Genomic DNA, 56,217 nt, shown 5'->3' on the forward strand with positions numbered 1-56,217 from the left:
GTCGGGCTGTCGGCCGATAGCGCCCTTGCGGGCTATCTCGCAGGCCAGGCGCGTCGCCTTGGACGCTCTCTCGTCGCCCGCGTCAGGGTGCTCGGGTTCAACGCGGTCTGCCAGATGGCCGAGCAAGGCGTCGGCGCCGGCGTCGTCCCCATCGCCGCGGCCCGTCGCGCCCGCCGCTCCATGTCGATCGCCATTACGCCGCTGTCGGATGTCTGGGCGAAACGCAATCTTGTCGTCGCGACCCGGCCCGGCGCGTCGCCGACGCCCCAGGCTCGACGCCTGATCGCCTGGCTGCTCGCCGACGCTCCGACGTCATGAGCGACCGTCTAGCGCTCCAGCAACGCTCGGATCTTCTCGGCCCCGCCCAAGCGCGTCATTCGGTGAACTCCACCGTGGTCTTCTTCGGATCGACCAGCCGCCCGAGATCGGCCGCGTCCCAGTTCGTCAGCCGCACGCAGCCGTGGCTCGCCGTCTTGCTGATCTGCGAGGGCTCCGGCGTGCCGTGGATGCCGTAGGTGGGCTTGGAGAGGTCGATCCACATCGCGCCGACGGGACCGTTCGGGCCGGGCGGCAGCGTGAGCTTTTGCTTGTTTTTGCCCTGCTGGAAATTGAGCTTCGGGTTGTAGACGTAGACGGGGTCGGGGAAGGCGCCGTTGACCGTCATCTTTCCTTCCGGCGAGGGCGTGTCGGGCGAGCCGATCGTCGCCGGGGCGATCATCACGATCTTGTCCGTGGCGTCGTAGGCGCGCAGTTCGCCCAGGCGCTTGTCGACCGTGATCCGCTCGACCTTGCCTTCGGGAAAGGCGCCGGTGTCCGGCACGATGATCGCGACGCCGGCCTTCTTGAAGTCGACGCCGGGGTTCATCGCTCGGAGCAGCGGCTCGTCGACATGAAAGCGTTCGCCGAGCATCTCGACGGCGTCGCGGAAGCCCAGCCATTTGAGCTTGGCGAGCTTGGCGTAGTCCTTCGGCAGGTCATCGACGTAGCGGCCGTTCAGGTCCTCGGAGTAGATCACGTACGACTTCGTCGCGCGCCCTTGGTCGCCCGTCAGCGCGGACCAGAGCGCGGGATCGAGCCCGCCGTCGAGCGGCATCCCGCGCATCTCGCGGAACGCCTTCACCGCCTTCTTGAAGTTGTCGCCGTCCCGTCCGTCGATCACGCCGGGCGAAGCGTGCGCGCGGTCGAGCAGGATCTGGGCGCGGATCAGGAACGGGTCGGGTCCGGCGTTCGGCGGCTTCGGCAGGCTCGCGAGTTTCTCGCGCGCGGCCTTCTTCGCTTTTTTCGTCTTCGCCTTGGCGACGCCGTCCTCAAGCGCGTTGCGGTCGGCGTCCGCCTTGGCGCCGGCGTCGGCGCGGCTTCGCCAGCCGTCGAAGTCGGCGGTGTCGATCGACTGTTCGGTGAGCGCGGGAGGCCCCGGTAGCGCCGGCGGCGGCGCAGGCTGCGCATGAGCCGCCACGCTCCAGCCTATGAGCGCTGCGGCCAGTCCATGGATGAGGATTTTCATGTGAACCATTGCCTGCCGAACGCGCGCCCCGACTTGAAACGCGCGAGACCGTCAACGGCTCCGTCGTCCGCCCAAGGACTTGCAATTTAACTGCGGGGGTCTCGTTCGGGCCGCGATTTAGCTTAATTGCTGCATTCTCTCGGTCGCTCGGTCCGCGCAGGGTAAGGTGTTCGGAGTCTCGGCGGACGGCCCGCCGCTCTGCGTCGCCGATCCGGGTGCGGAGGAGGGTTCTTGGAAAGCGTACCGATGAGCGTTCGTTCCGTCGTCACCGCCTCCGTTCTGGCTCTGTCGGTCACGACCTGCCTTGCGGCGGAGCCGCTCAAGGACGAGGCGAGCGGCCTCGCCGTTCTGCCGCCGGACGGCTACGAGGCGTCCAAGACGGAGGGCGACCCGCGCTACGCCGCGGTGTTCGCGGTCCAGAAGGGCGGCGAAGGCGACACCGGCTGCAAGGTTGCGTTCCAGGCGGCGCCCCAGAACGCCGCGCTCGGGCAGGAGGAGATCAACGCCTTCACTCAGAAAAAGGAGTGGATCGACCTGATCAGGGCGACGCTCGCGCTGCGCTACGACGTCGCAAGCGTCGATCCGTTCGAGCAGGGCGGTCTCGCCGGCGCTGCGGTCGTCGCCGACTTCAAGCCGGTCGAGGGCGAGCCCCGCGCCTCGGAGGTGCGGTCCTATCTCGTCCTGATCGACACGCCCAAGGGCCGCACCACGATCGTGTGCGTCGGCGACAAGGCGGGCTTCGACGCCCGCAAGCCCGAATTCGAGGCGATCGCCCGGGCGGTGTCGCCGCCGCGATGAACTTTCCGGGAGGGTCGCCTTCCGGCCGTCGCGGGGTATAGCTTCGCGCGGCCGGCGCGTTCGCCGTGCGACCTCCCAGGGTTTTTCGCCATGACCAAACGGCCCCCCAGAAACGCCATCGCGCTCTATGACCGCTACACCCATGGCGAGATCGGCCGCCGGGCGTTCTTCGAACGGCTGGTCGGGCTCGCGGGATCGGTCGCCGCCGCGAATGCCGTGCTTTCGGCGCTGTCGAACGACTACGCGAGGGCCGCGATCGTGGCGCCTGACGACAAGCGCCTCGCGGTCGAGATGGCGGCCTATGAGGGGCCCGACGGCCCCGTCTCCGGCATGCTCGCGCGGGGCCCGGGCGGCGGCGTGAAGCGACCGGCCGTCATCGTCGTCCATGAGAATCGCGGGCTGAATCCGCATATCCAGGACGTGACGCGCAGGCTCGCGGTTTCTGGATTTCTGGCTTTCGGGGTCGATCTTCTGTCGCCGCTCGGCGGCACGCCGCCCGACGAGGACAAGGCGCGCGAGATGATCGGCGCGCTCGACCTGACGAAGACCACGGCCTCTCTGGCCGCCGCCGTGCCGTTTCTGGAGAAACACCCGGAGTCGAACGGTTCGGTCGGCGTCGTCGGCTTCTGCTGGGGCGGCGGCATGGCGAACCGCCTCGCGGTCGCCGCGCCCGACCTGAAGGCCGCCGTAGCCTATTACGGACAGACGCTCGACGCGGAGCAGGCGGCGGAGGTGAAGGCCCCGCTGCTGCTGCACTATGCCGGGCTCGACGAACGCATCGACGCCGGCGTGCCGGCTTTCGAAGCGGCGCTGAAAAGCGCCGGCAAGGACTACCAGCTGTTCATGTATGAGGGCGTCGACCACGCCTTCAACAACGACACGAACCCTGCCCGATACGACAAGAAGGCGGCGGCGCTGGCCTGGGACCGGACGATCGCCTTCCTCGAGCAGCACCTCGGCGCAGCGGTTCCGCCGCTCCCCTGAGCGTCGCTTACGCTCATCTCAGGCGGCTCCGACATCGCGCGGAAATTTTTTTGCGATGCGGGGAACCGCCTTGGGGACGCGACGTTCTATGCTCGAGAGCCCGGCGACGGGCTTTTCGATAAGGCGGCCAGATCCCCCGACTGGTCGACCTTCATGAGGCGGAGCCGCTCCCCCCCGAGGCGGCTCCGCCTTTTTATGTTCAGCCCCCGATCGCCCTGAAGAAGTCCTCGACCAGCGGCGGCGCCGGTTCGAAGACGTCTTCGAGCGTCGACACGGTGATCGCCCCGGCGCCGGCCGCCGACAGCGCGCCGACGAGCTCGAACACGGCGCGCTTCGGAGCGTGCAGCACCAGCGGCGCACCTGGCGCGGGCGGCCCGAACGGCGCGCGGGCATCGAAGCGCGCCACAAGATCGACGATCAGCCGCTCCACCCTGCTGTCGAGAAGCGCCCTGACCTCGCGGACGCCGCGCGCCCGCACCTCAGCCGCGATCCGGGTGAGGATCGTGCGCGCCGCGTCGCGCGCCGCCGGGCTCCAGTTCGCGCCGAGACTCGCCACCAGCTGCGCCTGGCTACGCAGCATCACGCCGTCGTCGAGAACCTTGAGGCCGTTGGCTGCAAGCGTGGCGCCGGTCGTCGTGATGTCGACGATGACGTCCGCCGACCCGGCGGCGGGCGCGCCCTCGGTCGCGCCGACGCTCTCCACGATCCGGTAGTTCGAGACGCCTGCGCCTGAACGCTGCTCGCCCGGCTTTTTCCAAGCGAAGAAGCCTCGGGTGAGATTGACGTATTTCGTGGCGACGCGGAGCCGCCTGCCGTGACGCCGGCGCATGTCTTCCGCCACGTCGTCGAGATCGGACATCGAGCTCACGTCGATCCAGGCCTTGGGGGCCGCGACGACCACGTTGGCGTAGCCGAAGCCGAGCGGCTGCAGCAGCTTCACCCGCGTCTCGGCGGCCGGAATGGTCTCACGCACCAGATCCTCGCCGGTGACGCCGAGATGCGCCGCGCCGCTCGCGAGCTGCCCCGCGATGTCGGACGCCGAGAGATAGGCGATCTCGACGTCGGGGACGTCGGCGATCGCGCCGCGGTAGTCGCGGGCGCCGCCCGACTGCAGGAAATTCAATCCGGCTCGCCCGAAGAACGCCTGCACATTCTCCTGCAGGCGGCCCTTGGAAGGGACGGCGAGGATCAGCGCGCTCATGAACCGGCTCCGAAACGGTCGAGCCACAAGGCGAAGCCGACGCCGGGCGCGGCCGCCTGCGCGCCGAGCGCGCCGAGCAGGCCGTCATAGCGGCCGCCGCCGCCGACCGGGTCGGCCCCGTCATAGCGCGCGAGCTCAAAGACGAGGCCGTCGTAATAATCGAGGCCTTGTCCGATCCGCGAGGAGAACCGCATGCGGTCGACCGGAAGCCCCGCGCCCGAGAAGGCGTCGAGCCGCTCTTCGAAGACCGAAATCTGCGGCCCCGGACCAAGGATCTCCTTCAGTCGATTCAGCGCTGCGGGCGCTGCGTCGTCGATCGCGAGGAAGCTCCTCAGCGTCTGGCGCTGCGCGGCGGGGATGGCTGCGGACCGGTTGGCGGCGCGCTCGATGAAGCGCTCCGCGATCTCGGCGGGCGTGCGTCCGCCGACCGCGGCGATGCCGGCGAGCGACAGCACGTCCTCGATCACCCCGCGGGCGGCGTCGGGGCCTGCGGCCTCCAGCGCCGCGAACAGGCCGGCATGTCCCGACTCCTCGGCGCGCTGCGGCGTGGTCAGCGTATCGATCGATCCGCCATGGGCGATCTCGCGCTTCAGACGCCGCTTGAGCGAGGCGGGCGCGTCGAGGGCGCCGACGGCCGCGTCGACCAGCGCCCGGTCGCCCAGGCGGATGGCGGGCGACGGCAGGCCCAGCGCCTGCGCGGCCTCGACAGCGAGCGCCAGAACCTCGGTCTCCGCGGCGAGCCTGTCGAGGCGGCCGAAGCTCTCGACGCCGATCTGCGCGACCTCGCCGCCGTTCGCCCCGTGGCGAAACACCGGCCCGGCATAGGCGTAGGACGCCGCCCGCGCCGGGTCGCCGCCTGCGATGTGCGCGAGCGCGGCGGGAATGGTGAAGTCCGGCCGCAGGCACATCTCGCGGCCGTCGGCGTCTGACGTCAGGAACATGCGCTGCCGCAGCTCCTCGCCCATCACGTCGAGAAACGGCTCTGCCGGCTGCAGCACGCCGAGCTCGAGACGCGCGAATCCGGCGGCCGCGAATTGGTCGAGCAAAGCGAGGGGGATGGCGACGGGCGTCATGGCGCGGAAGCTGAGGGGACCGGGAGCCGCGCGTCTAGCAGGCGCTTATCGTCCGCGCGACCTTTTTTCGCTGCGCGGGCCCCGCAGTTGGGCGTAAAAGCCCGCCATGGCCCTGTTCTTCCGCGCCCGCGAAGACCCCGAGCGAGCGGACGCCTCGCGCCGGGTCGCGGCGTTCGCCCGGTCTGCGCTTCAGCTTTCGGACGACGACGCCGTCACCGTGAGCGAGATCGCCTGCGGCGATCCGGAATGCGGCGGCGCGGAGACGGTCATCCTCATCATGCGCGCCGGCCGGAAGACGGCGGCGGCCAAGCTCAAGATGCCGATTGCGAAGGCGACCGAGGCCGACGTTGCGGCTGCGCTCATCGACCTCGCCGACCGATAAAAAAGGCGGGCTCCTTTGGAGAGCCCGCCAGTCGCCCTCTGCCCAGAGGGCGCGAGGGGGTAGGACGGTTGCGGCCGGCGAAGGCCGCGTCAGGGGCGGCCGGGCGGGACGACCAGACGTCCGCCCGGCCGGTTCGTCAGGCGCGGGCGAGCGCAGGGGCGCCGTCGACTTGGACGGGGCGATCCACGCCCGACGCCCGGACATGCTCCGCCAGCACCGGCCTGAGCACGACGATCGCCAGGAAGGCCGCGGTCAGGTCCATGGCCGCCACCGTGTAGAGCACCGTCGACCACGTCCCGGTCGCCTCCATCAGCAGGTTGCCGACGGGGACGAACAAGGCGCCGATGCCCTTGGCGCAGTAGAGCACGCCGTAGATCTTGCCGATGTGCTTGGTGCCGAAGGCGTCGCCTGCGAGCGCCGAGAAGAGGGAGTAGACCTCGCCCCAGGCCAGGAACACGACGCCCGACAGGATGAGGAATGCGTAAGGGTTCGAGCCGAAATAGCCGAGCGCGATGATGCCGAGGCCTTCGAGCGTGAAGGCGACGAGCATGGTTTTCTCGCGCCCGATATGGTCGGAGATCCAGCCGAACAGCGGACGCGAGACGCCGTTCATGATGCGGTCGAGCATCAGCGCGAGCGGCAGCGCGGCCATCGTGATGAAGTAGAGGTTCACGCTGAAGTTCTTGACCCCGAGGTCCTGGGCGATGACGCCGAGTTGGGCGACCGCCATCATGCCGCCGGTGACGACGCAGATGAACATGAAGAACATCAGCCAGAACAGCTTGGTGTTGAGCGCTTCCTTGAGCGTGTAGTCGCGCCGGCTCTGATTGAGCTTGTTCGAGGCCTTGACCTCGGTCTGGTTCGGCGCGCGCAGGAACATCGCCGCCGCGAAGGCGAGCGCGCCCTGGAGCAGGCCGAAGAACAGGAAGGTCGACTGAAAGCCGCTCGATTCGATCATCGCGGCGATCGGCAGGATCGTCGCCGCCGAGCCCGCGCCGTAGCCGCCGGCCGTCAGGCCGACCGCGAGGCCCCGCCGGTCCGGGAACCATTTCAGCGCGTTGTTGATGCAGGTCGCGTAGATGCACCCGACGCCGACGCCGCCCACGGCCGCGCCGAGATAGAAGCCCCACAGCGACGTCGCCTGCGAGTTGAGCACCCAGGAAGCGCCCATGAACACCGCGCCGAACGCGACCAGCGCCCGTGGACCGTATTTGTCGATGAAGTAGCCTTCGATCGGCGTCAGCCATGTCTGCACCAGCACGAAGATCGTGAAGGCGACCTGGATGCTGGCGCGGTCCCAGCCGAACGTCTCTTTGATCTCCGGGACGAACAACGTCCAGGCGTATTGAATGTTGGCTGTCGCGACCATGCAGATCACGCCGACGATCAACTGCGTCCACCGCGTCTTATTGGATACGGCCGGATTTAGTGTCGGATCGATTGGTTCACTCACAAGCGGTTCCTCTCTCTTCATTGGCGCGCCGGCTCGTTTCGGCCGGCTTTCTGCGAAAGCGAGTGGCGGCTGCGCCGCCTGCTCAGGGGCGACCACCCGACGTGTCGGCTCAGTCTCGCGACCGGAACGCGAAGTAGAGATGATTTGGATGAGGCGCGAACGACTTGGTTCGGCCCCACAAATCGTCCGTCAGCAATTATTGACGGCAATCCGGCGGTCGCATCAGCCCAGAATATTTCTGTATCGGGATGTCGTATTATGCCAATCCATGGCATGCCACCGTGAGTCTGATAAAGTCATTCTAAAGGATTAGATATTGAGAAGTTATCTGATCGATAACGTATTTGTTATTGAAGGAAGACATGGATGATCAGTCGACGATTCTGTCGAACGAGAAATAAGCAGGCAATTTTAGGGCCGATAAGCGTTCAGAATCAAAGGCTCACCACAGCATGCTCCAATCGCGTCCGCCGGACTGGCGAGCGTTACGCACCGGGAGCGCTGATGGAAACGTGATTTGGAGCTGAACGAGACTTGCGCTCGCAAGGGGCCAGAAGCGGCCTTGGCGCGTCATGGCCCACAAGAATGTGATCTTGAGAGAGGCCGCTGGCGAGCGATCGCGCCTCTGGCGGGCGCGCCTGCTCGGGGATCGGGCGAACGCTCCGGATCGTCAAGCCTGGGGCATGCGCCTTAGGTCGCGGCGTCAGTCGTCGCGATAGACCTTCTCGCGCCGCTCGTGGCGCTCCTGAGCCTCGATCGACAGCGTGGCGATCGGGCGCGCGTCCAGCCGGCGGAGCGAGATCGGCTCGCCCGTCTCCTCGCAATAGCCGTAGGTGCCGTCCTCGATGCGCGCGAGCGCCGCGTCGATCTTTGCGATCAGCTTGCGCTGGCGGTCGCGGGCGCGAAGTTCGATCGCCCGGTCGGTTTCCGACGAGGCGCGGTCGACGAGATCGGGGTGGTTCTGGTTCTCGTCCTGAAGGTGCTCGAGAGTCTCGCGGCTCTCGCGAAGCAACTCCTCGCGCCAGTTTTGCAACTTGTCGCGGAAGTAGCGCCGCTGCCGTTCGTTCATGAACGGCTCGCTTTCGGAAGGCCGATAGTCGTCTGCCAACTCGACGCTCATGTGGAAGCCTCTGGACCGCACGCGGGAGTGATCGGACGGCGCGGAATATAGCCATCCCACGCAGTCCCGACAATCAGAGAATTAACCACGAACCCGTTGATAATAGTACATAATTTCGAACGGCTAAAAAACGTTCGCCCGTTTTCGGCCGTCATGGCCCCTGTTTCGCCAGCTCTACCTGCGCGCGCAGACCGATCGCCGCGGTCGCGGCATCGAGGGCGGGATCGCTGGTGGAAACGCGCCGCCGCCGGAGTCCGCTGGCGATCGTCGACGGCGCGTGGGGGCTTTTCGGGCCCACGACCAGAGCGGGTTCGGCCTGTCGAGCGCATCGGGCAGGCCGGGCCCCCGGCGCGCGCTCCTGCCGCCGACGCTCGCGCGGGTCTGTCCCGGACAGAGCCCCTGCGACGCTGGCTTCGATTGACGCATGTCGACCGGAAGAGGACCGTCGTCGCACTGAAATCGGGAGGCTCATCATGGCGGACGCAACGACCGGTCCGGACGGAGCGCGGCGCGCGCTGTACCCGCCGATCGAGCCTTACGAGCATGGCATGCTCGACGTCGGCGAGGGCCACCGGATCTACTGGGAGCTCTGCGGCAATCCGGATGGGCGGCCCGTGGTGTTCCTGCACGGCGGACCGGGCGGCGGCTGCGGGCCGGCCCACCGCCGCCTGTTCGATCCCGCGCTCTACCGTATCCTGTTGTTCGACCAGCGGGGCTGCGGCAGGTCGACCCCGCACGCCGAGCTCGACGCCAACACGACCTGGGATCTCGTCGCCGACATCGAGCGGTTGAGGGCGATGACCGGCGCCGAGAAGCAACTGGTGTTCGGCGGGTCGTGGGGCTCGACGCTCGCTCTCGCCTACGCCGAGACTCACCCCGAGCGGGTGAGCGGGCTCATCCTGCGGGGAATCTTCACGCTGCGGCGTTTCGAGCTCGACTGGTACTACCAGAGCGGCACCTCGCTGCTGTTTCCCGACAAATGGGAGCGCTTTCTCGCGCCGATCCCGGAGGCTGAGCGCCACGACCTGATCGCGGCCTATCGCAGGCGGCTGACGGGCGCGGACACGGCCGTGCGGCTGGCCGCCGCGAAGGCCTGGAGCGTCTGGGAAGGCGAGACCATCACTTTGCTGCCGGATCCCTCGATCACCGGCCAGCACGGCGCGGACGCTTATGCGCTCGCCTTCGCCCGGATCGAGAACCATTACTTCACGCATCACGGCTGGCTGGAGGAAGGCCAACTGATCCGCGACGCCGCCAAGCTCGCCGGAATTCCCGGCGTGATCGTGCAGGGCCGCTACGACGTCGCGACGCCCGCGGTCACCGCGTGGGACCTGAAACGCGCATGGCCGGAGGCGGAGCTCCACATCATCGACGACGCCGGCCACGCGTTCTCGGAGCCCGGCATCCTCGATCGCCTGATCCGCGCGACGGACGCATTCGCACGCCTCTGACGACCGCGTGATTTGAACCCGCGGCCTCGGGCGTTACATCCCGCTTCCCGAGGCGATTTCGACGGAGACGACACCATGCGCCGAGCAGGTCTCGGACGGCTGACGCTGTCCATCGTCGCTTGCGCCGCGGCCGTCGGGATCGGCGTCGCCCAGGTCAGGACGCCGGCGCTCATCCAGTCGGAGAAGCAGGCCTTCACCGTGGAGACCGTCGCCGAGGGCCTCGAGCGGCCGTGGGGCCTCGCCTTCCTGCCGGACGGCAAGATGCTGGTGACGGAGAAGGCCGGGCGGCTGCGGCTGGTCGCGGCGGACGGCAAGCTCGCGGCCCCGGTGACGGGGCTTCCCAAGGTCGACGCGCGAGGGCAGGGCGGCCTGTTCGACGTCGCGGTCGCTCCCGACTTCGCGAAGAATCGGCTCGTCTATTTCACCTTCGCTGAGGCCGGGGAGGGCGGCGTGAACGGCACGGCGCTCGGCCGAGGTCGGCTGGCCGAGAACGCGGGCCGGCTGGAGGAGGTCACGGTGATCTGGCGTCAGTCGCCGAAATACGCCTCGACCAAGCATTTCGGCTCGCGCATCGCCTTCACGGGCGACGGCAAGATGTTCGTCACCACCGGCGAGCGGTCGGACGACGCCTTCCGCGTGAAGGCGCAGGCGCTCGACGAGACGCTTGGCAAAGTGGTCCGGCTCGACCTCGACGGCCGGCCCGCCGCCGGAAATCCGTTCGAGGGCCGGGTGGGCGCAAAGCCGGAGATCTGGTCCTACGGCCACCGCAACATCCAGGGCGCGGCGATCGAGCCCGGCTCCGGCCAGCTTTGGACGGTAGAGCACGGCGCGCGCGGCGGCGACGAGCTGAACCACCCGGAAGCGGGCAAGAACTACGGCTGGCCGGTGATCGCCTACGGGCGGGAATATTCTGGCGGCAAGATCGGCGAGGGGACCGAGAAGGCGGGGATGGAGCAGCCCGTCCATTACTGGGATCCGTCGATCGGCCCGTCCGGGCTCGTCTTCTACACAGGCGACGCCTATCCCGGATGGAAGGGAAACCTGTTCACCGGCGGCCTCGCCATCCCGATGCTCGACCGCATCGAACTGAGCGACGGCAAGGTCGTGAAGGAGGAGCGGCTGCTCGAGGATCTGGGCGAGCGCATCCGCGACGTGCGGCAGGGCCCGGACGGCCTGCTTTACCTGCTCACCGACAGCGACGAGGGCCGGGTTCTGCGGCTCAGGCCGGGCAAGGGCGTACGAAGTTAGACGGATAGCCCGGGCTCATCCCGCCATCGTCAACCGCCGCCGGGAAGCGCCGCCGCCGCTGGGGACTCCCTGCCGGCGGGGTGGGCGCCGGACGATCGCCGACGCCGAAGCCGGCTCGCATCCGCAAGCCTGAAGATCCCCAGGCGGCTGGACGTCTGTCGCTTGCCGGCAGGAGCGCGGCTGCCGGACTTCGGTGATCTGGCCGCGGCCGCCATTGGGCGACGCGGGGCGGTGCGATCTTCTCGCCGGCGGCGGGCCTTAGCCAGATCGCCCCGCTACGGAACGGCGGCGCAAGGCCACCGTTCCAGCTTTACGGCTTTGGCTTGGCGACATCCCGTCCGAGAAGCGTCGCCATCTCAGCCTCCAGCGAGGCGAAGGGATCTTCATCCAGGGCGGGCGCCGGCCTGCTTTCAGACGCCGCGACGCGGGGCTCGGGCTTCACCTCTGGCGCGGTCGATGACGGCTCGGATTTCTGGGCCGGGGGCATAACCAGCGGCGGGAACTCGCGCGGGGTGTCCTTGGATGGCGCGGAGGCGACGGGCGCGGGAGCCGATGGCTCGGGCGCCTTAGGGGCGGGTTCCGGAATCTTCGGCGCGGGTTCCGGGGTCGGCTCCTTTGCCGAGGCTGCGGGTTCGGGGCTCTTCGCCCCCGCAGCCGGAGCCGGCTTCGGAGCCGGTTCGGGAGATTTGGCCGCAGCTGGCGTGACCGGCCGCCTTAGCGCAGCTGCGAGACGCTCGGCGATCTCGGTCGAACGGCTGTCGCCCTGGCCAGGACGGGGCGCGGGTCCCGCGATGATCGGCTGCGGCGCAGGAGGCGGGGGGGCGGCCGGGGCAGGTTCGGGCTTCGCGGCGACCGGCTCCGGCGCTGCGGGCGGCGCGGCCGGCGCAGGGCTCGTGGGCTTCGAAGCGGGCGGCGTGACGGCGACGGGGGGAGCCGCCGGCTTGGGCGGAGCGACCGGCGCGGCGGGCGGCGGCGGGGCGGCGGGCTTCGGAGCCGGCGCTGCGGCCTGCGGAGCGGGCGTCACGGATCTTACGGGGGGGACCGTCGGCTCGCCGCGCGACGGCGCCATCGGGGGCGCTTCGACGGAGCGAGGGCCGCCGCGGTCGGCCGGCCGGAGCTGGGCGGCGCGTTCGGCGTTCTGCGGCGCGGGCGGCGCGACCTGCGGGGCGGCGCGCTGGGCGGGGCTGGCCTGCGGCGGAATCGTGCGGGCCGCCGGCGCCTCCGGGGCAGGCGCCGACTCGCGTTGGACGGGCATGCCGGTCGGCACTCTCAGGATTCCGCTCTCGACCACGATGTCGTTCGGGCCGCCGATCATCACGAGATGCTCGACATTGTCCCGGCGCACGATCACCAGCCGGCGGCGACCGTCGACGGCCAGCACGTCAAGCACACCGAGACGCGGCTGGCGCGACCGGCCGGCCATCGCCGCTCCGCCAAGCCGCTGACCGCCGAAGCGCTTCTGCAGCCAAGCCGCAAGGATGACCAGCGCGATGACGAATGCGAGGGCCAGAGCAATCTTGAGAGGCGTCGGAATTCCGCCGAGGAACTGATCGAACACGCGGTCTCACCCCAATCTCGAAAGCGCGGCGAAGGCCCGGCAGGCCTCCGCGACGGCGCGGCCGTCGAGCGCGTCGGATCACGTGACCGCGACCCGCTCGTTCGTCATAGCCAAAGTCACGTCCAAGGTGAACGGAAACTTAACGTTCTTAACGGCCGGTTAACCATGGATGCGGCAGATTTTGCCGGGTGGACGCGCATTCCGCGAAAATCGAACCGCATGGCGCAGGCGCCTCACCTCCCGCTTTCCTATGATTCGTCAGGGTGCAACGGCGTGGTCGGGGCGGTCGATCCGCCGCTTCTTGCGCCTCTTAAGACGAAGATGCGCTGGCATGAGGCGATCGCAGACGCCTGACGATCGATCTCGCCGACGGAAACGCCAATTTCTGAAACATGCGCGCGTCTGGGGGCCGGATCTTCGCTTCGCGCCGCCTGGGGGCAGGGCGATATGTGTCCCGTCCCGTCGCGGGACTTGTTGAAACCGGACGCGGTCAGCCTCATGGTCTCGCCACGCGGCGGAGCACGCCCGAATCGCCCCCCGCTCGTCGCGCGAGGAAGCATGAGCAGCATCGTCGAGGGAGACCGTGTGGTCGCAGAGCCGCCGATCGACCGCAGCGGCCGGGCGGGCTCCGTCGGGCTGGTGATGCTGCTCGCGCTCGCGCTGGTCGGCGCCGGGCTCGCGATCTCGTTCCTGCAGGGCGACGCCGCGCAGCCGTGGATTCTGGCGCTGCTCGCGGGCCTTTCGGTGATCGGCGTTTTCGCGCTGTTCGCCGGCGCGCTCGGGCTGATCAGCTTCGCGAGCCGCGGCTCGCGCGACGATCTATCCCGCGCGATCGCCGCGACCGCGGAGGAGGGCATCCTCGTCACCGACGAGAGCGGGCGCATCGTCTACGCCAATGACGCCTATCTCGACCTCACCCGCGCCGAGGGGCCGGCCTCGGCCCGCACCGTCGAGCGCGTCTTCGCCGGAAACGCCGACGTGGCGGAGGCGATCTACCGGCTGGCGCAGGCCGCGCGCTCGGGAAAGCGGGCCTTCGAGGAGGCGCGCGCCACGCTCGCCGACGGACAGGGCGCCTGGTTCCGAATCGGCGTGCGGCCCGTCACGCGGCCGGGCGCCGGGGGCGTCGAGACGGTGTGGACGCTGGCCGATGTCTCCGCCGAGCGCGAGCGCCATGAGAACGTCTTTCAGGAGCTGCAGCACGCCGTCGACTTCCTCGATCACGCGCCGGCCGGCTTCTTCGCGGCGGAAGGCGACGGCGCGATCGTCTACATGAACGCGACGCTCGCCGGCTGGCTCGACCAGGATCTGACCCGGATCGGCTCCGGCGCGCTGAAGCTGCGAGAGATTCTCGCCGGCGACGGCGCGGCGCTGGTGGAGCAGGCGCCCCCCAAGCCGGGCGCGGTGACGACCGAGATCATCGACGTCGACCTGCGCACGCGAGGCGGCCGCTCTCTCCCCGCGAGGTTGCTGCACGCGGTCGCGTGGGATGCGGCGGGGCGCGCGGGCGCTTCGCGTACGCTGGTGCTCGACCGCGGGCCCGGCGCCGACGTCTCGGAGCCGCTGCGGGCGGCGGAGGTGCGCTTCGCCCGCTTCTTCAACAACACCCCGCTCGCGATCGCGACCGTCGACGCGCGCGGCCGGACGCTCCGGACGAACGCGCCGTTCGCAAAGCTGTTCGGCGAACGGCTGCGCGGCGAGCCGGGGGCGGAGCGCTCGATCGCGGCCGCCTTCGTCGGCGAGCGCGACCGGGCGGCGATCGAGGCCGCGATCGCGGCGGCCGCGGGCGGCGTGGGCGACGTCCCGCCAGTCGACGTGACGCTGCCCGGCGAAGGCGGCCGCTCGGCCCGGCTGTTCGTGGCGCGCGTCGACGACGGCGAGGGCGACGACCACGAGGCGGCGGTGGTCTATGCGCTCGACACCACCGACCAGCGGGCGCTGGAGGCGAAGTTCGCGCAGAGCCAGAAGATGACCGCCGTCGGCCAGCTCGCCGGCGGCGTGGCGCACGACTTCAACAACGTGCTGACCGCGATCATCGGCTATTCGGACCTGCTGCTGGCGAACCACCGGCCGACCGATCCGTCCTTCCAGGACATCATGCAGATCAAGCAGAACGCGAACCGGGCGGCGAGCCTCGTGCGCCAGCTGCTCGCGTTCTCGCGCCGCCAGACGCTGCGCCCGCAGGTGATCGCGCTCGGCGACGTGCTGGCCGAGCTCCGCATGCTGCTCGGGCGCCTCGTCGGCGAGAACGTCAAGCTCGAGCTCGTCCACGGCCGCGACCTGTGGCGGGTGAAGGCGGACCTCAACCAGTTCGAACAGGTGATCATCAACCTCGTGGTCAACGCCCGGGACGCGATGGGCGAGGAGGGCGGCGCGGTGACGATCCGCACGCGCAACGTGCCGGCCGACGAGGTGCGGACGTTCGGCGACGTCGAGCTCGCGCGCGCCGACTACGTGTTGATCGACGTCGAGGACACCGGGCCCGGCATCCCGCCCGAGATCCTCGACAAGATCTTCGAGCCGTTCTTCTCGACCAAGGAGGTCGGCAAGGGCACGGGACTGGGCCTGTCCACGGTCTACGGCATCGTCAAGCAGACCGACGGCTACGTCTTCGCGCTGTCTGAGCCCGGCAAGGGCGCGACCTTCCGCATCCTGCTGCCGCGCCACACAGCCGTCGAGGAGCCGGAGGAGGTCAAGCCCGCCGCGGCCGCCTCGGGCTCGCAGGACATGACCGGGCGCGGCACCGTGCTGCTGGTCGAGGACGAGGACGCGGTGCGCGCCTTCGCCTCGCGGGCGCTGGCCTCGCGCGGCTACACGGTGGTGGAGGCGAGCTCCGGCGTGGAGGCGCTCGAGCGCATGAAGGAGCGCGGGCCGGAGATCGAGCTCGTGGTCTCCGACGTCGTGATGCCGGAGATGGACGGGCCGAGCCTGCTCCGGGAGCTGCGCAAGACCCAGCCGCACCTCAAGATCATCTTCGTCTCGGGCTACGCCGAAGACGCCTTCAAGAAGAACCTGCCGGACGGCGAGACCTTCGCCTTCCTGCCGAAGCCGTTCTCGCTGAAGCAGCTCGTGCAGGCGGTGAAGGAGACGATGGGCTCGGATCCCACGGCCCGGGACTGACCGGATCAGAATAAGAACACGCCGTGGAAAGGCAAGCGACGGCAAGAGGTTGCCGCCCACTTGCGTAGTCGGAACAAAGCAGGTACATCTGCTGCATTGAAGGTCTGTCCGGCCCCGTGCCATAAGGAGCGACTCGATGTCCCAATCCGCACTCCGCCTCGTCGAAGGAAGCTCCATGGACAAGACCAAGGCGCTCGACGCCGCGCTCGCGCAGATCGACCGCGCCTTCGGCAAGGGATCGATCATGCGGCTCGGCGCCGGCCAGGTGCTCGCCGAGATCGAGGTGGTGTCGACCGGGTCGCTCGGGCTCGACATCGCGCTTGGCGTCGGCGGGTTGCCGCGCGGCCGGGTGATCGAGATCTTCGGCCCGGAAAGCTCGGGCAAGACGACGCTCGCGCTCCACACCATCGCGGAAGCGCAAAAGAAGGGCGGCGTCTGCGCCTTCGTTGACGCCGAGCACGCGCTCGACCCGATCTACGCCCGCAAGCTCGGCGTCGACCTCGAGGACCTGCTGATCTCGCAGCCCGACACCGGCGAGCAGGCGCTCGAGATCGCCGACACGCTGGTCCGCTCCGGCGCGGTCGACGTGCTGGTGGTCGACTCGGTCGCGGCGCTGACGCCTCGCGCCGAGCTCGAGGGCGAGATGGGCGAGGTCCAGCCCGGCCTGCAGGCCCGCCTGATGAGCCAGGCGCTCAGGAAGCTCACCGGTTCGATCTCGAAGTCGAACACGATGGTGATCTTCATCAACCAGATCCGCATGAAGATCGGCGTGATGTACGGCTCGCCGGAGACCACGACGGGCGGCAACGCGCTCAAGTTCTACGCGTCTGTCCGTCTCGACATCCGCCGCATCGGCGCGATCAAGGACCGCGACGAGGTCGTCGGCAACCAGACCCGCGTCAAGGTGGTGAAGAACAAGGTCGCGCCACCGTTCAAGCAGGTCGAGTTCGACATCATGTACGGCGAGGGCGTCTCGAAGGCGGGCGAGCTCGTCGACCTCGGCGTCAAGGCCGGCATCGTCGAGAAGTCGGGCGCCTGGTACTCCTTCGACAGCCAGCGCCTCGGCCAGGGCCGCGAGAACGCCAAGGCGTTCCTCAAGGAGAACGTCGAGATCGCGCAGCGGATCGAGGCCGCGGTCCGGGCCGCCGCCGGCATCATCGCCGACAAGATCTTCGACGAGGTCGACCCGAACGACCCTGACGTCGACGCCTGATCGGCCGGCCGGGCTCTCACGTCGCGGCCCGTTTTCTGGACAGGCGAGGAATGAGGCGATTAAGGTGCGCCCGCGCCCCGTTGCGCGCAGCCTCAGGGAGGCGCGTGCGACGGGGCGCCGGCCGTTTCCGGCCGCCCTTACCTTGAGCCTTCCATCCGGCAAGACATTTTGGGCACGATGAGCGGCGTCAACGAGATCCGGAAGACCTTCCTCGACTATTTCGCGGGCGAGGGTCATCAGCCCGTGGCGTCCGGCCCGCTGGTGCCGCGCAACGACCCGACGCTGATGTTCACCAGCGCCGGCATGGTGCAGTTCAAGAACCTGTTCACCGGGCTCGAGCGCAGGCCCTATTCGACCGCGACCACCGCACAGAAATGCCTGCGCGCCGGCGGCAAGCACAACGATCTCGACAATGTCGGCTACACCGCCCGGCATCACACCTTCTTCGAGATGCTCGGCAACTTCTCGTTCGGCGACTATTTCAAGGAGCGCGCGATCGAGCTCGCCTGGAACCTCGTCACCAAGACGTTCGACCTGCCGAAGGATCGGCTGCTGGTCACCGTTTATGTCGACGACGACGAGGCCCACGCGCTCTGGAAGAAGATCGCCGGTTTCTCCGACGACCGCATCATCCGCATCGCCTCGTCGGACAATTTCTGGGCGGCGGGCGACACCGGCCCCTGCGGGCCGTGCTCGGAAATCTTCTTCGACCAGGGCGAAGGGCTGGCCGGCGGCCCGCCCGGCAGCCCGGACGAGGACGGCGACCGGTTCCTGGAGTTCTGGAACCTGGTCTTCATGCAATATGATCAGGTCGCGCCCGGCGACCGGCGCGACCTGCCGCGGCCGTCGATCGACACCGGCATGGGGCTCGAGCGCATCTCTGCGATCCTGCAGGGCGTGCCGTCGAACTACGACACCGACCTGTTCCGCAGCCTGATCGATGCGAGCGTCGAGGCGACCGGCGTATCGGCGGAGGGCGAGGCGCGCGCGTCGCACCGCGTGATCGCCGACCATCTTCGCGCGTCGAGCTTCCTGGTCGCCGAAGGGGTGCTGCCGTCGAACGAGGGCCGCGGCTATGTGCTCCGCCGCATCATGCGCCGCGCAATGCGCCACGCGCAGCTGCTGGGCGCGCGAGATCCGCTGCTGTGGCGGCTGGTGCCGTCGCTCATCCGCGAGATGGGCGCGGCGTACCCTGAGCTGGTGCGCGCCGAGGCGCTGATCACCGAGACGCTGGAGCTTGAGGAGACGCGCTTCCGCGTGACGCTCGCGCGCGGCCTCGGGCTGCTCGAGGAAGCGGCGGAAGGTTTGAGCGAAGGCGACAGGCTCGCCGGCGAGACCGCGTTCAAGCTCTACGACACCTTCGGCTTCCCGCTCGACCTCACGCAGGACGCGCTGCGCCCCCGCGGCGTCACGGTCGACCTCGACGCCTTCAACGCGGCGATGGCCCGCCAGAAGGCGGAGGCGCGCGCCGCCTGGTCGGGCTCGGGCGAGGCCGCGACCGAGACCGTCTGGTTCGGCGTCCGCGAGCGCGCCGGCGCGACGGAGTTCCTCGGTTATGGCGTCGAGGAGGCCCAGGGCTCGGTCGTCGCCCTCGTCAAGGACGGGCTGGAGGTCGAGCGCCTCGCCGCCGGCGAGACCGGCCTGCTGGTCGTGAACCAGACGCCGTTCTACGGCGAATCCGGCGGCCAGGTCGGGGACGTCGGGCGGATGTCCGCGCCCGGCGTATCGATCACGGTGACCGACACGCAGAAGAAGCTCGGCGACCTCTATGTCCACGCGGTCGAGGTCACGGAGGGCGGCGTCTCCATCGGCGACGCGCTCGATCTCGTCGTCGACCACGCGCGCCGCCGTCGGGTGCGCGGCAACCATTCCGCGACGCATCTGCTGCACGAGGCGCTGCGCCTGACGCTTGGCGACCATGTCGCGCAGAAGGGCTCGCTGGTCGCGCCCGACCGGCTGCGCTTCGACTTCAGCCACCCCAAGCCGATCGACGATTCCGACCTGACGAAGATCGAGACGATCGCGAACGCCATCGTGCTGCAGAACGACCCCGTCACGACACGCGTGATGGGCATCGAGGAGGCGCGCAACTCTGGCGCACGCGCTTTGTTCGGCGAGAAATACGGCGACGAGGTCCGCGTCGTCTCGATGGGGCGGACCGAGGACGGCAAGCCCTATTCGATCGAGCTTTGCGGCGGCACCCATGTCGGGTCGACCGGCGAGATCGGCCCGATCACGATCGTCGGCGAGAGCGGGGTCGCATCCGGGGTTCGTCGCGTCGAGGCGCTGACAGGCGAGGCGGCGCGGCTGCATTTCGAAATGCAGAACGCGCGCGTCGGCGAACTCGCCGCTTTGCTCAAGGCTCCGGAGGCGGACGTCGTCGCCCGCGTCGAGGCGCTGGTCGAGGAGCGCAAGCGGCTGGAGCGCGAACTCGTGGAGGCCCGCAAGAAGCTCGCCATGGGCGGCGGCGGGGCCGCGGACGGCGAGGCGACCCGCGAGATCGGCGGCGTGAAGCTGTTCGCCCGCACGGTCGAGGGCATCGAGATGAAGGATCTCAAGGGCCTCGTCGACGAAGCCAAGCGCTCGATGGGGTCGGGCGTCGCCGCGATCGTCGGCGTGACCTCCGAGGGCAAGGCGGGCGTGGTGGTCGGCGTGACGCCGGACCTCGTCGCCAAGTTCAACGCGGTCGATCTGGTGCGCGCGGCCTCGGCGGCGCTCGGGGGCTCCGGCGGCGGCGGCAGGCCCGACATGGCCCAGGCCGGCGGCCCTGACGGCGGCAAGGCCGGCGAGGCCCTCGACGCGGTCGCCGCGCGGCTCGCCGCAGCCTGAGGATCAGTCGAAGTTGATCGAGCGGGAGAGGGTCTCCCAGCGCGCCATCTCGGCCTTCATCTGTCCGAGCTTGCCTTCGACCAGAGCCAGGGCGTCGTCGCCCAGATAGAGCCGGACGGGCGGTTCCTTGGCGTCGACCACCGTCAGCAGCGCCGCGGCGGCCTTCGCAGGGTCGCCCGGCTGACGCCCGCTCTTCGCCTGTCGCGCCGCGCGGATCGGGTCCATCACCGCGTCGTAGTCGGCGACGGCGCGGTCGCTGCGTACCATCGAGCGGCCGGCCCAATCTGTCCGGAACTGCCCGGGCGCCAGCGCCGTGACGCGCACGCCGAAGGAGGCGACTTCCTTGGCGAGCGCCTCGGAAATTCCCTCAAGGGCGAACTTGCTGCCGCAGTAATAGCTGATGCCCGGCATGGTGATGAAGCCGCCCATCGAGGTCACGTTCACGATGTGGCCTGAGCGGCGCTCGCGCATGCCGGGCAGGACGGCCTTGATCATGGCCACCGCTCCGAAGACGTTCGCGTCGAACTGCCGGCGAAGCTCCTCGAGCGGCGATTCCTCCAGCGTCCCCTCGTGGCCGTAGCCCGCATTGTTGACGAGCACGTCGATCGGTCCGGCCGTCTGTTCCGCTTGCGCGACAGCGGCCGGTATCCTGTCGAAGTCGGTCACGTCGAGGAGCAAGGGGTGCGCCCGGTCGGAAGCTTCGGCGGCGAACGCCGCGCCGTCGTCGCTTTTCCGCACCGTGCCGACCACCCGATGACCGGCCTCGAGGGCGGCCGAGGCGAAGGCGGCGCCGAGGCCGGAGCTCACGCCGGTGATAAGAAAGGTTTTCTGATGGGCCATCTCGAAGCTCCTGCTCGTTTGAAAAAACATATCATGATATGAATTGCATATTGCAATATGAAAATGGACGTCGCCGGCCATGACAGCGAAGCGGAGCGTCACGCGATCCCTCAGGGACAGGAACAGGCTGGCGGCGCGCGAGGCGGTGCTCGACGCCGCCGAGCGGCTTCTGCAGTCCAGCGCGACGGCGGAATTCTCGATGCGGGCGCTGGCGGCGGAGGCGGGCGTGGGCTTCGTCACGCCGTTCAATCACTTCGGGGGTAAGACCGCGATCATCCAGGCGCTTTCGGCGCGGGTGATCGGCCGCATGGCGGAGCGCTTCCGGAATGAGGCGCGCGAAGGCGACGACATAGATCGCGTGCTGGCGATGAGCGGCGTCGCGAGCAGCCTGCTGCTGGAGCGCCCCGCGGTCTACAAGGCCGTGGTGGGGTCCCTGGGAATGGTCAGTCCTGCGCCGAGCGCGGTCTGGGCGCAGTCGCGCGAACTCTGGACGCTGGCCCTGGGGGATCTATCGGGCCTCGCCGCCGATCGCGACGTGGCGGTGGGGGCGCTGGCCGCCCAACTCGCCATCGGCTTTCGTGGATGTCTGTCGTTCTGGATCGCGGGCGAGATCACGGACGGCGATCTGGCGAAGGCCGCGGCAGCCTCGTCCGCGTCCGTGCTTCTGGGGTTCGCCGGAGCTGAGCGGCGCGGTCTTCTGCTCGAGACGATCGCCGCCGGCCCTGCGCCGGCGGCGGTCTCCGGCTAGTCCCTCAGCCCATCGCCTTCTGCAGATTCTGGTCGACCTTGTCCAGGAAGCCCTCGGTGGTCAGCCAGCCCTGGGTGTCGCCGACAAGCAGGGCGAGGTCCTTGGTCATGAAGCCGCTCTCCACGGTCGCGACGCAGACCTTCTCCAGCGTCTCGGCGAAGCGCTTGAGCTCGGCGTTGTCGTCGAGCTTGGCGCGGTGGCCGAGGCCGCGGGTCCAGGCGAAGATCGAGGCGATCGAGTTGGTCGAGGTCGCCTTGCCCTTCTGATGCTCGCGGTAGTGCCGGGTGACGGTGCCGTGGGCGGCCTCCGCCTCCATGATCTTCCCGTCAGGGGTGGTGAGCACCGAGGTCATCAGTCCGAGCGAGCCGAAGCCCTGCGCCACCGTGTCGGACTGCACGTCGCCGTCATAGTTCTTGCAGGCCCAGACATAGCCGCCTGACCATTTCAGCGCCGAGGCCACCATGTCGTCGATCAGGCGGTGCTCGTACCAGATCTTGGCGTCCGCGAACTTCTGCTTGAACTCGGCCTCGTAGACCTCGGCGAAGATGTCCTTGAAGCGGCCGTCATAGGCCTTCAGGATCGTGTTCTTGGTGGACAGATAGACCGGGAACCGGCGGTTGAGGCCGTAGTTCAGCGAGGCGCGCGCGAAGTCGCGGATCGAGTCGTCGAGGTTGTACATCGCCATCGCGACGCCGGCCGACGGCGCGTCGAACACCTCGTGCTCGATGGTCTGGCCGTCCTCGCCGACAAATTTGATCGTCAGCTTGCCCTTCCCCGGAAACCGGAAGTCGGTCGCGCGGTACTGGTCGCCATAGGCGTGGCGGCCGACCACGATCGGCTGGGTCCAGCCCGGCACCAGCCGCGGCACGTTCTTCGCGATGATCGGCTCGCGGAAGATCACGCCGCCCAGGATGTTGCGGATCGTGCCGTTCGGCGAGCGCCACATCTTCTTGAGCTTGAACTCCTCGACGCGGGCCTCGTCGGGGGTGATCGTCGCGCATTTCACGCCGACGCCGACGCGTTTGATCGCCTCCGCCGCCTCAACGGTGATTTTATCGTCGGTGGCGTCGCGGCTCTCCATGCCGAGGTCGTAATATTCAAGGTCGAGGTCGAGATAGGGGTGGATCAGCTTGTCCTTGATGGCGGCCCAGATGATCCGCGTCATCTCGTCTCCGTCGAGCTCGACGACGGGGTTCGCGACCTTGATCTTCGGCATGGGGCGGGCGGCCTTCCTCTGGGCTGGCGACGTCCGGCCGTCTTAGCATCGCGGCCTCGGAGGGCAAAGACGCGGGCCGCGCGGGCGCAGGGCTGTCTTGCATCGCGGCATATGGTTTCGCGGGCGCGGCGGCTTAACTGGGGCTCAGCCGCATGCGGGGGCGTGGCGGCTTCAACTCAGGGATATCCGTCATGACCGGCCTCGACGCCGCAATTCACAGCGCGCCGCGCGAGGGCGCGAGCCGCGCGGCGGTCCTTGCGGCGTCGGTCGCCTGCGGCGTGATCGTCGCGAACCTCTATTATTGCCAGCCGCTGGTCGACCTGATCGCGCGGGATCTCGCGATCGAGCCCACGGTCGCGAGCGCTGTCGTGGCGCTGACTCAGGTCGGCTACGCGATCGGTCTGATCGCGATCGCGCCGCTGGTCGACCTGTTCGAGAGTAGGCGGCTGCTCACCGTCACGCTCGGCGTCGCGGTCGTCGCGCTCGGGCTCGCCGCCGCGGCGCCGACGGGGGCGGCCTTCCTCGCCGCCTCGCTGCTGGTCGGCGTCTCGTCTGTCGCAGCCCAGATGCTGCTGCCCCTGGTCGCCGGCATGGAGCCTGAGGCGACGCGCGGACGTGTGGTCGGCACGATCATGAGCGGGCTGCTGTTCGGCATCCTGCTCGCGCGGCCCGTCGCCGGCGTCGTCGCCGACGCGTTCGGCTGGCGGGCGATGTTCGGGCTCTCCGCCGTGCTGATGGCGGTCACCGCGGTCGCGCTGCGCGCGGTGATCCCGTCGCGGAGGCCCGCGGGCGGCGTCGGCTACTTCGCCTTCGTCGGTTCGATGCTCGGCCTGCTGAAGGCCTATCCTACGCTGAGGCGCCGCGCGCTCTATCAGGCGGCGATGTTCGCGGCCTTCAGCATCTTCTGGACGGCGTCGCCGATGCAGCTCGCCTCCGTCCATGGCTGGTCGCACAGCATGATCGGCCTGTTCGCGCTCGCAGGCGCGGCAGGCGCGCTGATCGCCCCGGTCGCCGGGCGGTGGGCGGACGCCGGCCACACCCGCGCCGGCACGCTGATCGCGATCGCCTGCGCCGTGGCCGGTTTCGCAGGCGCCGCGCTCGACGGGAGCCTCGGCGGCGGCGCTCTTGGGATTGCGGCGCTGCTGTTCGGCGCGGTGGTGGTCGACATGGGCGTGCAGGCCAACATGATCTTCGGCCAGCGCGCGATCTACGCGCTCGACCCGGCGGCCCGCGGGCGGCTGAATGGGCTCTACGTCGCCATCCTGTTCCTCGGCGGCGCGGTGGGGTCGGCGCTGACCAGCCCCGTGTTCGCGCATTTCGGCTGGGTCGGCGCGGCCGTGGTCGGCGCGGGCCTGCCTGCGCTCGCGCTGGTGGCGGCGGCGTTCGAGCAGGGCGAGGAATGAGCAACCATAGATGTGTTCGTATCTGTAATTTACAACCATAGATTTTAATGCATCATTCCCCCGGGCGTCGCGGAGAGGGGGATGGGCATGGCGGAGAAATCGATCGGCGACCGGATGCACGACCTCTGGGTCGCGCGTCGCACGGGCGAACTCGCCAAGGTCGGCCGGTTCGTCCTCTTCTATTCCGCCTTCACGATCGCGGGCGTCGCGGGCTTCGCGCTGCAGGCGGCGGACTACGCCCAGTCGCTCAAGATGTTCGCGACCTTCTGCGCAGTGATGACCTGCTTGGCGGCGTTGGGCGGAGCGGCCGGCTTTCTGTTCGGCATACCGCGTCTCGCGGCGAAGCGGATCGTCGCCAAGGCCGAGGCGAGCGACTCCCGGCCCGCGGCGGAGGCCGCCGTCAGCGACCGTCTGTTCGACAGCAACAGCAATCTTGAAGACCTGTCGGACTGGCTGACCAAGATCATCGTGGGCGTCGGCCTGATCCAGCTGAACGCGATCACCGCGAACCTCAACGCGTTCGGCGCCCAGTTCCAGGACATGTTCCGGGACATCGCGGGGGTCGGCCTCGTCGCCTGCCTCACCGCCGTCACCGCGTTCGCGGTCGGCTTCCTCTACGTCTATCTGCTCACGCGGACGGAAGGGCTCTATCTGTTCACGCAGAGCGTGCGGGCCGCGGAGCGGCGGGACGAGGGCTTCTTCGCGGACGGGATCCAGTACAGCGGCGACATCTTCGCGACCCCGATCGAGAAGCTGCCGGATCTCGAGACGACCGGCCTGACGTCAGCCGACCGCCGTCTGCTCGACCGGGGGCGCGACGCGTTGGCGACCGCGGAGGATTACGCCGCTTGGGCGCTCGCCAAGGCGCGCGAGGGCGATCTGACCTCCGCCGAGGCGGCGTGGCTCGCCGCGATCAGCCGCGACACCGAAAACCGGTCGATCTACCGGCGTCGGCTCGCCGAAATCCGTTTCGTGCAGAGCCGGCCGCGCGAGGCCTTCGCCGCCTTGAAGGACGGGATCAATCTGGCGACGAACGGAGAGGAGAAGGAGGCGCTGATGCGCGACGCTTTGCTGATCGCGTTGTACCTTCCGCCGCCGCAGGGCTTCATCGAGGCCAAGGCGCTGGCGGCGGCGCTGCTTGCGAGCCCGAAGTTCAGCGACGACGCGATGGTGCATCTCTGGGCGGCCGCCGCAATCGGCCAGCAGGCGCAACAGCTTCGCAACGCGCCGGGCGGCGCGACGGCGGACCTCGGGGAGCTGCGTGACGAGGCGCTGAAGCATATCGCCGAGATCCGCCGCATCGAGCCGTCCGCGGACGGTCCCGCGCGAACGCTGCTTCGTCAGATCCTGGACCCGGCCAAGCATGGCGGCGAACCGTTCCATGACGACCTGACGGCCTTCGCCGACGACCCGGTCTTCCGGAGCGCCGTCGAAGACTGAACCGAGCCCCCGCGCTTCAGTCGCGGGGCTCCGGCGTGCTATGCGCTCGTCGCTCCCGACACGGCGGAGCGCATGGGCGACGCATGGCTGGCACGGACCGCACCAAGATCGATCTCGCGGCGACGCTGCCGGCGGGCCCCGCGGTCGTGCTCGTCGAGCCGCAACTCGCCGAGAACGTCGGTTCGGTCGCGCGCGCCATGGCGAACTTCGCGCTCGCCGACCTGCGTGTGGTGCGCGCTCCCGGCCGCACCGAGGCGCAAGGGGCCCGCACCTTCGCCGCCGGCGCGCACCACGTGCTGGAGGCCGCGCGGCACTTCGACAGCGTCCCCGACGCCGTCGCCGACTGCTCGCTGGTGCTCGCCACCACCGCGCGGGGGCGGGGGCAGGCCAAGCCCGTCGACGCGCCGGACGCCGCCGCCAGGCTGCTCGCCGGCCACATGGCGAGCGGCGAAAAGGCCGCGATCCTGTTCGGGCGCGAGCGCACCGGGCTCGAAAACGACGAGATCGCGCTCAGCCACCGGGTGGTGACGTTTCCGGTGAACCCCGCCTATGCGAGCCTGAACCTGGGGCAGGCGGTGCTGCTGATGGGCTATGAGTGGTTCAAGGCGGCGACCGCGGCGGAAGTCTTCGCCATGCCCACCCGCTCGCCGCCCGGCACCCATGCGGAGCTCGTCTCGCTGTTCGCCCATCTCGAGGGCGAGCTCGAGGAGGCCGGCTTCTTCCGCTCGACGGCCAAGCGCGCCTCGATGGTGCGCAACCTCCGCAACATGATCCACCGCATGGAGCCGACCAAGCAGGACCTACGCACCCTGCACGGGATCGTCGCCGCGCTGGTCGAAGGGCGCCCGGGCCCGCAGGGGCGGGGACGGACGGTGCTGAAGCCGCTGAGGGATGTGGAGGAGGACTGAAGCGTGGCGCTCGGCGCCTGACCGCAAGCCTTGCGCCGCGCCCCGCACGTGATACGACGCCCGCGCCCCCCGGAAACCGCCGAGCGTCCTCCCATGATCCCCCGCTATTCCCGTCCCGAGATGACCGCGATCTGGTCGCCGGAGACGCGCTTCCGCATCTGGTTCGAGATCGAGGCGCACGCCGCAGACGCGCTCGCCGAGCTCGGCGTGATCCCGTATGAGGCGGCGAAGACGATCTGGGAAAAGGGCGGGTCGGCGGTGTTCGACATCGACCGGATCGACGAGATCGAGCGCGAGACCAAGCACGACGTCATCGCGTTTCTGACCCATCTCGCCGAGTTCGTCGGGCCGGACGCGCGCTTCGTGCATCAGGGCATGACGTCGTCCGACGTGCTCGACACCTGCCTCGCCGTGCAGCTCGCGCGCGCCTCCGACATCCTGATCGCCGACGTCGACCGCCTGCTCGAGGCGTTGAAGACCCGCGCGATGGAGCACCGGCTGACGCCGACCATCGGGCGCAGCCACGGCATCCACGCCGAACCCACCACCTTCGGACTGAAGCTCGCCGGCTTCTACGTCGAGTTCCAGCGCGCGCGCGAGCGGCTGGTGGCGGCGCGCAAGGAGATTGCGACCTGCGCGATCTCGGGCGCGGTCGGCACATTCGCGAACATCGACATGGCCGTCGAGGCGCACGTCGCTGAGAAGCTCGGCCTCGCCGTCGAGCCGGTCTCGACGCAGGTCATCCCGCGCGACCGGCACGCGATGTTCTTCGCCACGCTCGGCGTCGTCGCCTCGTCGGCTGAGCGGCTCGCGATCGAGATCCGCCACCTGCAGCGCACCGAGGTGCTGGAGGCGGAGGAGTTCTTCTCCGCCGGCCAGAAGGGCTCCTCGGCGATGCCGCACAAGCGCAACCCGGTGCTGACGGAGAACGTCACCGGCCTCGCCCGCATGGTGCGCTCCTATGCGATCCCCGCGATGGAGAACGTCGCGCTCTGGCACGAGCGGGATATCTCGCATTCCTCGGTCGAGCGCATGATCGGGCCGGACGCCACGGTGACGCTTGACTTCGCGCTGTCGCGGCTCGCAGGCGTCGTCGAGAAGCTGGTGGTCTACCCCGAGCGCATGCAGCTCAACCTCGACCGGCTTGGCGGTCTGGTCCATTCCCAGCGCGTTCTGCTCGCGCTGACCCAGAAGGGCGCGTCTCGCGAGCAGGCCTACAGCCTCGTCCAGCGCAACGCGATGCCAGTCTGGCGCGGGGAGGGCGATTTCCTCACGCTTCTCAAGGCCGACGAGACGGTGCGCGGGTTCCTCGACGAAGCCGAGATCGAGGCGGCCTTCGACCTCGGCTATCACTTCAAGTCGGTTGACGCGGTGTTCGCGCGGGTGTTCGGCGAGAGCTGAGCCGACCGTTGGCTGATCGACCAGACATGAAAACGGGCGGCTCTCGCCGCCCGTCCGCATTACGCCGTCTATAGGGTCGTATCAGCGATCCCGACCGCCGCGTCCGCCACGGTCGCCGCCACGGTCGCCGCCACGCTCTCCGCCACCGCGCTCTCCGCCGCCGGCGCGATCGAGGCCCATCCTGTCCCCCCGGTCTCCGCGCATGCCGCCGCCAGCCGAACGGCCGGCGAGGCCGTTTCCGTCCATGCGGTCGCCGCGATCCGAGCGGTCAGGTCGATCTGGCCGGTCGGGACGATCTGGCCGGTCGGGACGATCCGGGCGGTCGGGTCGGCCCGGTCGATCGGGCCGGCCCGGCCTGTCGGGACCGCCGGGACCGTCGGGTCCGCCCCAACCGGGACGCGGACCATGGCCGCCAGGACGGCCAGGACCGTCCCATCCGCCCGGCCGGCCCGGCCCGCCCCAGCCGCCGCCCGGACGACCCGGTCCACCCCAGCCCGGACGCGGGCGATGATCGCGCCGCCACGAGCGCTCCCAGCCCGGCCGTCCCGGCCGCACCCCGTACCAGCGGCCGCCGTAATAGTAGAAGCCGTCGTCGTAGTAATAGGGATCGGAGCCCCAATAGCCGCCGATCGCGACGCCCGAAACGATCGGAGCTGGCTCCTCGACGATCACCCGCTCGCGCGGGCCGCCGCCGGAGATGTCGAGAAAGCTGGCGCTGGCGAAGCCAGTGCCGTCCGGACCCATGCTGATCTCGCACCACCCGGCCGTACAGCCGAGCACGGTGACGCGTTCGCCCACGGGCAGCGTGTCGATCACCGCATAATTGCCGCCGGGACCGGAGCGCACGTTCAGGGCGGTCGTCGCAACGCCCTGGGCCGCCTGCGCTGCGCCGGCGGTCGCCAGCAGCGCGCCGGTCATCAGCGCGACCTTCAATCCAAATGACATGGTCGTCGAACTCCTTCGGTTCTCATTCTGCCGTCGCCGGAGTTCCATTCCGCCCGCTGAACTCCGCCGCGCGCCGGGCATTCGGCGCACGCCGTCGAACGCAACGCCCCGACAGGGCGATCCGTTCACCGATACACGTGCTCGCTCGTCGAATCCCGCGCAAGCCATGACGAGACGAAAGGCGTGGTCATCCACCCGGCGACGCTCCGATCGCAGGCGCGTCGAACACGTCGGAGAGCGTCCGTTCCGCGCCGGCCGCAAGGAAGCCGAGGTCGGGACCGAGCGCGATCATCGGAAAGCCGCGGCGCATATAGTCGGACGCGTAGGCCGGGCTGTTGGCGAAGATCGCGACCGGCTTGCCGGCGCGCCGTCCGGCGTCCAGCACGCGGCCGAGCGCTGCGATCACGCGGGGATGGCCGGGATCGACCGCGACGCCGCCCGTGAGCGACACCGACAGGTCGTTCGGGCCGATCAGCAGGCCGTCGACGCCGTCCGTCTGCGCGATCGCGTCGACGTTCGACAGCGCCAGTTCGGTCTCGATCATGGCGAGGGCGAGCGTCAGCTCGTTCGCTCTCGCGAGATAGGACGGCCGGTCGAGCCCGAGCAGGCCGAGCGCGCGGTTCGGGCCCCAGCTCCGGCGGCCGAGAGGCGGGAACTTGACGGCGTCGGAGAACGCCCGGGCGTCCGCCGCCGTGTCGATCATCGGCGCGATCAGCCCGGCCGCGCCGGCGTCGAGGGCGCGGGCGCCGAGCCCGAAGCCGCCGAGCGGCAGGCGCACGAGGGCGGGCTTGCCCGCAAGCGCCGCCGCCGCGACGCAGTCCACGATCGACGTGAAGGTCGCAAAGCCGTGCTGCGCGTCGAGCGTGACTGATCCGAACCCCGCCCGCGCCACGGTCTCCGCCACGAGCGGCGAGGGCACGCAGAGCCAGCCGTTGAAGTGCGGCCCGCCGTGCTCGAGCGCCGTCGCCGGAAACGCTCCGGGACCCACGCCGCCAGCGGTCAGGCCGCCTCTCTGACTCATCGCGCGCGGATCATCGCTCGGTCTGCAGCTGCGCGACCGCCGTCGCGAGCAACTCGTCCATGACGCGTCGGATCTCCTGGTCGGAGTGGGCGACGCCGGCGTCGTCGAAATCGCGCCGCACCTTGCGGAACACGTCGTGATCGCCCTCTTCCTCGAAGTCCGACATCACGACCGATTTCGCGTAGGCCTCCGCCGCCTCGCCCTGCTTGCCCAGCCTCTCCGCGGCCCAGAGGCCGAGCAGCTTGTTGCGGCGGGCGGCCGCGCAGAACTTCATCTCTTCGTCGTGGACGAACAGCGCCTCGAGCGCCTGCTCGCGCTTGTCGAAGGTTGTCATCGCCTCAAAGATCCTCGTCGCGCCGTCGCAGACCGTCCGCCCAGCGGTCCGCGCTCCTTTCGCCAAGTTAGACCCGGCGATTGCGGCGAAGCAACGCGACGTAAGAGGGTCTACGTCGTTCCTTCGTCTTGGCATTCGGGGCGCCTGAGCCTACATTCGATCGGGCGAGGCGCTCCGGTGGCGCCGGCACGCCGCCCGAGAGGCGCGAAAGGCCTGCAATGAACCCGAACTTCAGGAACTTCGCCCTCTGGGTGATCATCGTCCTGCTGCTGCTGGCGCTCTTCACCCTGTTCCAGAACCCCGGCCAACGCGCGCAGACCAACGACATCTCCTTCAGCCAGCTTCTGAGCGAGGTCGACAACGGCCGCGTCAGGGGCGTCGTGATCGAAGGGCAGAACATCACCGGCCAGTACACCGACGGGGCGCAGTTCCAGACCTATGCGCCGAACGATCCGTCGCTGGTGCAGAGGCTCTATGGCAAGGGCGTCGCGATCACCGCGCGGCCGCCCGGCGAGAACATGCCCTGGTTCGTCGCCCTGCTGCTGCAGTGGCTGCCCTTCATCGCGCTGATCGGCGTGTGGGTGTTCCTCTCGCGCCAGATGCAGGGCGGGGCCGGCAAGGCGATGGGCTTCGGCAAGTCCAAGGCCAAGCTGCTCACGGAAGCGCACGGCCGCGTGACGTTCGACGACGTCGCTGGCGTCGACGAGGCCAAGAGCGATCTCGAGGAGATCGTCGAGTTCCTGCGCGACCCGCAGAAGTTCCAGCGGCTCGGCGGCAAGATCCCGCGCGGCGTGCTGCTCGTCGGCCCTCCCGGCACGGGCAAGACCCTGATCGCGCGAGCGGTGGCGGGCGAAGCCAACGTGCCGTTCTTCACGATCTCGGGCTCCGACTTCGTGGAGATGTTCGTGGGCGTCGGCGCGTCGCGGGTGCGCGACATGTTCGAGCAGGCCAAGAAGAACGCGCCGTGCATCATCTTCATCGACGAGATCGACGCGGTCGGCCGCCATCGCGGCGCCGGCCTCGGCGGCGGCAATGACGAGCGCGAGCAGACGCTGAACCAGCTGCTCGTCGAGATGGACGGCTTCGAGGCGAACGAGGGCATCATCCTGATCGCCGCGACCAACCGTCCGGACGTGCTCGACCCCGCTCTGCTGCGTCCCGGCAGGTTTGACCGCCAGGTCGTGGTCTCCAACCCCGACATCATCGGCCGCGAGAAGATCCTGAAGGTTCATGTCCGCAAGGTGCCGCTGGCGCCGGACGTCGACCTCAAGACCGTCGCGCGCGGCACGCCGGGCTTCTCGGGCGCCGATCTGATGAACCTCGTCAACGAGGCGGCGCTGCTCGCCGCCCGTCGCTCCAAGCGCATGGTCACGGCGGCCGAGTTCGACTCGGCCAAGGACAAGATCATGATGGGCGCCGAGCGCCGGATGGTGATGACCGACGAGGAGAAGAAGGTCACCGCGTATCACGAGGCCGGCCACGCCGTGGTCGCCCTGTTCACGCCCGCGAACGATCCGATCCACAAGGCGACGATCATTCCGCGCGGCAGGGCGCTCGGCATGGTCCAGTACCTGCCGGAGAAGGACCAGATCTCGATCTCCTACGAGCAGCTCACCTCCCGTCTCGCAATGGCGATGGGCGGGCGCGTGGCGGAAGAGGTGTTCTTCGGCGACGACAAGGTGACGGCTGGCGCCCAGTCGGACATTCAGATGGCGACCAACATCGCCCGCGGGATGGTGACGCGCTGGGGCTTTTCCAAGGAGCTCGGCACCGTCGCCTATGGCGAGAACCAGGACGAGGTGTTCCTCGGCATGTCGGTGGCGCGCCAGCAGAACGTCTCCGGCACGACGATGCTGAAGATCGACAACGAGATCAAACGCTTCATCGACGAAGGCTACGAGACCGCGCGGCGCATCATCACCGAGCACAAGGACGTCATGGACACGCTCGCCAAGGCGCTGCTGGAATACGAGACGCTGACGGGCCAGGAGATCAAGGACATCCTGGAGGGCAAGCCGCCGGTGCGTGAGGTGACCGACGAACCGCCGACGCCCCGCGGCTCCGCCGTGCCGACCGCCGGCAAGCCGCGGCCCAAGGCTCCGGACGCAGGGCTGGAGCCGCAGCCGACGGCTTGAGGGCTTCGAGCGTTGACGAAACTGAAAAAGCCGGGCTTTCGCCCGGCTTTTTGTTGTTCGGCGTCCGGCTTCGACGTCGCGGTCGTCGACCTCTGCCGCGGGACCAAACTCGTCTCCGACGCCTGACCCTCGGCCGCCGTCCCAGCGTGGCGCGGTCCAAAACCGTCGCTCACTCTTTTTGAACTCCGATCGTCTATGGTGACGGCGACGAGGCAAGACTCGCGCGCGGGCGTTCGCTCGCGCTTGGCAGGGGCCGCCGCATGACGCGCAAATATTTCGGCACGGACGGCATTCGCGGCCGCGCCAACAAGTTCCCGATCACGCCCGACTTCGCGATGAAGGTCGGCATGGCGGCTGGCATCGCCTTCCGCCGTGGCGACCATCGCCATCGCGTCGTGATCGGCAAGGACACCCGGCTCTCCGGCTACATGATCGAGAGCGCGTTGCAGGCGGGCTTCACCTCGGTCGGCGTCAACGTGCTGCTCGTCGGTCCGATGCCGACGCCGGCGGTCGCGCTGCTCACACGCTCGATGCGCGCCGATCTCGGCGTGATGATCTCCGCCTCGCACAATCCGTATGACGACAACGGCATCAAGCTGTTCGCGCCCGACGGCTACAAGCTCTCCGACGAGGTGGAACTCGAGATCGAGGCTCTGCTTGATTCCGACCTCGGGCCGCAGCTCGCCGATTCCGCGGCCCTCGGCCGCGCCAAGCGCATCGACGACGCGCAGGCCCGCTACATCGAGTTCGCCAAGCGCACGATCCAGCGCAACCTGTCGCTCGAAGGTCTGCGCATCGTGATCGATTGCGCCAACGGCGCCGCCTACAAGGTCGCGCCCGAGGCGCTGTGGGAGCTCGGCGCCGACGTCGTCGCGATCGGCGTCGAGCCGAACGGCGTCAACATCAACAAGGACGTCGGCTCGACCGCGCCGGCCGCGCTGGTCGACAAGGTCCGCGAGACGCGCGCCGACATCGGCATCGCGCTCGACGGCGACGCCGACCGCGTCATCATCGTCGACGAGAAGGGACAGATCGTCGACGGCGACCAGCTGATGGCGGTCGTCGCTCAGTCCTGGTCGGAGCAGGGCCGCCTGAGCGCACCCGGGCTGGTCTCGACGGTGATGTCCAATCTCGGCTTCGAGCGCTATCTCACCTCGATCGGGCTGACGCTCGAGCGCACCCCGGTCGGCGATCGCTACGTCGTCGAGCGGATGCGCGCGCAAGGCTACAATCTCGGCGGCGAGCCGTCCGGCCACATCGTGCTGTCGGACTACGCCACCACGGGGGACGGCCTCGTGGCCGCGCTCCAGCTGCTTGCGGTCGTGCAGCAGGCGGGAAAGCCGGTGTCTGAGATCTGTCACCGTTTTGAGCCGCTGCCGCAGATCCTGAAGAACGTGCGGTATAAATCCGGCCGCCCGCTCGATGACGCCAAGGTGCGCGCCGCGATCTCGCATGCGACGGACCGGCTCGGACTGCAGGGCCGGCTCGTGATCCGCCCCTCGGGAACGGAGCCGGTGATCCGCGTCATGGCGGAAGGCGACGACCGCGATCTCGTGGCGAACGTTGTCGACGACGTCGTCGACGTGATCACCCGCGCCGCCGCCTGAGGTCTCACAGGCCAAGACTTCCGATCGTCGTCGGCAGTTCGCGTCGAACGAGCGACCGGCTAACAGATCTTAACAAATACGTCCGGGACGGGCCGCGGCGGCGCGGTTGCCCTCTGAACGCGACCCCAACGGAAAGATCTTCTAGCCGCCGGTCGCTCCCGGTCCGCGTCGGGGTCCGCGCCACTTTGGGCGGCAGGGCCGGCGGGAAAGGCTGATCTATCAACGTCTCGCACATTCGGATCGGCCGTCCGCCAACGCGCGCCTGTTGCCTAAACTCCTCATTACTACCGACGATTTAGTGAAGGGTAAGGTTAAAAGGTAAGGTTAAGTCGCCATTAACGAATGCCTGCAAGATTGCCTGTCGTGAGATTAACTTGCGCCGCATGTTCGGCGTGCAGATCAAAGGACAGCGGCGGAAATGGCCAAGCTTTCGACCTACGCGCTTGCCGGCGCGCTCGCTTTCGCGCTCGCGCCGGTCGCGGGCCACGCCGCAGACCTTCCCGAGCCTCCGCTGCTCGAGCCGGTCGCTCCCGTGGAGTTCGGGTCGGCGTGGTATCTGCGCGGCGACGTCGGCTACAAGATCTATCGCAACCCCAAGGTCAGCTACGGCGGCACGGGCTATAGGCATGAAGAGCTCGACGACACCGGCGTGATCGGCGGCGGCGTCGGCTACAAGATCAACGAATGGGCCCGCATCGACGCGACCGTCGATTACGAGTTCAAGTCGGACTTCCACGGCAAGCTGATCTGCCCGACCACGGCCTGCAGCACGCTGGCGAACCCGTACAGCTCCGAGAAGGCCAAGGTCTCGGCGATCACGCCGCTGCTCAACGTCTATGCCGACCTCGGCACGTGGCACGGCTTTACGCCTTACATCGGCGCCGGCGCCGGCGCGTCGTACATCATGATCGACGACTACAAGTACGCCAACCCGAACGGCACCACGGGCAAGAACAGGGGCGGCAACGACTGGAGCTTCTCCTGGGCGCTCATGGCGGGCGTCGGCTATCAGGTCTCCGACAACGTCATCATCGACGCCGGCTACCGCTACCTGAACCTCGGCGACGGCAAGACCAAGAAGACCAACGGCGGCTTCAACGGCAGCAAGTCGATCAAGTTCGACGACCTCCAGGCCCACGAGTTCCGGGTCGGCGTCCGCTACCTGATCGACTGATCCCGGCCGCTCTTCGGCCCCAGAACCTCGAAGACGGCGCCCCGGGCGCCGTCTTTTCGTTTGAACGCATGGCGGCATGGCGTTTCGGCTCGCTTGACGGCGCGCGCGGCCCCCGTCTATCGCTCACGGCTGCCCTCGTCGGCCGCCTGCGCGCGACGACCGGCCCTCTCGGTGGAACGACATGATGACGAACCCTCCCGCGGTCCGCCCCGCGAACCCGAACTTTTCCTCCGGCCCCTGCACCAAGCGGCCGGGCTGGTCGTTCGACGCGCTGTCCGGCGCGGCGCTCGGCCGTTCGCATCGCTCGCCGCTCGGCAAGGCGAAGCTCCGCGAGGCGATCGACCTCACGCGCGAAGTGCTCGAAGTCCCCGCCACGCATCGCATCGCGATCGTGCCGGGCTCAGACACCGGCGCCGTCGAGATGGCGATGTGGTCGCTGCTGGGCCCGCGCGGCGTCGAGGTCCTGGCCTGGGAGAGCTTCGGCGCGATCTGGGTGACGGACGCGGTGGCGCAGCTCAGGCTGCCGAACACCAGGGCGACCGTCGCCGAGTTCGGCCACCTGCCGGATCTCTCGGCCGTCGACTTCGAGAACGACGTCGTCTTCACCTGGAACGGCACCACCGCGGGCGTCCGCGTGCCCGACGCCGACTGGATTCCGGCCGATCGGGGAGGGCTCACGATCTGCGACGCGACCTCGGCCGCCTTCGCGATGGAGCTCGACTACGCCAAGCTCGATGTCGTGACCTTCTCCTGGCAGAAGATCATGGGCGGCGAGGCGGCGCACGGCGTGCTGATCCTCGGCCCCCGCGCGGTCGAGCGGCTCGAGAGCCACACGCCGTCATGGCCGCTGCCCAAGCTGTTCCGCATGACGAAGGACGGCAAGCTCGACGAGGGCCTGTTCGAGGGCGACGTGATCAACACGGTCTCGATGCTCTGCGTCGAGGACTATCTCGACACGCTGAAGTGGGGCCGCTCCGCCGGCGGGCTGAAGGGCCTGATCGCGCGCGCGAACCGCAATGCGGCGGCGCTGACGGCTTATGTCGAGCGCACGCCGTGGCTGGACTTCCTTGCGGAGGTTCCTGAGACGCGCACCAACACCGGCGTCTGCCTCAAGATCGTCGATCCCGCCATCACGGCGCTGCCGGCGTCCGTCCAGGCGGCGTTCGCCAAGGACCTCGTCGATCTTCTGGAGACGAAGGGCGTCGGATACGACTTCGGCGCCTATCGCGACGCGCCTCCGGGCTTGCGGATCTGGTGCGGCGCGACCGTCGAGACCTCGGACATCGAGGCGCTAACCCCCTGGCTCGACTGGGCCTATGCGGAGCTCCGCGCCGGCCTCGCCAAAGCGGCCTGACCGGGCCGCGTCACCTGTCGAACGCTCGGAGCCGAGGCCTATGTTCAACCCGGAAAACGACCTCGAGCAGGCGCTGGTGCGCGCGGCGGAAGAGCCGGCGCACCGCGTCGCTTTCCTGAAGGCGTTTCTGGACGCCGAGCTTTCGCTCGCGCTGGTCGATTCCGGCGACGCCAAGGACGGTTACGTCGTCCCCGAGGTGACGCAGGACGACCTCGCCTTCGTGCCGGTGTTCACGTCCGACGGCCGGGTGAAGGCGATGTTCGGCGACGAGAAGCTGATGATCGTCCGCCAGACGTTCCGGCAGATCCTCGAGCAGCTCGACGACGCCAATTTCGTGCTGAACCCGGGCTCCGACTATGGCCGCGAGTTCACCTCGGGCGACGTGGCCGCAATGCTGGACGGCCATTTTGAGCGCGCTGCGGAAGGCTTCGACGAGGAGCCCGGAGACGAGGGCGGCGACGTGCCGACGCTGGTCGGCAAGCCCTCGCCGATGCCGACGCACCTGACCGCGCCGCTCGCGGCGATGTTCGCGACCATCCCGGAGGTTCGGGCCGCGCATATCGCGCAGGCGCTGTTCGCCGACGAGGAGGGCGTGAAGCGTCTGGTCATCGGGCTTTCGGCCGACGGCGACATCGACGCGGTGTTCGACCGCATCGGCGACGTGCTGGAGGAGGCCGCCAAGCCGACCGACGTGATCGACTTCGTGTCGGTCCCCGGCTCCCCGCTCGACGGCTATTTCGAACGCGACGTCCAGCCGTTCTACCGCAAGGGCTGAGAAGCGCTCTAGGCGCCTGCGCGTTCGGGCTGGGACGACACCAGACGCACCCGGTCGGCTCCCGTCCGGGGGCGCGACGCGGCGTCCTCGCCGGGGGCGGCCTCGACCCGCGAGACGGCCTCCGCCACCTCGTCCAGCCTGCGGCGAAGATCGGAAAGCGATTCAGTCTGGACGGCGGCGTCGGCGGGCGCGGCCTCCCCGGTCGCCGCGGGGCGTGCGACCCGCTCCTTGATGGTCGCGATCTGAGCGCGCAGCGTGATGATCTCGGCCTCGCGGGCGGTCGCCTCGATGCGCGCCTGCTCGGTCGCGCGGCGCGCTGCGTCGCTAGCCTGGAGCGCGGCGTCGCGATCGGTCGTGGCGGAGCCATGCGCCGAGCGGGCGAGGTCGAGCGCCGCCGCCGCGGCGCGGCTCTCTGCGCCGGCCCGCTCAAGCGCCGCCGTCAGGCGCGCGGCCTCGGCCTCCAAAGCCACGATCCTGGCCTTCAGTTCGCCGACCTCCGCGAGATGGCCGAGTTCGGTCGCGCGGGCGCGGCCGGCTTCGACCCGTTCCTGCGCAATCGCGGCGGCCGCCTGCTCGGCGCGGCGCTCGACGGCGCGCATCGCCATCGCGTGCTCGGCCCTCAGGCGGTCCTGGCTGGCGATGATGTCAGCGGCGGAGACCGGCAGCCGGTCGATCAGCCGCCGGCGGGTCAGGCGGACGGCGCGGCGCCAGAACGCCGGCAGGAACAGCAGCCAGAGCAGCGTCGCGACCAGAAAGCCGAAGCTGGCGTAGAGGATGGGCTCGACCATTCAGTCCTGCTTCGGCCGCGCTGCGTCGCCGCGGCTGGGAAAGCCGCCGGCAGGCCTCGAAGCCCTAACTTATGCCCCGTTCCACGATGGCACAGGGGTCGGCGCGAGCCAAGCGAGCCCGGAGCGCGTCAGGCCATCAGAACGGGTTCCAGGTCGAGTTCGGCGTGAATTTGAGATAGCCGACATTGACGCCCAGCCGGGCGCCGACGCCGGTGCGGATCGGCACCAGCACGGTGTCGTAGTCCTTGAGCGCCGTCATGCCGAGGCCGCCGACGAGATAGGCCGAGCCGTTGATCCCCGCGAAGCGGGTGAACAGCGACATCGGCGAATGCAGATTGTAGACAAGGATCATCGTCCGCGCCCCGTCGCCGCCGAAGTCGAAGCCGACGGACGGGCCCTGCCAGAACACGCGGCGCTCCTTGTCGCCGGAGCGGGTGAACAGCTTGCCCTCGCCATAGCGCAGGCCGCCGATGAAGGCGCCTGAGCCCTCCTCGCCGAGGATATAGGCGTCTGGCTCGCCCCACTGGCTGGTCGCCTTTTCCACGATCGTGGCGAGGCCGCGGGTGGTCGAGCCGAAGAAGGAGTGGCCCTTGTCGACGATCTCCTGCGCCGAATAGGTCTGGCGCGGGCTTTCCTCGGAATAGGCGGCCTGCTGCGGCTGTGCGGCGTATTGCGCGGAGGCGGCGGTCGCGGCGGTGAGGGCGAGGCCGAGCGTGAGGCTGGCGCCGAGCGTTCTGAAGATCATCGCGGCGGTCCTTGCGTCGTGAAGGGGCGCGCGAAACAGCGGTCGGGCAGCTGATTCGCGCCGATTCGATACAATTTGAGCGACAGGCTTTACCCAATGGTGAACGACGCCCGGCTTTCTGCGAAAGCACGGGACGCGTTGTCGCGCCGCTGCTGGCCCCTCGTCGGACCTTGAACCTCGGTCGTGGCTCTGGGTCCCGGCTGTTCGGCCGGACACGGCGGTCAGGCGACGTTCGAGCCGGGGGCTGGGTGAAGCTCGCGCTCATCCTGTCAGGATAACGCTCGTCGTCCTCCGGCTCGACCGAGGACACACGTTCGAGCGTAGCGCTCTACATCCGAGATGGGTGGCCCGGTCGAGCCGGACCACCACGGCGGTGTTTCTGCTTAGCGGCCTCTGCTAGCCCCGCTGCCCCACGCGACGAACCCGCCGTTCCTGAAGCCCGCGTCCGCCTTGCCGTAGACGAAAGGCGAGCCGTCGGGCCTCGTCACAGAACCGCCGGCGGCTGCGAGCACGGCGTGGCCCGCCGCCGTGTCCCACTCCATCGTCGGGCCGAACCTCGGATAGACGTCGGCCTCGCCTTCCGCCACCAGGCAGAACTTGAGCGACGAGCCGGCCGAACGGCGATGAGCCACGCCGAGGCCGGTCAGGAAGGCTTCCGTCTCCGCGTCCGAATGGCTGCGGCTCGCGACCGCGCAGAGGCCGTCGGCCGGCGCAGGTCGGACGGAGATCGCGCGATAGCCGTCCGCCGCCGGAGCGTCGCGCACGGCGGCGCGGGCGACGAGGGCGCCCTGAGCCTCCGCGCCGAGCCATGTCTCGCCGAGCGCTGGCGCGTGCACGCAGCCGGCGATCGGCCGGGCGGCGGAGATCAGCCCGACATTGACGGTGAACTCGCCGTTTCGGGCGAGGAACTCCCGCGTGCCGTCGAGCGGGTCGACCAGCAGGAACGTGTCGGCGGCCGTGAGCGGCGCGCCGTCGCGCGAGGTCGCCTCCTCCGCGATGACGGGGACGCCCGGAAACAGGCCCGCGAGGCCTTCGAGCAGGATCGCTTCGGCGCGCTCGTCGGCGTCGGTCACCGGGCTGCGGTCGTCTTTCGCCCGGACCGCGATCTCCTCCCGGTCATAGATGTCGAGGATCGCGCGGCCGGCCTCCACGCAAAGTTCGGCGAGCGCAAGCAACAGCCGCGCGTCGACGTCCCGGTTCGGCATGAGGAGGCTCCATAGGCAGGGCGGCCCAGCGCGCCTTGAGGCGGCATGCGGCAGCGTGTATCAGGCTTCGCGCTCGGTTCTCGCCCGACTCAGCATAAGACAGGCCGCAGCGCCGCGCGGGACTTATCGGAAACGCCGCCCTCAAAGCCTTGGCAGGAGCCGCGATGTCAACCTCTGACGAGACCCCGGCCTCGACGATCATCACGCTCGAGGCCCTCGACCTCGCGGCTCTGATCGCGAGCCGCGTCTGCCACGACGTGATCTCGCCGGTCGGCGCCATCGTCAACGGCCTCGAGATCCTCGAGGACGAGAAGGACGAGGGCATGCGCGGCTTCGCCTTCGACCTCATCAAGAAAAGCGCGGCGCAGGCCTCGGCCCGGCTTCAGTTCTGTCGCATCGCCTTCGGCGCCGCGGGCTCGGCCGCCGCCATGCTCGACCTCGGCGACGCCGAGCAGGTCGCGCGCGGCTTCGTCGAGGACCAGAAGACCAAGCTGACCTGGGAGGCGCCGCGCCAGCTGCTGCCGAAGAACATGGTCAAGCTGCTGCTCAACCTGGTGCTGGTCGCGACCGCCACGATCCCGCGCGGAGGCGTGATCGCTGTGACCGCGATCGGCGAGGGCGAGAACACCGAGTTCCGCCTCGTCAGCAACGGCCCGAGCGCCCGCGTGCCGACCAACGTGCTCGACCTGCTCGCGGGCAAGGCGCCCGACGACCGCATCGACGCCCATGTGATCCAGCCCTACTACACCGGCCTGATCGCCCGCGCGGCGAACATGGGGGTCACGATCGAGGCCGAGATCGAAGGCGAGCGCATCGTCACGATCGCCAAGCGGCTGCCGGCTTAGGACTGTTCCTCGGGTCCATAGCCGGGCATCCACGACTTGGGCGTGACGCCATGGCAAAGTCGTGGATACCCGCGCGAAGGCGCGGGCATGACGGGTCAGCCGCGCGCCGCGTCGGGGTCCATCTTCTCGACCACGATCTTCGCGGCGATGGTCAGCAGCGCGATGCCGGCGAGAACGGTCGCCGCGGCGAAGGCGCCGGCCGAATTGTAGTCCTGGTAGAGCAGTTCGATCTGCAGCGGCAGCGTGTTGGTCACCCCGCGGATGTTGCCCGAGACGACCGAGACCGCGCCGAACTCGCCCATCACCCGGGCGTTGGTCAGCATCACGCCGTACAGCAGCGCCCAGCGCACGTTCGGCAGCGTCACGCTCCACAGCGTGCGGAAGCCCGAGGCCCCCAGCGTCAGCGCGGCCTCCTCCTCCTGTGAGCCTTGCGCCTGCATCAGCGGCAGGATCTCGCGGGCGACGAAGGGCGCGGTGACGAACAGGCTCGCCAGCACGATCGCGGGATAGGCGAACATCACCTTGATCCCGTGCTCCTGAAGCCAGGGCCCGAACCAGCCTTGCGCGCCGTAGACGAACAGGTATGCGACGCCCGCGACGATCGGCGAGACCGAGAACGGCAGCTCGATCAGCGCGGTCAGCAGGCTCTTGCCGGGAAATTCGAACTTGGCGATCGACCATGCGGCGGCGATCCCGAAGGCGGTGTTGATCGGTACGGCGAGCAGCGCGGTCGCGACGGTCAGCCCGATCGCGTGCAGCGTGTCGGGCTGACCGAGGTTCGCGAGATAGGCCGCGACGCCCGGTTTGAACGCCTCCGCGAAGATCACCGCGAGCGGCCCGCCGATCAGCAACGCAGAGGCGGCGATCGCGAAGCCGAGGATGAGCGCGCGCGTGACCGGCGCATCCCCGACGCGCGGGCGCTGGCGAGAGGTCACCGGTCGGTCCTCAGATAGCGCAGATGCCAGAGCTGGATGGCGTTGGTGATCAGCAGCATGGCGAAGGCGGCGGCGAGCATCGCGGTCGCGATCGCCGCCGCCGCCTGGTAGTCGTATTCCTCCAGCCGGATGAACACGAGCAACGCCGCGATCTCTGTGTGGAACGGCTGGTTGCCGGCGATGAAGATCACCGCGCCGAACTCGCCGAGCGAGCGCGCGAAGGCGAGGCTCAAGCCCGCGAGATAGGCCGGGAAGATCGCGGGAAAGACGACGCTGCGGAACACGCGCGCGGGGCCTGCGCCGAGCGTCTCGGCCGCCTCCTCCAGATCGTCCGTCAGGTCCTGCAGAACCGGCTGCACCGAGCGCACCACGAAGGGCAGGCTGGTGAAGGCCATCGCCACCACGATGCCGAGCGGGGCGTAGGCGACCGTGATCCCGAGCGGCTCCAGCGCCGAGCCGTACCAGCCGTTCCTGGCGAACAGCGCCGTCAGCGCGACCCCGGCCACCGCCGTCGGCAGCGCGAAGGGCACGTCGACGGCTGCGTCGAGCAGGCGTTTTCCGGGAAACTCGTAGCGCACCAGCGCCCAGGCGAGGGCGAGGCCGACGATCCCGTTCACCGCCGTCGCGCCGAGCGCGGCGAGCGCCGTGACGCGAAAGGCGGCGAGCGCCCGGTCGCCGGAGATCACCGTGAAGAACCGCTCCCAGCCGAGCCCCGAGGCCTGAAGCACGAGCGCCGCCAGCGGCAGCAGCACGATCACCGCAAGATAGACCAGCGTGCAGCCGATCGCGAGGCGGAAACCGGGGAGGGGGGAACGGAGCATGAGATGCGCTCGATGCCCGACATTGGCGCTGCGATCAAGGCGGCTGGTCGATATGGCCGATCGGACCAGAACAAGCCTCGTCGTGGTCCGGTTCGACCGGACCACCCACGTTCGTGCGTGGCGCTCGACGCCCGCGCATGGATCCCGCGGTCAGGCCGGAGGACGATCGCGGCGGGTCTGCTCGGAATAAGCCCAAACGCGCCTGGCTGCGCGTCGCGCCCTCAGCGCCCCACGAACACCTGGTCGAGCTTGCCGCCGGAGGCGAAGTGGACCTCGTTGGCCTTCTTCCAGCCGCCGAACACCTTGTCGACCGTCAGCAGCTCGACGGCCGGGAAACGGTCCTTGTTCGCCTCCATGATCGCCTCGTCGGCGACGCGGTTGTTGAAGGAGGCGATGATCTCCTGGCCCTTCGGGCTGTAGAGATAGTTCAGGTAGTCGGTCGCGAGCGCGCGGCTGCCGCGGCGGTCGACGACCTTGTCGACGACGGCGACGGGGAACTCGGCGAGCAGGCTGACCGGCGGCACCACGACGTCGACCTTGTCGGCGCCGTACTCCTTCTTCACCGCGGCGGTCTCGGCCTCGAAGGTCACGAGCACGTCGCCGATGCCGCGCTCGACGAAGGTGGTGGTCGAACCGCGGCCGCCGGTGTCGAAGACGGGGACATTCGCCAGCAACTTCTTCACGAAGGCGTCAGCCTTGGCCTCGTCGCCATTGTTGGTCTTCAAAGCGAAGGCGTAGGCCGCGAGATAGGTGTAGCGGGCGTTGCCGGAGGTCTTGGGGTTGGGGAACACCACCTTCACGTCGTCGCGAACGAGGTCGTCCCAGTTCTTGACGCCCTTGGGGTTGCCCGCGCGCACCACGAAGGCCGGCAGCGAATAGAACGGCGAGGCGTTGTTCGGGAACTTGGACTTCCAGTCCTGCGCGACCAGCTGGCCCTTGTCGGCGAGGATCTGGACGTCGAGCTCCTGGTTGAAGGTGACGACGTCGGCCTCGAGCCCCTCGAGGATCGCCCGCGCCTGCTTGGACGTGCCGGCGTGGCTCTGGTTGACGGTGACCTCCTCGCCGGTCTTCGCCTTGCGATCCTCGGAGAACTGCTTGTCGATCGCTGCAAACAGCTCGCGCCCGACGTCATAGGAGACGTTGAGGATCGTGTTCGGCTCGGCCGCATGGGCGGGAGAGGCGAAGGCGACGCCGAGCGCCAGCAAAGTCGGGCCGAAGAAGAAGGGACGCATCGCGAGGGCTCCGGGGTCCGCGCGGACCTGCGCGGGGCTGTTCAGGACGACAGACTTAGTCGGCGGCGAAGGGGCGCGCAATGAAATACGTATTAATTTGGCATAATAAATAAAACAACAAAAAATTAATGTATTTATCGCCGTGGACGAGGCTTCCCGGCTGTGCGAAGCGACCCCCGGTTATGCGAGGCGGTTCGATGGCGTTAGAGGTCAAGATCTGCGGGCTTTCGGAGCCTGCGACGCTGGAGGCGGCGATCGCGGCCGGCGCGGATCTCGTCGGGCTGGTGTCGTTTCCCAAAAGTCCGCGGCACGTCGCGCCGGAACAGGCGGCGGCGCTCGCGTCGATCGCGCGCGGACGCGCGCGGGTCGGCCTGCTGACGGTCGACGCGTCCGACGACCTGCTGGCGGAACTCGTCGCGGCCGCCATGCCGGACGTCCTTCAATTGCACGGCAGCGAGACTCCGGAGCGCGTCGCGGCGCTCAGGCGCCTGTTCGGCCGCGAGGTGTGGAAGGCCGTCCCGGTCGGCGAAGCCGACGATCTCGTCGCGGCCGAGCCCTACTGGGCCGTCGCCGACCGCGTGCTGTTCGACGCCAAGCCCCCCGCCGGCGCCGAACTGCCGGGCGGCAACGGCGTCGCCTTCGACTGGAGGCTGCTCGCGAACCTTGACCCCAAGCGCCGCTTCGTGCTTTCCGGTGGATTGACGCCGGAGAACGTGGGCGAGGCCGTCCGCGTGACCCATGCGCCCGCAGTCGACGTATCTTCAGGCGTCGAGCGCGCGCCCGGCGTCAAGGATCCCGACCTGATCGTCCGTTTCGTCCGCGAAGCCCGATCGGCCGGCGTCCCTCCCAGGGAAGGACCAGCCTCGTGACCGCGCAGCCGCAACCGAATTCGTTCCGGACCGGGCCCGACGAGCGCGGCCGCTTCGGCATCTTCGGCGGCCGCTTCGTGGCCGAGACGCTGATGCCGCTGATCCTGGAGCTCGAGGCCGAGTACGAGACGGCGAAGAAGGATCCGGCGTTCCACGCCGAGATGGAGTCCTACCGCACGCATTATATCGGCCGGCCGAGCCCGCTCTATTTCGCCGAGCGCCTCACCGAGCACCTCGGCGGCGCCAAGGTCTATCTCAAGCGCGAGGAGCTGAACCACACCGGCTCCCACAAGGTGAACAACGTGCTCGGGCAGATCCTGCTCGCGCGCCGCATGGGCAAGAAGCGGGTGATCGCCGAGACCGGCGCCGGCCAGCATGGCGTCGCGACCGCGACGCTCTGCGCGCGCTTCGGGCTCGAATGCGTGGTGTTCATGGGCGCGGTCGACGTCGCCCGCCAGGCGCCCAATGTGTTCCGCATGAAGATGCTGGGCGCGACCGTCGTTCCCGTGCAGTCCGGCGCGAAGACGCTGAAGGACGCGATGAACGAGGCGCTGCGTGACTGGGTCACCAACGTCGCCGACACCTTCTACTGCATCGGCACGGTCGCCGGTCCCCACCCCTATCCCGCCATGGTGCGCGACTTCCAGTCGATCATCGGTATCGAGACCCGCGCGCAGATGCAGGAGATGGAGGGGCGCCTCCCCGACAGCCTGATCGCCTGCGTCGGCGGCGGCTCGAACGCGATCGGCCTGTTCCACCCCTTCCTCGACGAGTCCGACGTCGCGATCTACGGCGTGGAGGCGGCGGGCTTCGGCCTTTCCGGTCTCAACGCCGCCTCGATCGCCGGCGGGGCGCCGGGCGTGCTGCACGGCAACCGCACCTACCTGCTGATGGACAAGGACGGCCAGATCGAGGAGGGCCACTCGATCTCCGCCGGCCTCGATTATCCCGGCATCGGACCGGAGCACGCCTGGCTGAACGACATCGGCCGTGTGAAATATCTGTCCGCCACCGACGACGAGGCGGTCTCCGCGTTCCAGCTGCTCTCGAAGCTCGAGGGCATCATCCCTGCGCTCGAGAGCGCGCACGCGATCGCCAAGGTCGTCGAGCTGGCGCCGGGCCTGCCGAAGGACCATCTGATGGTGGTCAACCTCTCCGGCCGCGGCGACAAGGACGTGCCGCAGATCGCCGAGCGTCTGGGGACGAGCCTGTGAAGCACCGCATCGACGCCCGTTTCGCCCTGGCGGCGCGTGAAAACCGCGCGGCGCTGGTGACCTTCGTCACCGCAGGCGACCCCGACCACGAGACCTCGCTCGAGATCGTGCGCGCGCTTCCGGGCGCCGGCGCGGACGTGATCGAGCTCGGGATGCCGTTCACCGACCCGATGGCCGACGGCCCGGCGATCCAGGCGGCGGGCCTCAGGGCGCTCGCCGCCGGCGAGACGCTGGTGAAGACGCTCGACCTGGTCCGCGCCTTCCGCGAGCGCGACCAGGACACGCCGATCGTCCTGATGGGCTACTACAACCCGATCTACGTCCACGGCGTCGAGCGCTTCCTCTACGAGGCGAAGGAGGCCGGTGCCGACGGCATGATCGTCGTCGACCTGCCGCCCGAGGAGGACGAGGAGCTCTGCCTCCCCGCCCTTCAGTCAGGGCTCGCCTTCATCCGGCTCGCGACGCCCACCACCGACGACAAGCGGCTGCCGGCGGTGCTCAAAAACACCGCGGGCTTCGTCTATTACGTCTCGGTCGCGGGCACGACGGGCGCCGCGACGCCTGATTTCAACGTCGTCGGCGGCGCGGTCGACCGGCTCAAGCGCCACACCGACCTGCCGGTCGCGGTCGGCTTCGGCGTCAAGACGCCGGAACACGCCGCCGCGATCGCGGCCTATGCAGACGGCGTCGTGGTAGGCTCCGCCATCGTCGACGCCGTCGCGAAAAGCCTCGACGCGGACGGCCGCGCCACCAATAAGACAGTCTCGGCCGTCACCGCTCTGGTGTCGGCGCTCGCCGCAGGCGTCCGCCGCGGCCGGGCGGCGGCGTGACCGGCGATCTGAAGGAGCGTCCATGAACTGGCTCGTCAACGTCGTCCGGCCGAAGATCAACAGCCTGCTGACGCGCAGCAAGGACAGCACCCCCGAGAACCTCTGGATCAAGTGTCCGGAGACCGGCCAGCTCGTGTTCCACAAGGACGTCGAGGCGAACAACTGGGTGATCCCGGGCTCCGGCTATCACCTGCGGATGGGCGCCAGGCAGCGGCTCGCCGCGACGCTCGATCCGGGCTTCGAGGAGATCGCGCTTCCTGAGGTCGCGACCGACCCGCTGAAGTTCCGCGACGAGAAGAAATACGCCGACCGCCTCAAGGACGCCCGCGCCAAGACCAGCATGGCGGACGCCGTGAAGGTCGCGGTCGGGACCATCGAGGGGACGGCCGTCACCGTCGTCGTGCAGGACTTCGACTTCATGGGCGGCTCGCTCGGCATGGCGGCGGGCGAAGCCATCGTGCGCGGTTTCGAGACCGCGGTCGCGCGCGACACCCCGCTCATCCTGTTCGCGGCCTCCGGCGGCGCGCGCATGCAGGAAGGCATCCTCTCGCTGATGCAGATGCCGCGCACCACGGTCGGCGTGCAGATGCTGCGCGAAGCGAGGAAGCCCTATATCGTCGTGCTGACCAACCCGACCACCGGCGGCGTCACGGCGTCCTACGCCATGCTCGGCGACGTTCAGATCGCCGAGCCCGGCGCGCTGATCGGCTTCGCCGGCCCGCGCGTCATCGAACAGACGATCCGCGAGAAGCTCCCTGCCGGCTTCCAGCGCTCGGAATACCTCAAGGACCACGGCATGATCGACATGGTGGTCCATCGCGAGGACCTGCGTGGCGCGCTCGCCCGGCTCTGCCGCCTGCTGACCGGGACGCCGAAGCCGGAGATCCCCGCTTTGCCGGAGCCGGTCTCCGAAGAGGCGCAGGTCGCGGCCGCCCACGCGTGAACGAGGTTCCAGCCTGGATGTCGTCGGTGGGGCCGAGCGACGCCTATCTGACGCGCTTTCTCGATCTGCACCCCAAGGAGATCGACCTGTCGCTCGGCCGCGTCGAGCGGCTGCTGGCCGATCTTGGCTCGCCGCAGGCCTCGCTGCCGCCGGCGATTCAGGTGGCCGGCACCAACGGCAAGGGCTCCACGACCGCTTTCCTGCGGGCGATGCTCGAGGCCGCCGGCAAGAGCGTCCACGTCTACACCTCGCCTCACCTCGTGCGGTTCCACGAGCGCATCAGGCTCGGCGCGCCGGGCGGGGGATCGTTCGTCGACGAGGCGAAGCTCACCGCGACCTTCGAGGAGGTCGACCGCGTCAACGACGGCCGTGCGATCACCCTGTTCGAGATCACCACGGCCGCGGCGCTGCTGCTGTTCGCGCGCAATCCGGCCGACGTGCTGCTGCTCGAGGTCGGCCTCGGCGGCCGCTATGACGCGACCAACGTGATCGCGAAGCCGCTTGCGAGCGTGATCACGCCGGTCAGCCTCGACCACCAGAAGTTCCTCGGCGACTCGCTCGGCGCGATCGCGCACGAGAAGGCCGGCATCCTGAAAAGCCTCGTGCCCGGCGTCATCGCGCGGCAGGAGGAGGAGGCGCTGCGGTCGATCGAGCGCGAGGCCGCGCGGCTCGGCGCGCCGCTTTCGATCTCCGGCCAGGACTGGCAGGCGCGCGAGGAGCACGGCCGTTTCGTGTTTGAGGACGGCGACGGCCTGATGGACCTGCCGCTGCCCCGTCTCGTCGGCCGTCACCAGATCGAGAACGCCGGCGCCGCGATCGCGACGCTGCGCGGTCTGCCGCATCTCGGCGTCGGCGCGCAGGCGGTCGAGACCGGGCTTGGGAGCGTCAACTGGCCGGGGCGGATGCAGCGCCTCGCGAGCGGCGCGCTACCTGCCCTGCTGCCGGAGGGCTCCGAACTCTGGCTCGACGGCGGACACAACCCGGATGGCGGCCGCGCCATCGCCTCGACCCTCGCCGAGCTCGACGAGCGTTCGCCGAAGCCGATCGTGATGGTCGTCGGCATGCTCAACACCAAGGATTCCGACGGGTTTCTCGAGGCCTTCGCGGGGCTCGCCGGACGGGTCTACGGCGTGCCGATCAACTCCTCCGTCGCCGGCCGCTCGCCGGACGAGGTCGTCCACGCCGCCGAGCGCGCGGGGCTCGCAGCCGAGGAATGCGCTTCGATCGCCGAGGCGCTCGCCAAGGCCGCGAAAGCCGCAGGGCCGGTGCCGCCGCGCGTCCTGATCACCGGCTCGCTCTACCTTGCAGGCGAGGCGCTCGACGCCAACGGCACGCCCCCGGCGTAAACCGCCCGGGGCCGCGTCTCACGCCACAGGCAGCAGTCTCTTGCGAACCTTGCGTCCGAGGCGCAGCAGCCGCTTCGTCTCGTTCGCGATCGTCATGCCGACGCCGCCCGGGCGGGTCTTGCGCTCGGCCTTCGTGAGCAACGCCGCGACCGAGGGAACGCCAGGCAGCGTATCGTCGTACCAGGTCCAGGTTTCCGGCTCCGACAGGAAGATCTTTCCACGCTCCGGCTGTGGCCGCATCGCCGGACCGAGCGTCTCGATCAGGTCGCGTTCCAGCGCGAGATAGCCGGGCGTCTGGCGCGAGATCTCGATCGTGCGCCGCGCGGCGGCGCCGTCCCGCCGGATCGTCTCGACGATGGTCCGCCTTTCGGGCTCGGACAGCAGGTATCGCACCGCCTCGCCGGCGTGGAGCCCGCCGTCCTCGCCGATATGCGGGCTGCGCATCGAGAGCAGGCGGATGAACTCGGTCATCTCCGCGGGCGGACGTTTATTGGCGGGGGCGGAGGGGCGAGGGGCGATGGCCGGAGCGCCGAGCGCCTCTTCGGCGAAGACCCTGAAGATATCGAGGCCGCGCCGGGCGATCTCGTCATAGAGCAGGAAAGTGCAGGGCGTTTCCGGACGCCGGACGATCGAGCCGATCTCGATCATCGGATTGAGGATGCGCGAGCGGCGCCCCCGAAGCCGGTGGGTCTCGATCCAGCTCGGCAGCGTCTCCGTCCCTCCGAGCGACACGGTCTGCGCCCACAGCGCGTGCAGCACGCTCATCGGGTCGCGGATCACGTAGCAGAGCCTGAGCTCGCGGGGCGCGAAGATCTCCTTCAGCGCGTCGTGGTGCACCGGCCGCCACCGTCGGAAGCCCTCCGACGACAGCAGGATGTTTGTGCCCCGGCCCGCCTCCTCGGCGAGACGGCGGAGGTCGTCATGGGCGGGACCGGATTTCCTCAGGAGGTCCGATGGGCGGTCCGCGATGTCGTGGTGGCCGATGCGCACGCGCTCGCCCAGCTTGGGATAGAGCCAGCCGCGCTCGAGCAGGGCCGCGCGGTTCCCGTAGAAGTTCGACTGCAGATAGGTGGTCGCGGTCTTGTGCGGCCCGACGTGGAGCAGCAGCGCGCCGGCGCCTCCGGACGGCGGCCGCGGGCTCATGCGGGGAGGGCGTCCACACACACGAAAAGCCCTCCGGCGACGCCGAAGGGCTTTGAAGGGCGGAACGCCGCCTGGGGGCCGAAAGCGCCCTCGTTCAGACGGACGTCTCGATCCAACTGACGAGCTTCGACTTGGGAGCGGCGCCGCGCTGGGTGGCGACGTGCTCGCCGCCCTTGAACATCATGAGCATCGGGATCGCGGAGATGCCGAAGCGGGTGGCGATCTCCGGGTTCTCGTCGACGTTCAGCTTCAGGATCTTCACCTTGCCCGCCATCTCGTTCGAAATCTCTTCGAGCGCCGGCGCGATCGCGCGGCAGGGGCCGCACCACTCCGCCCAGAAATCGACGACGACAGGCTCGGCCGACTTCAGCACGTCCTGTTCGAAGGTGGAGTCGGAAACCTTGGCGGTGGCCATTTGCGATGAACCTTTCATGAGGGAGCGGCGCTCGCGGAGCGGGCCGCTCTTTTGTCCAGTCGAAAGTATGAACGCCCCCTCTGAGCGTCAAGCGAGCGCGGATGCGGGGCCGCCATTCCCGGTGGAGGACGCGGCGTCCTCCGCTTCCCGTGGCGCCCGGCGAATTTCCAGTTTCCGGCTGCTGCTGAGGAACTCTTCGGATTCGGCCGCGTTCCTAGCTCACAATCCAAACGAGGAAGAAAAAAATGAAAAAGATTATGATTATAGCGGCCGCCGCTGGCCTTATTTCTACCGCAGCGTTCGCAGAAACTCCGTCCATGATGTTCAAGACGGTCGAAAAAGGCCAGGCCGACTATCTCGGCTCGAATCTCGTCGGCCTCGACGTCTATAACGGCGCGAACGAGGACGTCGGCGAGATCAAGGACATGGTGTTCAACGGCGAGCGCAAGCTGACCGGCCTCGTGGTCTCGGTCGGCGGCTTCCTCGGCATGGGCTCGAAATACATCATCGTCGATCCGGCGGCGGTGAAGCTCGCCCACAACGATTCGAAGGGCGAATGGACCGCGAAGATCGACGCCACCAAGGAGCAGCTCACCTCCGCGCCGGAGTTCAAGTACGACGGCAAATTCGACGACTGAGCAGATCGCTCGAACCGGTGATCGGGGGCGGCTTCGGCCGCCCCTTTTTCGCGTCAGGCGATGACCACGTCGAGTCGCGGCGCGGCGGTCCAGAGGATGGCGGCGCGAACGCGGCGATCGGGCCATATCGCGCCGACCAGTTCCGCATAGGCGCCGAGTTGGGCCGCATAGGCGGGTGGGACGGGCGCGCCCGCCGCAGGGGGCGTGCGGTCGGTCTTGTAGTCCACAACGAGAATCTCGCCGGCCGTCACCGCCAGCCTGTCGATGCGGCCGGAGACGGGCCGCCCGTCGCGCAGCGCGCCGACGATCGGCACCTCGCCGCGCCCGCTCGCGGCGAACACCTCGGAGAACGCCGGGTCCGCGATGACGCCGAGGGCGGCGCCCGCGATCTCGGCGATGGCCTCCCGATCGAGCGACCCGCCCGCGCCCGACAGGATGCGGGCGGCGACGTCGGCCCGGCGCTCCGGCGCGACCTCGGGAAGCGCCTTGAGCAGCCGGTGCAGCAGCGTTCCGCGCAGGCGCGCGGTCTCCGCGGCCGGGCCAGCGACGAAGATGTGCGGATCGTCGTCATCGGCGACAAGCGCGGAGGGCGACAGCGGGGGTCCGGGCGCGGCCTCGGCGGGCGCGTCGGCCTCGAGCCATGCGGGTGCGGGCGGCTCCGGCGTCGGACCGGCCGCGAGGTCGAGCACGCCCTGCTTCGCGAACTCGCCGGATCGCAGGCGGAGCAGCGCCGTCCCGTCCGCAAGCTCGACCCTCTCGACGTCCGGTCTCGCCGTCAGGCCATCGCGGACGAGGTCGTACCAGGCGCCTTCCGGCCGCGGCCGCGCGGTCTCGTGGCCGCAGACGATCAACTGGTCCTCGGCGCGCGTCATCGCGACGTAGAGCAGGCGCCGGTGCTCGGCCTGCGCGCGGGCCAGCACGGTCTCGCGGGCGCTGGCCAGCACGGCGGGATCGTCGTCCTTGCGGCCGGCCCAGACGGGGATCGCGGGCGCCCCGCTGCCGGCGTGCGGGCGCGGCAGCATGATCAGCGGAGAGCCGCGGCCGGCGGTCGCCCCGCCGCAGGTGTCGGCGAGGATGACGAGCTTCGCCTCCAGCCCCTTCGCGCCGTGCACCGTCATCACGCGGACCTCGCCCGACGACACGTCGAGGTCGCGCTTGATCTCGGCGGGCGCCGCGGCCATCCAGCGCAGGAAGCCGGTCAGCGTCGGCGGATGCATGCGTGAAAAGTCCTGCGCGAGGTCGAGGAAGGCGTCGAGCGGGTCGTCGACCTCGTGGCCGAGGCGCGCGCGGAACGCCTGCCGGCCCTTCGCCCGCGTCAGGACATAGGCGAAGAAGCCGAACGGCGTTCGCGCCCGAGCCTCCGCGATAAAGCGCGTCAGCCGGTCATGCGCGGCGGCGGCGCGCGGGGGGCCGTCGCGCAGCGCATCTGCGAGACGGCCCTCGCGGTCCGGCGCGATCTCCATCAGGTCGTCGTCGTCGAGGCCGAACAGCGGGCTCTTCAGCGCGCAGGCGAGAGCAAGATCGTCGTCGGGCGTGACGATCGCCTGCGCCAGCGCGACGAGGTCCATCACCGCGATGTGCTCGCCGACGATCAGCCGGTCGGCGCCGGCGACCGGAACGTCCTTCGCCTTCAGCGCGCGCAGGATCGCCTCGAACAGCGCCTTGCGCTGGCGCACGAGGATGAGGACTTCGCCATAGGGCACGCCGTCCCGGCGAGCGTCTCTGATCGCGACGGCGATCTTCTCCGCGAGCCGCACGACGGCGCTGCGCGGGTTCACCCGGTCGAACGGCGCGTCCCATGCCTCCTCCGCATAGGCCGCGGCTTCGGCGGTCACGATCGGCCAGAGCTCGACGGAGCCCGGCGCGGTGGGGCGGACGGTGGTGTGCAGGGTCGCCGCGTCCTCGTCGGACGACAGCCCCTGATGCGCTTCCGCGCGCGCGAACACCGCGTCGACGCCGGCGAGCACCGCGGTGGTGGAACGGAAGCTCTCCTTCAGCCGCACGTCCTCGAACAGTTTTTCGGCCTCGCGGTGGGCTGCGTCATAGCGGCGGCGGGCGAGCCCGAAGGCTGCGGGCTCGGCGCCCTGGAAGCCGAAGATCGACTGCTTCTCGTCGCCGACCGCGAACACGGTGCGGTCGGATGATGCGCGGGCGCCTTCGCCGGCGAGAAAATCGGCGGTCAGCAGCCGGATGATCTCCCACTGGTCGGGCGAGGTATCCTGCGCCTCGTCGACCAGGATGTGGTCGAGCCCGCCGTCGAGCTTGAACAGCACCCATGCGGCCTCGGTGCGCGAGAGCAGATCGCGGGCGCGGGAGATCAGGTCCTCATAGTCGAGCAGGCCCCGGGCGGATTTCGCGCGCTCGTAGGCTTGCGTCGCGGCGAGAGCGAGCGTGATCAGCGCCTGCGTGCGCTCGACGATGGCGGCGGCGCGCAGCTTCGGGACGATTGCGGAGATGCGGACCATCTCGGCGTCGAGGGCCAAAGCGAGGATGGGCTTCGCCTTGCGGGTCGCGGCGGTGACGAAGGTCTTCGGCGATCGCGGCGTCCCCTTGTCGGTCAGGAACACGCGGAGATAGCTGGCGCGGCGGTCGGCGCCCGAGCGCGCGCGCTCCGCCGCCGCGAAGCAGTCCCCGAGCTTGCAATCGGAGACCGAGCCTTCCCGCAGCTCGGCGGCGAAGGCCGGCCATTCGGAGGCCGGAACTCCGCCGTCGAGGATCGAGGCCTCAAGGGCGGCTTCTGTCTCTGCGGGGTCGAGGCCGAACAGGCCGCGCAGCTCGCGCGCCGCGCCTTCGACGTCGCCGACATCCGCGATCAGCGCCTTCAGCGCGTCGCGCTTCGCGATCGCGCCGTCGAGCGCGCCGTAGATCGTGAGCTCCGCGAACCGCGGCGCGAGGTAGCCGAGCGCCCGACCGACGGCGCCGTCGGGATCGTCGGCGGCTTCGCCCAAAACCTTCGCGCGCGCCTCCGCCTTCAGCTCCGCCTGGTCGCGGTCGTCGAGCTCGGAGAAGCCGGCGGCGACGTTCGCCTCGAACGGGAACTGGTGCAGCAGCCGGCCGCAAAAGGCGTGGATCGTATAGATCTTCAGCCCGCCCGGCGTCTCCAGCGCTCGCGCGAACAGTTTTCGCGCCTGCGCGAGGCGCGCGGCGTCGGGCGTTCGGCCGTCGAGACCGGCGATCTCTTCCGCGAGCGCGTCATCGGGCGCCGTCGCCCAGCCGCGCAGCCGCTCGACCACGCGGTTCTGCATGTTGGCGGCGGCGGCCTTGGTGTAGGTCAGGCAGAGGATGCGCGACGGGTCGGCGCCCGCCAGCAGCAACCGCACCACGCGCTGCACCAGCACATAGGTCTTGCCGGAGCCCGCGTTCGCCGACACCCAGGCCGAGCGCCGGGGGTCGGAGGCGAGCGCCTGCCGTTCGAGCGTCGCGGCGCTCGGGCCGGTCATGGCGCGCCTGCTCCCCTCTCCCGTGGGAGGGGGGCGATCAGATATGGCGTTGAGCGCTGGTCTTTACCTCTCCCCGGCGGGGAGAGGTCGGCCCGCAGGGCCGGGTGAGGGGGCATCGCGGTATCCGGAAAGCGCTGATCACCCTCACCCGCCGGGGCTTGCGCCCCGTCGACCTCTCCCCGCCGGGGAGAGGTGAAGAAAGGTCGCGCCGTCAGTTGCGATCGCTGTCCCTCGCAGGGGGCGATTGAGAAGGACGCCGCTTCACTCATTCCGCATCCCCTTCGCTTGCGCCGCCGGTCGACGACCATTCCTTCACGCGGGCGAGGTGGCCGTAAGGGCCCTGCGGCCGCGCGATGAACTTGGGATGCGAGAGCGAACGGTAGGGCTCGTCCGGATTCTCGAAGCGATCGACGACCTCGCGGAAGCGGGCGAGCGCCTTCTGCGCGATCTCGTCGGGGCTTTCGGTCCTGCCGCGGATGTCGACGACCTCGCCGCCGGGGTCACGGCCGATCAGCCTGATCAGCGCGAGCTCGCCGATCACGCCTGCGCCGAGCGTTTCGAAGCCGCCCTCGCGCAGGATCGCGCCTTCGAGCGGCAGCTGCGGCGCGAAACCGGCGAGGATTTCCTTAATCCCAGGCGTCTGTCCGGTCTTGTAGTCGAGGAACGAGAACGTCCCGTCCTCCAGCACGTCGATGCGGTCGGCGCGGGCCGTCAGCGTGAAGTCGCGTCCGGCGACGGTTGCGAACCGGAAGCGGCCGGTCATCTCGACATGGGAGGCTTCGATCGTCCGCGCGCGGTGGAAGTCGAGCGCCCAGTCGGCGATCGCCTCGAAGCGCGGCCACCACAGCGTCTTAGCGTCATCGCGCTCCAGCAGGGGACCGAAGGCGTTCCTTCCGAAAGCCATCAGCCTGTCGCGCGCGTCGGAAGCGTTCAGCGCAACGTCCGCCTTCGCGAAGGCCTCGAGCGCGCCGTGGATCGCCTGGCCGAGCTCGGCTGGACCGGGCTCCGGGCCGACGTCGCCGAGCTCCTCGAGCTTCAGGATGTAGCGGGCATAGATGGCGTAGGGGTCGCGCAGCCAGGTCTCGACGGCGGTGACGCTGAGCTGGGCTGGTCGGCGGTCGAGCGCTGGGCGCGGTTCCGGCGGCCTTGGGGGGGGATCGCGCGGCGTGGCGTCGAGCTGTTCGGCGAGCGCGACGAGACGGGCGCCGCGCGCCTGCGCTGCGTCGTGCGCCGCGCCGCCTGCGACCGCCGCCAGCCGCTGCAGCCAGCGCGAGGGAATGGTCGGCGCGCCGCCCGCCTTCCTGGCCCGCGTCAGCACCACCTCGTCGGCGCCGAGGCCCTGCGAGAAATCATGCGCCGACAGGCCGATGCGGCGCTCCGGCGGGGCGAGGCCGAGTTGCTGGCGGAGCGGCCGGTTGATCCACGGGTCGGCCTGCGGCACAGGCGGCCAGGCGCCCTCGTTCAGCCCGCCCAGCACCATCCGGTCGACGCGGATCAGCCGGGCCTCCAGTGGGCCGAGAATGCGCAGCCGGGGGTGCCGGTCGCGGGGCGGACGCACGACGCGGCCGGCCATCAG

49 protein-coding genes (2 of these 49 running past the window's edge) are annotated in these 56,217 nt (G+C 69.3%); 27 read left to right on the forward strand and 22 right to left on the reverse strand.

Annotation, left to right across the window (positions count from 1 at the left end; genetic code table 11):
• A protein-coding gene (locus tag PKE75_RS04465) for a LysR substrate-binding domain-containing protein (protein ID WP_271167495.1) crosses the window boundary here: on the forward strand, positions 1-318 show its 3' portion. It extends 579 nt beyond the left edge of the window; the window shows 318 of its 897 coding nt (coding positions 580-897); the start codon falls outside the window, past its left edge; the stop codon is at positions 316-318.
• Between the two features lie 55 nt (positions 319-373).
• Here PKE75_RS04465 and PKE75_RS04470 read toward each other — a convergent pair whose 3' ends face one another.
• A complete protein-coding gene (locus PKE75_RS04470; protein WP_271167496.1) occupies positions 374-1,504 on the reverse strand; it encodes a L,D-transpeptidase family protein in 1,131 nt (376 codons plus the stop codon).
• 246 nt (positions 1,505-1,750) lie between these two features.
• Between PKE75_RS04470 and PKE75_RS04475 the strand changes: the two genes are divergently transcribed.
• A complete protein-coding gene (locus PKE75_RS04475) occupies positions 1,751-2,302 on the forward strand; it encodes a hypothetical protein (RefSeq protein ID WP_271167497.1) in 552 nt (183 codons plus the stop codon).
• A gap of 90 nt (positions 2,303-2,392) precedes the next feature.
• Positions 2,393-3,286 carry a dienelactone hydrolase family protein gene (locus PKE75_RS04480; protein WP_271167498.1) on the forward strand — a complete coding sequence of 298 codons (894 nt, stop codon included), beginning with the start codon at positions 2,393-2,395 and terminating at the stop codon, positions 3,284-3,286.
• Between the two features lie 199 nt (positions 3,287-3,485).
• Here PKE75_RS04480 and hisG read toward each other — a convergent pair whose 3' ends face one another.
• Positions 3,486-4,487 (reverse strand): ATP phosphoribosyltransferase, encoded by a 1,002-nt coding sequence (gene hisG, locus PKE75_RS04485; protein ID WP_271167499.1) that lies wholly within the window; start codon positions 4,485-4,487, stop codon positions 3,486-3,488.
• Positions 4,484-5,560, reverse strand: coding sequence for an ATP phosphoribosyltransferase regulatory subunit (locus PKE75_RS04490; RefSeq protein ID WP_271167500.1), 1,077 nt, complete (start codon positions 5,558-5,560; stop codon positions 4,484-4,486). Before PKE75_RS04490 ends, hisG begins: the two co-directional genes overlap by 4 nt.
• A 106-nt stretch (positions 5,561-5,666) precedes the next feature.
• On the opposite strand from PKE75_RS04490, the gene PKE75_RS04495 reads away from it, so the two are divergent.
• Positions 5,667-5,942, forward strand: coding sequence for a hypothetical protein (locus PKE75_RS04495; protein ID WP_271167501.1), 276 nt, complete (start codon positions 5,667-5,669; stop codon positions 5,940-5,942).
• Positions 5,943-6,078: 136 nt separating this feature from the next.
• Here PKE75_RS04495 and oxlT read toward each other — a convergent pair whose 3' ends face one another.
• The 3 genes from oxlT to PKE75_RS17905 all read right to left on the reverse strand — a co-directional run bounded on the left by oxlT (position 6,079) and on the right by PKE75_RS17905 (position 8,990).
• Positions 6,079-7,416 carry an oxalate/formate MFS antiporter gene (oxlT, locus tag PKE75_RS04500; RefSeq protein ID WP_428979103.1) on the reverse strand — a complete coding sequence of 446 codons (1,338 nt, stop codon included), beginning with the start codon at positions 7,414-7,416 and terminating at the stop codon, positions 6,079-6,081.
• A gap of 682 nt (positions 7,417-8,098) precedes the next feature.
• A complete protein-coding gene (gene dksA, locus PKE75_RS04505; protein WP_271167502.1) occupies positions 8,099-8,515 on the reverse strand; it encodes an RNA polymerase-binding protein DksA in 417 nt (138 codons plus the stop codon).
• 151 nt (positions 8,516-8,666) lie between these two features.
• Entirely contained in the window at positions 8,667-8,990 is a 324-nt protein-coding gene (locus PKE75_RS17905; protein WP_428979104.1) for a flagellar assembly protein FliX, read from the reverse strand.
• Here PKE75_RS17905 and pip point away from each other — a divergent pair.
• Positions 8,989-9,966 (forward strand): prolyl aminopeptidase, encoded by a 978-nt coding sequence (gene pip, locus PKE75_RS04510; protein ID WP_271167503.1) that lies wholly within the window; start codon positions 8,989-8,991, stop codon positions 9,964-9,966. The genes PKE75_RS17905 and pip overlap by 2 nt on opposite strands.
• Positions 9,967-10,041: 75 nt before the next feature.
• Positions 10,042-11,214, forward strand: a complete 1,173-nt coding sequence (locus PKE75_RS04515) for a PQQ-dependent sugar dehydrogenase (RefSeq protein ID WP_271167504.1) — start codon at positions 10,042-10,044, stop codon at positions 11,212-11,214.
• 310 nt (positions 11,215-11,524) lie between these two features.
• Here the strand turns inward: PKE75_RS04515 and PKE75_RS04520 are convergent, their stop codons facing one another.
• Positions 11,525-12,637 (reverse strand): flagellar biosynthetic protein FliO, encoded by a 1,113-nt coding sequence (locus tag PKE75_RS04520; RefSeq protein WP_271167653.1) that lies wholly within the window; start codon positions 12,635-12,637, stop codon positions 11,525-11,527.
• Between PKE75_RS04520 and PKE75_RS04525 the strand changes: the two genes are divergently transcribed.
• From PKE75_RS04525 to alaS, 4 genes are all read left to right on the forward strand, one after another.
• Entirely contained in the window at positions 12,536-13,126 is a 591-nt protein-coding gene (locus PKE75_RS04525; protein ID WP_271167661.1) for a hypothetical protein, read from the forward strand. The genes PKE75_RS04520 and PKE75_RS04525 overlap by 102 nt on opposite strands.
• A gap of 204 nt (positions 13,127-13,330) precedes the next feature.
• On the forward strand, positions 13,331-15,889 hold the full coding sequence (gene cckA, locus PKE75_RS04530) for a cell cycle histidine kinase CckA (protein ID WP_271167505.1): 2,559 nt from the start codon (positions 13,331-13,333) through the stop codon (positions 15,887-15,889).
• Positions 15,890-16,025: 136 nt separating this feature from the next.
• Entirely contained in the window at positions 16,026-17,102 is a 1,077-nt protein-coding gene (recA, locus tag PKE75_RS04535; protein ID WP_271167506.1) for a recombinase RecA, read from the forward strand.
• Positions 17,103-17,279: 177 nt separating this feature from the next.
• On the forward strand, positions 17,280-19,931 hold the full coding sequence (gene alaS / locus PKE75_RS04540; RefSeq protein ID WP_271167507.1) for an alanine--tRNA ligase: 2,652 nt from the start codon (positions 17,280-17,282) through the stop codon (positions 19,929-19,931).
• A 3-nt stretch (positions 19,932-19,934) separates the two neighbouring features.
• On the opposite strand, the gene PKE75_RS04545 is transcribed toward alaS, so the two are convergent.
• Positions 19,935-20,771: an oxidoreductase gene (locus tag PKE75_RS04545; protein ID WP_271167508.1), complete on the reverse strand. Its 837-nt coding sequence runs from the start codon at positions 20,769-20,771 to the stop codon at positions 19,935-19,937.
• Between the two features lie 79 nt (positions 20,772-20,850).
• Between PKE75_RS04545 and PKE75_RS04550 the strand changes: the two genes are divergently transcribed.
• Positions 20,851-21,519 (forward strand): TetR/AcrR family transcriptional regulator, encoded by a 669-nt coding sequence (locus tag PKE75_RS04550; protein ID WP_271167509.1) that lies wholly within the window; start codon positions 20,851-20,853, stop codon positions 21,517-21,519.
• Positions 21,520-21,523: 4 nt separating this feature from the next.
• Here PKE75_RS04550 and PKE75_RS04555 read toward each other — a convergent pair whose 3' ends face one another.
• The gene (locus PKE75_RS04555; RefSeq protein WP_271167510.1) at positions 21,524-22,735 is read right to left on the reverse strand and encodes an NADP-dependent isocitrate dehydrogenase; all 1,212 of its coding nucleotides are present in this window, start codon (positions 22,733-22,735) and stop codon (positions 21,524-21,526) included.
• Between the two features lie 191 nt (positions 22,736-22,926).
• Here PKE75_RS04555 and PKE75_RS04560 point away from each other — a divergent pair, with 191 nt between their 5' ends.
• The 4 genes from PKE75_RS04560 to purB all read left to right on the forward strand — a co-directional run bounded on the left by PKE75_RS04560 (position 22,927) and on the right by purB (position 27,887).
• On the forward strand, positions 22,927-24,138 hold the full coding sequence (locus tag PKE75_RS04560; RefSeq protein WP_271167511.1) for an MFS transporter: 1,212 nt from the start codon (positions 22,927-22,929) through the stop codon (positions 24,136-24,138).
• An 87-nt stretch (positions 24,139-24,225) separates the two neighbouring features.
• Positions 24,226-25,578: a hypothetical protein gene (locus PKE75_RS04565; RefSeq protein WP_271167512.1), complete on the forward strand. Its 1,353-nt coding sequence runs from the start codon at positions 24,226-24,228 to the stop codon at positions 25,576-25,578.
• Positions 25,579-25,661: 83 nt separating this feature from the next.
• Entirely contained in the window at positions 25,662-26,486 is an 825-nt protein-coding gene (locus PKE75_RS04570; protein ID WP_271167513.1) for an RNA methyltransferase, read from the forward strand.
• A 93-nt stretch (positions 26,487-26,579) separates the two neighbouring features.
• Entirely contained in the window at positions 26,580-27,887 is a 1,308-nt protein-coding gene (purB, locus tag PKE75_RS04575) for an adenylosuccinate lyase (RefSeq protein WP_271167514.1), read from the forward strand.
• Between the two features lie 81 nt (positions 27,888-27,968).
• Here purB and PKE75_RS04580 read toward each other — a convergent pair whose 3' ends face one another.
• The 3 genes from PKE75_RS04580 to PKE75_RS04590 form a co-directional block, all read right to left on the reverse strand.
• Entirely contained in the window at positions 27,969-28,832 is an 864-nt protein-coding gene (locus PKE75_RS04580) for an SH3 domain-containing protein (RefSeq protein ID WP_271167515.1), read from the reverse strand.
• Positions 28,833-29,019: 187 nt separating this feature from the next.
• On the reverse strand, positions 29,020-29,853 hold the full coding sequence (locus PKE75_RS04585) for an HpcH/HpaI aldolase family protein (protein WP_271167516.1): 834 nt from the start codon (positions 29,851-29,853) through the stop codon (positions 29,020-29,022).
• A 10-nt stretch (positions 29,854-29,863) separates the two neighbouring features.
• Positions 29,864-30,187, reverse strand: coding sequence for a DUF1476 domain-containing protein (locus PKE75_RS04590; protein ID WP_271167517.1), 324 nt, complete (start codon positions 30,185-30,187; stop codon positions 29,864-29,866).
• A 218-nt stretch (positions 30,188-30,405) separates the two neighbouring features.
• Here PKE75_RS04590 and ftsH point away from each other — a divergent pair, with 218 nt between their 5' ends.
• From ftsH to PKE75_RS04615, 5 genes are all read left to right on the forward strand, one after another.
• Positions 30,406-32,322, forward strand: a complete 1,917-nt coding sequence (gene ftsH / locus PKE75_RS04595) for an ATP-dependent zinc metalloprotease FtsH (protein ID WP_271167518.1) — start codon at positions 30,406-30,408, stop codon at positions 32,320-32,322.
• A gap of 260 nt (positions 32,323-32,582) precedes the next feature.
• Positions 32,583-33,929: a phosphoglucosamine mutase gene (gene glmM / locus PKE75_RS04600; protein WP_271167519.1), complete on the forward strand. Its 1,347-nt coding sequence runs from the start codon at positions 32,583-32,585 to the stop codon at positions 33,927-33,929.
• Between the two features lie 418 nt (positions 33,930-34,347).
• Positions 34,348-35,103, forward strand: a complete 756-nt coding sequence (locus tag PKE75_RS04605; protein WP_271167520.1) for an outer membrane protein — start codon at positions 34,348-34,350, stop codon at positions 35,101-35,103.
• Positions 35,104-35,284: 181 nt separating this feature from the next.
• Complete coding sequence (locus PKE75_RS04610) at positions 35,285-36,457, forward strand: phosphoserine transaminase (RefSeq protein WP_271167521.1); 1,173 nt, start codon at positions 35,285-35,287, stop codon at positions 36,455-36,457.
• 40 nt (positions 36,458-36,497) lie between these two features.
• Complete coding sequence (locus tag PKE75_RS04615) at positions 36,498-37,232, forward strand: enhanced serine sensitivity protein SseB C-terminal domain-containing protein (protein ID WP_271167522.1); 735 nt, start codon at positions 36,498-36,500, stop codon at positions 37,230-37,232.
• An 8-nt stretch (positions 37,233-37,240) separates the two neighbouring features.
• Here PKE75_RS04615 and PKE75_RS04620 read toward each other — a convergent pair whose 3' ends face one another.
• The 3 genes from PKE75_RS04620 to cysQ form a co-directional block, all read right to left on the reverse strand.
• On the reverse strand, positions 37,241-38,020 hold the full coding sequence (locus PKE75_RS04620; RefSeq protein WP_271167523.1) for a hypothetical protein: 780 nt from the start codon (positions 38,018-38,020) through the stop codon (positions 37,241-37,243).
• Between the two features lie 136 nt (positions 38,021-38,156).
• Entirely contained in the window at positions 38,157-38,765 is a 609-nt protein-coding gene (locus PKE75_RS04625) for a DUF1134 domain-containing protein (RefSeq protein WP_271167524.1), read from the reverse strand.
• A 383-nt stretch (positions 38,766-39,148) separates the two neighbouring features.
• Positions 39,149-39,970 carry a 3'(2'),5'-bisphosphate nucleotidase CysQ gene (cysQ, locus tag PKE75_RS04630; RefSeq protein WP_271167525.1) on the reverse strand — a complete coding sequence of 274 codons (822 nt, stop codon included), beginning with the start codon at positions 39,968-39,970 and terminating at the stop codon, positions 39,149-39,151.
• A gap of 164 nt (positions 39,971-40,134) precedes the next feature.
• On the opposite strand from cysQ, the gene chpT reads away from it, so the two are divergent.
• Positions 40,135-40,815: a histidine phosphotransferase ChpT gene (gene chpT, locus PKE75_RS04635; protein WP_271167526.1), complete on the forward strand. Its 681-nt coding sequence runs from the start codon at positions 40,135-40,137 to the stop codon at positions 40,813-40,815.
• Between the two features lie 95 nt (positions 40,816-40,910).
• Here chpT and cysW read toward each other — a convergent pair whose 3' ends face one another.
• The 3 genes from cysW to cysP all read right to left on the reverse strand — a co-directional run bounded on the left by cysW (position 40,911) and on the right by cysP (position 43,803).
• Positions 40,911-41,750: a sulfate ABC transporter permease subunit CysW gene (gene cysW, locus PKE75_RS04640; RefSeq protein ID WP_271167527.1), complete on the reverse strand. Its 840-nt coding sequence runs from the start codon at positions 41,748-41,750 to the stop codon at positions 40,911-40,913.
• Positions 41,747-42,571 (reverse strand): sulfate ABC transporter permease subunit CysT, encoded by an 825-nt coding sequence (gene cysT, locus PKE75_RS04645; RefSeq protein WP_271167528.1) that lies wholly within the window; start codon positions 42,569-42,571, stop codon positions 41,747-41,749. Before cysT ends, cysW begins: the two co-directional genes overlap by 4 nt.
• A 221-nt stretch (positions 42,572-42,792) precedes the next feature.
• Positions 42,793-43,803, reverse strand: a complete 1,011-nt coding sequence (gene cysP, locus PKE75_RS04650) for a thiosulfate ABC transporter substrate-binding protein CysP (RefSeq protein WP_271167529.1) — start codon at positions 43,801-43,803, stop codon at positions 42,793-42,795.
• Between the two features lie 197 nt (positions 43,804-44,000).
• On the opposite strand from cysP, the gene PKE75_RS04655 reads away from it, so the two are divergent.
• From PKE75_RS04655 to PKE75_RS04675, 5 genes are read left to right on the forward strand one after another with little or no spacing between them, the layout of a single operon-like run.
• Positions 44,001-44,672, forward strand: a complete 672-nt coding sequence (locus PKE75_RS04655) for a phosphoribosylanthranilate isomerase (protein ID WP_271167530.1) — start codon at positions 44,001-44,003, stop codon at positions 44,670-44,672.
• Positions 44,669-45,886, forward strand: coding sequence for a tryptophan synthase subunit beta (gene trpB, locus PKE75_RS04660; protein ID WP_271167531.1), 1,218 nt, complete (start codon positions 44,669-44,671; stop codon positions 45,884-45,886). The genes PKE75_RS04655 and trpB overlap by 4 nt, the downstream gene beginning before the upstream one ends.
• Positions 45,883-46,716 carry a tryptophan synthase subunit alpha gene (gene trpA, locus PKE75_RS04665; RefSeq protein ID WP_271167532.1) on the forward strand — a complete coding sequence of 278 codons (834 nt, stop codon included), beginning with the start codon at positions 45,883-45,885 and terminating at the stop codon, positions 46,714-46,716. The genes trpB and trpA overlap by 4 nt, the downstream gene beginning before the upstream one ends.
• A gap of 22 nt (positions 46,717-46,738) precedes the next feature.
• The gene (gene accD, locus PKE75_RS04670) at positions 46,739-47,659 is read left to right on the forward strand and encodes an acetyl-CoA carboxylase, carboxyltransferase subunit beta (RefSeq protein ID WP_271167533.1); all 921 of its coding nucleotides are present in this window, start codon (positions 46,739-46,741) and stop codon (positions 47,657-47,659) included.
• A 26-nt stretch (positions 47,660-47,685) separates the two neighbouring features.
• Positions 47,686-49,005: a bifunctional folylpolyglutamate synthase/dihydrofolate synthase gene (locus PKE75_RS04675; RefSeq protein WP_271167654.1), complete on the forward strand. Its 1,320-nt coding sequence runs from the start codon at positions 47,686-47,688 to the stop codon at positions 49,003-49,005.
• Positions 49,006-49,023: 18 nt separating this feature from the next.
• Here the strand turns inward: PKE75_RS04675 and PKE75_RS04680 are convergent, their stop codons facing one another.
• Positions 49,024-50,148 carry a hypothetical protein gene (locus PKE75_RS04680; RefSeq protein WP_271167534.1) on the reverse strand — a complete coding sequence of 375 codons (1,125 nt, stop codon included), beginning with the start codon at positions 50,146-50,148 and terminating at the stop codon, positions 49,024-49,026.
• Between the two features lie 94 nt (positions 50,149-50,242).
• Positions 50,243-50,563 (reverse strand): thioredoxin, encoded by a 321-nt coding sequence (trxA, locus tag PKE75_RS04685; RefSeq protein WP_271167535.1) that lies wholly within the window; start codon positions 50,561-50,563, stop codon positions 50,243-50,245.
• Between the two features lie 317 nt (positions 50,564-50,880).
• Between trxA and PKE75_RS04690 the strand changes: the two genes are divergently transcribed.
• Positions 50,881-51,201 carry a PRC-barrel domain-containing protein gene (locus tag PKE75_RS04690; protein WP_271167536.1) on the forward strand — a complete coding sequence of 107 codons (321 nt, stop codon included), beginning with the start codon at positions 50,881-50,883 and terminating at the stop codon, positions 51,199-51,201.
• A 53-nt stretch (positions 51,202-51,254) separates the two neighbouring features.
• Here PKE75_RS04690 and addA read toward each other — a convergent pair whose 3' ends face one another.
• Together addA and addB are read right to left on the reverse strand one after the other, a co-directional pair.
• Positions 51,255-54,641 carry a double-strand break repair helicase AddA gene (gene addA / locus PKE75_RS04695; protein ID WP_271167537.1) on the reverse strand — a complete coding sequence of 1,129 codons (3,387 nt, stop codon included), beginning with the start codon at positions 54,639-54,641 and terminating at the stop codon, positions 51,255-51,257.
• Between the two features lie 265 nt (positions 54,642-54,906).
• A protein-coding gene (addB, locus tag PKE75_RS04700; RefSeq protein ID WP_271167538.1) for a double-strand break repair protein AddB crosses the window boundary here: on the reverse strand, positions 54,907-56,217 show its end. 1,755 nt of this gene lie beyond the right edge of the window; only the last 1,311 of its 3,066 coding nucleotides appear in the window; the start codon falls outside the window, past its right edge — the gene reads right to left on this strand; the stop codon is at positions 54,907-54,909.

Origin of the sequence: Hansschlegelia plantiphila, assembly GCF_027922265.1 — a bacterium.
Classification (GTDB): domain Bacteria; phylum Pseudomonadota; class Alphaproteobacteria; order Rhizobiales; family Methylopilaceae; genus Methylopila; species Methylopila plantiphila.

Excerpts from the sequence above, each read along its gene's own strand:
- PKE75_RS04470 (WP_271167496.1), bottom strand. The coding sequence starts at position 1,504 with ATGAAAATCCTCATCCATGGACTGGCCGCAGCGCTCATAGGCTGGAGC.
- PKE75_RS04475 (WP_271167497.1), top strand. The coding sequence starts at position 1,751 with ATGAGCGTTCGTTCCGTCGTCACCGCCTCCGTTCTGGCTCTGTCGGTC.
- PKE75_RS04480 (WP_271167498.1), top strand. The coding sequence starts at position 2,393 with ATGACCAAACGGCCCCCCAGAAACGCCATCGCGCTCTATGACCGCTAC.
- hisG (WP_271167499.1), bottom strand. The coding sequence starts at position 4,487 with ATGAGCGCGCTGATCCTCGCCGTCCCTTCCAAGGGCCGCCTGCAGGAG.
- PKE75_RS04490 (WP_271167500.1), bottom strand. The coding sequence starts at position 5,560 with ATGACGCCCGTCGCCATCCCCCTCGCTTTGCTCGACCAATTCGCGGCC.
- PKE75_RS04495 (WP_271167501.1), top strand. The coding sequence starts at position 5,667 with ATGGCCCTGTTCTTCCGCGCCCGCGAAGACCCCGAGCGAGCGGACGCC.
- oxlT (WP_428979103.1), bottom strand. The coding sequence starts at position 7,416 with ATGAAGAGAGAGGAACCGCTTGTGAGTGAACCAATCGATCCGACACTA.
- dksA (WP_271167502.1), bottom strand. The coding sequence starts at position 8,515 with ATGAGCGTCGAGTTGGCAGACGACTATCGGCCTTCCGAAAGCGAGCCG.
- pip (WP_271167503.1), top strand. The coding sequence starts at position 8,989 with ATGGCGGACGCAACGACCGGTCCGGACGGAGCGCGGCGCGCGCTGTAC.
- PKE75_RS17905 (WP_428979104.1), bottom strand. The coding sequence starts at position 8,990 with ATGATGAGCCTCCCGATTTCAGTGCGACGACGGTCCTCTTCCGGTCGA.
- PKE75_RS04515 (WP_271167504.1), top strand. The coding sequence starts at position 10,042 with ATGCGCCGAGCAGGTCTCGGACGGCTGACGCTGTCCATCGTCGCTTGC.
- PKE75_RS04525 (WP_271167661.1), top strand. The coding sequence starts at position 12,536 with ATGCTCGACATTGTCCCGGCGCACGATCACCAGCCGGCGGCGACCGTC.
- PKE75_RS04520 (WP_271167653.1), bottom strand. The coding sequence starts at position 12,637 with ATGGCCGGCCGGTCGCGCCAGCCGCGTCTCGGTGTGCTTGACGTGCTG.
- cckA (WP_271167505.1), top strand. The coding sequence starts at position 13,331 with ATGAGCAGCATCGTCGAGGGAGACCGTGTGGTCGCAGAGCCGCCGATC.
- recA (WP_271167506.1), top strand. The coding sequence starts at position 16,026 with ATGTCCCAATCCGCACTCCGCCTCGTCGAAGGAAGCTCCATGGACAAG.
- alaS (WP_271167507.1), top strand. The coding sequence starts at position 17,280 with ATGAGCGGCGTCAACGAGATCCGGAAGACCTTCCTCGACTATTTCGCG.
- PKE75_RS04545 (WP_271167508.1), bottom strand. The coding sequence starts at position 20,771 with ATGGCCCATCAGAAAACCTTTCTTATCACCGGCGTGAGCTCCGGCCTC.
- PKE75_RS04550 (WP_271167509.1), top strand. The coding sequence starts at position 20,851 with ATGACAGCGAAGCGGAGCGTCACGCGATCCCTCAGGGACAGGAACAGG.
- PKE75_RS04555 (WP_271167510.1), bottom strand. The coding sequence starts at position 22,735 with ATGCCGAAGATCAAGGTCGCGAACCCCGTCGTCGAGCTCGACGGAGAC.
- PKE75_RS04560 (WP_271167511.1), top strand. The coding sequence starts at position 22,927 with ATGACCGGCCTCGACGCCGCAATTCACAGCGCGCCGCGCGAGGGCGCG.
- PKE75_RS04565 (WP_271167512.1), top strand. The coding sequence starts at position 24,226 with ATGGCGGAGAAATCGATCGGCGACCGGATGCACGACCTCTGGGTCGCG.
- PKE75_RS04570 (WP_271167513.1), top strand. The coding sequence starts at position 25,662 with ATGGCTGGCACGGACCGCACCAAGATCGATCTCGCGGCGACGCTGCCG.
- purB (WP_271167514.1), top strand. The coding sequence starts at position 26,580 with ATGATCCCCCGCTATTCCCGTCCCGAGATGACCGCGATCTGGTCGCCG.
- PKE75_RS04580 (WP_271167515.1), bottom strand. The coding sequence starts at position 28,832 with ATGTCATTTGGATTGAAGGTCGCGCTGATGACCGGCGCGCTGCTGGCG.
- PKE75_RS04585 (WP_271167516.1), bottom strand. The coding sequence starts at position 29,853 with ATGAGTCAGAGAGGCGGCCTGACCGCTGGCGGCGTGGGTCCCGGAGCG.
- PKE75_RS04590 (WP_271167517.1), bottom strand. The coding sequence starts at position 30,187 with ATGACAACCTTCGACAAGCGCGAGCAGGCGCTCGAGGCGCTGTTCGTC.
- ftsH (WP_271167518.1), top strand. The coding sequence starts at position 30,406 with ATGAACCCGAACTTCAGGAACTTCGCCCTCTGGGTGATCATCGTCCTG.
- glmM (WP_271167519.1), top strand. The coding sequence starts at position 32,583 with ATGACGCGCAAATATTTCGGCACGGACGGCATTCGCGGCCGCGCCAAC.
- PKE75_RS04605 (WP_271167520.1), top strand. The coding sequence starts at position 34,348 with ATGGCCAAGCTTTCGACCTACGCGCTTGCCGGCGCGCTCGCTTTCGCG.
- PKE75_RS04610 (WP_271167521.1), top strand. The coding sequence starts at position 35,285 with ATGATGACGAACCCTCCCGCGGTCCGCCCCGCGAACCCGAACTTTTCC.
- PKE75_RS04615 (WP_271167522.1), top strand. The coding sequence starts at position 36,498 with ATGTTCAACCCGGAAAACGACCTCGAGCAGGCGCTGGTGCGCGCGGCG.
- PKE75_RS04620 (WP_271167523.1), bottom strand. The coding sequence starts at position 38,020 with ATGGTCGAGCCCATCCTCTACGCCAGCTTCGGCTTTCTGGTCGCGACG.
- PKE75_RS04625 (WP_271167524.1), bottom strand. The coding sequence starts at position 38,765 with ATGATCTTCAGAACGCTCGGCGCCAGCCTCACGCTCGGCCTCGCCCTC.
- cysQ (WP_271167525.1), bottom strand. The coding sequence starts at position 39,970 with ATGCCGAACCGGGACGTCGACGCGCGGCTGTTGCTTGCGCTCGCCGAA.
- chpT (WP_271167526.1), top strand. The coding sequence starts at position 40,135 with ATGTCAACCTCTGACGAGACCCCGGCCTCGACGATCATCACGCTCGAG.
- cysT (WP_271167528.1), bottom strand. The coding sequence starts at position 42,571 with ATGCTCCGTTCCCCCCTCCCCGGTTTCCGCCTCGCGATCGGCTGCACG.
- cysP (WP_271167529.1), bottom strand. The coding sequence starts at position 43,803 with ATGCGTCCCTTCTTCTTCGGCCCGACTTTGCTGGCGCTCGGCGTCGCC.
- PKE75_RS04655 (WP_271167530.1), top strand. The coding sequence starts at position 44,001 with ATGGCGTTAGAGGTCAAGATCTGCGGGCTTTCGGAGCCTGCGACGCTG.
- accD (WP_271167533.1), top strand. The coding sequence starts at position 46,739 with ATGAACTGGCTCGTCAACGTCGTCCGGCCGAAGATCAACAGCCTGCTG.
- PKE75_RS04680 (WP_271167534.1), bottom strand. The coding sequence starts at position 50,148 with ATGAGCCCGCGGCCGCCGTCCGGAGGCGCCGGCGCGCTGCTGCTCCAC.
- trxA (WP_271167535.1), bottom strand. The coding sequence starts at position 50,563 with ATGGCCACCGCCAAGGTTTCCGACTCCACCTTCGAACAGGACGTGCTG.
- PKE75_RS04690 (WP_271167536.1), top strand. The coding sequence starts at position 50,881 with ATGATGTTCAAGACGGTCGAAAAAGGCCAGGCCGACTATCTCGGCTCG.
- addA (WP_271167537.1), bottom strand. The coding sequence starts at position 54,641 with ATGACCGGCCCGAGCGCCGCGACGCTCGAACGGCAGGCGCTCGCCTCC.